The organism is Microbacterium sp. KNMS, from assembly GCF_053851835.1.
In genome coordinates, this window is sequence record NZ_JBSQBP010000028.1 from 1 (window position 1) to 43456 (window position 43456).

At 70.6% G+C, this 43456-nt stretch carries 45 protein-coding genes, 1 tRNA gene, 1 rRNA gene and 1 pseudogene; 16 read left to right on the plus strand and 32 right to left on the minus strand.

Annotated features, from left to right (window positions below; translation table 11 throughout):
- Nucleotides 1-76 precede the first annotated feature (76 nt).
- Nucleotides 77-1294 (plus strand): annotated as a pseudogene (locus ACWXWW_RS15295) (SCO6880 family protein); the annotation flags it as partial.
- On the opposite strand, the gene ACWXWW_RS15300 reads toward ACWXWW_RS15295, so the two are convergent.
- Entirely contained in the window at nt 1295-2173 is an 879-nt protein-coding gene (locus ACWXWW_RS15300) for a hypothetical protein (RefSeq protein ID WP_455970719.1), read from the minus strand.
- 83 nt (nt 2174-2256) lie between these two features.
- On the opposite strand from ACWXWW_RS15300, the gene ACWXWW_RS15305 reads away from it, so the two are divergent.
- The 5 genes from ACWXWW_RS15305 to ACWXWW_RS15325 all read left to right on the plus strand — a co-directional run bounded on the left by ACWXWW_RS15305 (nt 2257) and on the right by ACWXWW_RS15325 (nt 7096).
- The gene (locus tag ACWXWW_RS15305) at nt 2257-3735 is read left to right on the plus strand and encodes an ATP-binding protein (protein ID WP_455970721.1); all 1479 of its coding nucleotides are present in this window, start codon (nt 2257-2259) and stop codon (nt 3733-3735) included.
- Nucleotides 3736-3970: 235 nt separating this feature from the next.
- Entirely contained in the window at nt 3971-4330 is a 360-nt protein-coding gene (gene cmtR / locus ACWXWW_RS15310) for a Cd(II)/Pb(II)-sensing metalloregulatory transcriptional regulator CmtR (protein ID WP_017883886.1), read from the plus strand.
- Nucleotides 4327-6240: a heavy metal translocating P-type ATPase gene (locus ACWXWW_RS15315; RefSeq protein WP_230767177.1), complete on the plus strand. Its 1914-nt coding sequence runs from the start codon at nt 4327-4329 to the stop codon at nt 6238-6240. The genes cmtR and ACWXWW_RS15315 overlap by 4 nt, the downstream gene beginning before the upstream one ends.
- A complete protein-coding gene (gene lspA, locus ACWXWW_RS15320) occupies nt 6237-6791 on the plus strand; it encodes a signal peptidase II (protein WP_024356154.1) in 555 nt (184 codons plus the stop codon). The genes ACWXWW_RS15315 and lspA overlap by 4 nt, the downstream gene beginning before the upstream one ends.
- On the plus strand, nt 6788-7096 hold the full coding sequence (locus ACWXWW_RS15325) for a hypothetical protein (RefSeq protein ID WP_200116587.1): 309 nt from the start codon (nt 6788-6790) through the stop codon (nt 7094-7096). Before lspA ends, ACWXWW_RS15325 begins: the two co-directional genes overlap by 4 nt.
- A 146-nt stretch (nt 7097-7242) precedes the next feature.
- On the opposite strand, the gene ACWXWW_RS15330 is transcribed toward ACWXWW_RS15325, so the two are convergent.
- The 8 genes from ACWXWW_RS15330 to ACWXWW_RS15365 all read right to left on the minus strand — a co-directional run bounded on the left by ACWXWW_RS15330 (nt 7243) and on the right by ACWXWW_RS15365 (nt 13109).
- Nucleotides 7243-7647, minus strand: coding sequence for an arsenate reductase ArsC (locus tag ACWXWW_RS15330; RefSeq protein ID WP_200116588.1), 405 nt, complete (start codon nt 7645-7647; stop codon nt 7243-7245).
- A gap of 15 nt (nt 7648-7662) precedes the next feature.
- Nucleotides 7663-8664 (minus strand): metalloregulator ArsR/SmtB family transcription factor, encoded by a 1002-nt coding sequence (locus ACWXWW_RS15335; RefSeq protein WP_054683714.1) that lies wholly within the window; start codon nt 8662-8664, stop codon nt 7663-7665.
- The gene (gene arsB, locus ACWXWW_RS15340; protein WP_054683717.1) at nt 8661-9761 is read right to left on the minus strand and encodes an ACR3 family arsenite efflux transporter; all 1101 of its coding nucleotides are present in this window, start codon (nt 9759-9761) and stop codon (nt 8661-8663) included. The genes ACWXWW_RS15335 and arsB overlap by 4 nt, the downstream gene beginning before the upstream one ends.
- A complete protein-coding gene (gene trxA, locus ACWXWW_RS15345; protein ID WP_054683720.1) occupies nt 9758-10084 on the minus strand; it encodes a thioredoxin in 327 nt (108 codons plus the stop codon). Before trxA ends, arsB begins: the two co-directional genes overlap by 4 nt.
- On the minus strand, nt 10081-11055 hold the full coding sequence (gene trxB / locus ACWXWW_RS15350; RefSeq protein ID WP_200113641.1) for a thioredoxin-disulfide reductase: 975 nt from the start codon (nt 11053-11055) through the stop codon (nt 10081-10083). Before trxB ends, trxA begins: the two co-directional genes overlap by 4 nt.
- 87 nt (nt 11056-11142) lie before the next feature.
- Nucleotides 11143-11484: a hypothetical protein gene (locus ACWXWW_RS15355; RefSeq protein ID WP_200113639.1), complete on the minus strand. Its 342-nt coding sequence runs from the start codon at nt 11482-11484 to the stop codon at nt 11143-11145.
- Nucleotides 11485-12834, minus strand: a complete 1350-nt coding sequence (locus tag ACWXWW_RS15360; RefSeq protein ID WP_200113638.1) for a hypothetical protein — start codon at nt 12832-12834, stop codon at nt 11485-11487. It lies immediately after the preceding gene.
- Nucleotides 12835-12893: 59 nt separating this feature from the next.
- On the minus strand, nt 12894-13109 hold the full coding sequence (locus ACWXWW_RS15365) for a helix-turn-helix domain-containing protein (RefSeq protein WP_082406262.1): 216 nt from the start codon (nt 13107-13109) through the stop codon (nt 12894-12896).
- 184 nt (nt 13110-13293) lie between these two features.
- On the opposite strand from ACWXWW_RS15365, the gene ACWXWW_RS15370 reads away from it, so the two are divergent.
- The 7 genes from ACWXWW_RS15370 to ACWXWW_RS15400 all read left to right on the plus strand — a co-directional run bounded on the left by ACWXWW_RS15370 (nt 13294) and on the right by ACWXWW_RS15400 (nt 18937).
- On the plus strand, nt 13294-13722 hold the full coding sequence (locus ACWXWW_RS15370) for a hypothetical protein (protein ID WP_230767182.1): 429 nt from the start codon (nt 13294-13296) through the stop codon (nt 13720-13722).
- The gene (locus ACWXWW_RS15375; RefSeq protein WP_156366505.1) at nt 13719-14258 is read left to right on the plus strand and encodes a hypothetical protein; all 540 of its coding nucleotides are present in this window, start codon (nt 13719-13721) and stop codon (nt 14256-14258) included. The genes ACWXWW_RS15370 and ACWXWW_RS15375 overlap by 4 nt, the downstream gene beginning before the upstream one ends.
- Nucleotides 14259-14357: 99 nt before the next feature.
- Nucleotides 14358-16169 carry a TraM recognition domain-containing protein gene (locus ACWXWW_RS15380; RefSeq protein ID WP_082406263.1) on the plus strand — a complete coding sequence of 604 codons (1812 nt, stop codon included), beginning with the start codon at nt 14358-14360 and terminating at the stop codon, nt 16167-16169.
- 74 nt (nt 16170-16243) lie between these two features.
- On the plus strand, nt 16244-16762 hold the full coding sequence (locus tag ACWXWW_RS15385; RefSeq protein ID WP_082406264.1) for a single-stranded DNA-binding protein: 519 nt from the start codon (nt 16244-16246) through the stop codon (nt 16760-16762).
- A gap of 108 nt (nt 16763-16870) precedes the next feature.
- Nucleotides 16871-17536: a hypothetical protein gene (locus tag ACWXWW_RS15390; RefSeq protein WP_082406265.1), complete on the plus strand. Its 666-nt coding sequence runs from the start codon at nt 16871-16873 to the stop codon at nt 17534-17536.
- On the plus strand, nt 17533-17733 hold the full coding sequence (locus ACWXWW_RS15395; RefSeq protein ID WP_054683737.1) for a helix-turn-helix transcriptional regulator: 201 nt from the start codon (nt 17533-17535) through the stop codon (nt 17731-17733). The genes ACWXWW_RS15390 and ACWXWW_RS15395 overlap by 4 nt, the downstream gene beginning before the upstream one ends.
- Complete coding sequence (locus ACWXWW_RS15400) at nt 17720-18937, plus strand: tyrosine-type recombinase/integrase (protein WP_200113635.1); 1218 nt, start codon at nt 17720-17722, stop codon at nt 18935-18937. Before ACWXWW_RS15395 ends, ACWXWW_RS15400 begins: the two co-directional genes overlap by 14 nt.
- Before the next feature lie 173 nt (nt 18938-19110).
- Here the strand turns inward: ACWXWW_RS15400 and ACWXWW_RS15405 are convergent.
- Nucleotides 19111-19184, minus strand: a tRNA-Pro gene (locus tag ACWXWW_RS15405).
- Nucleotides 19185-19371: 187 nt separating this feature from the next.
- Between ACWXWW_RS15405 and ACWXWW_RS15410 the strand changes: the two genes are divergently transcribed.
- Complete coding sequence (locus ACWXWW_RS15410; RefSeq protein WP_455970727.1) at nt 19372-19953, plus strand: GNAT family N-acetyltransferase; 582 nt, start codon at nt 19372-19374, stop codon at nt 19951-19953.
- 37 nt (nt 19954-19990) lie between these two features.
- The gene (locus ACWXWW_RS15415) at nt 19991-20359 is read left to right on the plus strand and encodes an RNA-binding S4 domain-containing protein (RefSeq protein WP_271173372.1); all 369 of its coding nucleotides are present in this window, start codon (nt 19991-19993) and stop codon (nt 20357-20359) included.
- A 9-nt stretch (nt 20360-20368) separates the two neighbouring features.
- Here ACWXWW_RS15415 and ACWXWW_RS15420 read toward each other — a convergent pair whose 3' ends face one another.
- The 21 genes from ACWXWW_RS15420 to ACWXWW_RS15520 form a co-directional block, all read right to left on the minus strand.
- Complete coding sequence (locus tag ACWXWW_RS15420; RefSeq protein ID WP_455970729.1) at nt 20369-21268, minus strand: NUDIX domain-containing protein; 900 nt, start codon at nt 21266-21268, stop codon at nt 20369-20371.
- 445 nt (nt 21269-21713) lie between these two features.
- On the minus strand, nt 21714-23240 hold the full coding sequence (gene der, locus ACWXWW_RS15425) for a ribosome biogenesis GTPase Der (RefSeq protein ID WP_282979224.1): 1527 nt from the start codon (nt 23238-23240) through the stop codon (nt 21714-21716).
- Nucleotides 23230-23913, minus strand: coding sequence for a (d)CMP kinase (cmk, locus tag ACWXWW_RS15430; protein WP_271173375.1), 684 nt, complete (start codon nt 23911-23913; stop codon nt 23230-23232). The genes der and cmk overlap by 11 nt, the downstream gene beginning before the upstream one ends.
- Entirely contained in the window at nt 23906-25042 is a 1137-nt protein-coding gene (locus ACWXWW_RS15435; RefSeq protein WP_455970746.1) for a prephenate dehydrogenase, read from the minus strand. Before ACWXWW_RS15435 ends, cmk begins: the two co-directional genes overlap by 8 nt.
- Nucleotides 25043-25053: 11 nt before the next feature.
- A complete protein-coding gene (locus ACWXWW_RS15440) occupies nt 25054-25851 on the minus strand; it encodes a pseudouridine synthase (RefSeq protein ID WP_282979225.1) in 798 nt (265 codons plus the stop codon).
- A gap of 204 nt (nt 25852-26055) precedes the next feature.
- On the minus strand, nt 26056-26658 hold the full coding sequence (gene scpB, locus ACWXWW_RS15445) for an SMC-Scp complex subunit ScpB (RefSeq protein ID WP_455970731.1): 603 nt from the start codon (nt 26656-26658) through the stop codon (nt 26056-26058).
- A 45-nt stretch (nt 26659-26703) separates the two neighbouring features.
- Nucleotides 26704-27579 (minus strand): segregation and condensation protein A, encoded by an 876-nt coding sequence (locus tag ACWXWW_RS15450; RefSeq protein WP_455970733.1) that lies wholly within the window; start codon nt 27577-27579, stop codon nt 26704-26706.
- Complete coding sequence (locus tag ACWXWW_RS15455) at nt 27563-28429, minus strand: ParA family protein (protein WP_271173379.1); 867 nt, start codon at nt 28427-28429, stop codon at nt 27563-27565. The genes ACWXWW_RS15450 and ACWXWW_RS15455 overlap by 17 nt, the downstream gene beginning before the upstream one ends.
- Before the next feature lie 134 nt (nt 28430-28563).
- Nucleotides 28564-29919 (minus strand): ABC transporter permease, encoded by a 1356-nt coding sequence (locus ACWXWW_RS15460; protein ID WP_421075236.1) that lies wholly within the window; start codon nt 29917-29919, stop codon nt 28564-28566.
- Nucleotides 29916-30593 carry an ABC transporter ATP-binding protein gene (locus tag ACWXWW_RS15465; RefSeq protein ID WP_271173381.1) on the minus strand — a complete coding sequence of 226 codons (678 nt, stop codon included), beginning with the start codon at nt 30591-30593 and terminating at the stop codon, nt 29916-29918. The genes ACWXWW_RS15460 and ACWXWW_RS15465 overlap by 4 nt, the downstream gene beginning before the upstream one ends.
- Nucleotides 30590-32218 carry a hypothetical protein gene (locus tag ACWXWW_RS15470; protein ID WP_455970736.1) on the minus strand — a complete coding sequence of 543 codons (1629 nt, stop codon included), beginning with the start codon at nt 32216-32218 and terminating at the stop codon, nt 30590-30592. The genes ACWXWW_RS15465 and ACWXWW_RS15470 overlap by 4 nt, the downstream gene beginning before the upstream one ends.
- Before the next feature lie 24 nt (nt 32219-32242).
- A complete protein-coding gene (locus ACWXWW_RS15475) occupies nt 32243-33304 on the minus strand; it encodes a hypothetical protein (RefSeq protein WP_455970738.1) in 1062 nt (353 codons plus the stop codon).
- Between the two features lie 181 nt (nt 33305-33485).
- Nucleotides 33486-34388: a site-specific tyrosine recombinase XerD gene (gene xerD / locus ACWXWW_RS15480; protein WP_282979230.1), complete on the minus strand. Its 903-nt coding sequence runs from the start codon at nt 34386-34388 to the stop codon at nt 33486-33488.
- An 8-nt stretch (nt 34389-34396) separates the two neighbouring features.
- Entirely contained in the window at nt 34397-34966 is a 570-nt protein-coding gene (locus ACWXWW_RS15485) for an NUDIX domain-containing protein (protein ID WP_271173385.1), read from the minus strand.
- Nucleotides 34966-36654: a CTP synthase gene (locus ACWXWW_RS15490; protein WP_271173386.1), complete on the minus strand. Its 1689-nt coding sequence runs from the start codon at nt 36652-36654 to the stop codon at nt 34966-34968. The genes ACWXWW_RS15485 and ACWXWW_RS15490 overlap by 1 nt, the downstream gene beginning before the upstream one ends.
- Nucleotides 36655-36822: 168 nt before the next feature.
- Nucleotides 36823-38514 carry a DNA repair protein RecN gene (recN, locus tag ACWXWW_RS15495; protein ID WP_455970740.1) on the minus strand — a complete coding sequence of 564 codons (1692 nt, stop codon included), beginning with the start codon at nt 38512-38514 and terminating at the stop codon, nt 36823-36825.
- Nucleotides 38511-39467 carry an NAD kinase gene (locus tag ACWXWW_RS15500; RefSeq protein WP_271173388.1) on the minus strand — a complete coding sequence of 319 codons (957 nt, stop codon included), beginning with the start codon at nt 39465-39467 and terminating at the stop codon, nt 38511-38513. Before ACWXWW_RS15500 ends, recN begins: the two co-directional genes overlap by 4 nt.
- Entirely contained in the window at nt 39464-40264 is an 801-nt protein-coding gene (locus ACWXWW_RS15505; protein WP_421075233.1) for a TlyA family RNA methyltransferase, read from the minus strand. Before ACWXWW_RS15505 ends, ACWXWW_RS15500 begins: the two co-directional genes overlap by 4 nt.
- Nucleotides 40261-40416, minus strand: coding sequence for a hypothetical protein (locus ACWXWW_RS15510; RefSeq protein WP_271173390.1), 156 nt, complete (start codon nt 40414-40416; stop codon nt 40261-40263). The genes ACWXWW_RS15505 and ACWXWW_RS15510 overlap by 4 nt, the downstream gene beginning before the upstream one ends.
- A gap of 9 nt (nt 40417-40425) precedes the next feature.
- Entirely contained in the window at nt 40426-41466 is a 1041-nt protein-coding gene (locus tag ACWXWW_RS15515) for an HAD-IIA family hydrolase (protein WP_282979244.1), read from the minus strand.
- Nucleotides 41450-42565 carry a hypothetical protein gene (locus ACWXWW_RS15520; protein ID WP_455970742.1) on the minus strand — a complete coding sequence of 372 codons (1116 nt, stop codon included), beginning with the start codon at nt 42563-42565 and terminating at the stop codon, nt 41450-41452. Before ACWXWW_RS15520 ends, ACWXWW_RS15515 begins: the two co-directional genes overlap by 17 nt.
- Before the next feature lie 39 nt (nt 42566-42604).
- On the opposite strand from ACWXWW_RS15520, the gene ACWXWW_RS15525 reads away from it, so the two are divergent.
- Nucleotides 42605-43198: a hypothetical protein gene (locus ACWXWW_RS15525; protein ID WP_455970744.1), complete on the plus strand. Its 594-nt coding sequence runs from the start codon at nt 42605-42607 to the stop codon at nt 43196-43198.
- 183 nt (nt 43199-43381) lie between these two features.
- On the opposite strand, the gene rrf is transcribed toward ACWXWW_RS15525, so the two are convergent.
- A 5S ribosomal RNA gene (gene rrf, locus ACWXWW_RS15530) occupies nt 43382-43456 on the minus strand; the annotation flags it as partial.

Sequence of the window (43456 nt, forward strand, 5' to 3'; positions counted from 1 at the left end):
ACCTTGTCGATCGCCAAGTGCGTGCTTCCTTTCGTAAGGAGAACCAGCACCCCTTACACACACCATTTGACACGCTCTGCCGATCACCCTGCACTGGCTGCTGCGACAGGTGCTCGGGCAGACCCGGTACCGCAAGCGCATCGTGAAGCCGCGCCCCGCGGGGACGCTCGCGCTCCCCGGCGACGCCGCCGCGCTACGCCAATACGAGGATCCGGAAACAAACGCGGTGATGGTGCACGACCCGCACGGGCAGACCCTCACCGTGCTGCTGGAGGTGACGCATCCCTCGTTCGTGCTGCTCGACCCGGGCGAGCAGGAACGCCGCGTCCACGCCTGGGGGCGCGTGCTCTCCACCGCGTCCCGATCGACGCGGATCGCCCGCCTGCAGGTGCTCGAGCGCACCGTCCCCGATTCCGGCACCGGGCTCGCCCAGTGGTGGGCGGAGCAGGGCCACGACGACGACTCCTGGGTGGCCCGCACCTACCGGGAGCTCATCGACCGGGCAGGCCCGGCCGGGGAACGCCACATCTCCACCATCTCCCTCGCCCTCGACATGCGCGCTGCCGCCCGCCCGATCCGCACCGCGGGCGGCGGCCTCCGAGGTGCCGCCGCCGTGCTGCGGCAGGAGATGGCCACCCTCACCACCGCGCTGCGCACCGCCGACCTCCACCCCTCCGACTGGTACACCACCGGCCAGCTCGCCATCATGCTCCGCAGCGCTTACGATCCCGCGATCGCCGCGACCCTGGAACGGGCAGGCGATATCGGGCAGGAACTCGCCGCCGCCGGCCCGGTCGCGGTCGAGGAGACCTGGGATCGGCTCCGCTCCGACAGCGCCCACCACGTGGTGTTGTGGATCAGCGAGTGGCCGCGCTCCCTCGTCTACCCGGGATTCCTCGCCCCGGTGCTGCTGTCCAGCGGGATCCGGCGCGCGTTCACGCTGCTGTGCGACCCGGTGCGCTCCGACCAGGCCGCCCGCGACATCCGGAAGAAGAAGACCGAGTACATCAGCGACGCCGCCCAACGGCAGAAAGTCGGGCAGATCGAAGACGCCCAACAGACCGCCGAATACCAGGACGTGCTCCAGCAGGAATCCGACCTCACCAGCGGGCACGGCGTACTCAGATACACCGGCCTCATCGCCGTGTCCGCGACCACCGCCGACGAGCTCGAAGCCGCCGTCTCCGCGATCGAGCAAGCCGCAATCCAAGCCTCCTGCGAAACCCGCCGCCTCGTCGGCCAACAAGCCCAAGCGTTCGTTGCCGCCGCACTGCCGCTGTGCCGCGGGATCTGATCAGGCGAGGCGGCCGCTCTCACGGAGCAGCGTGATCATCAGGCCGCCCATGCGCGAGTACAGATAGTCGTAGGCCTCTGTCGGTACCTGATGCTTATCCGTCTCGTGATGGCGGAGGTTGAAGCCGTTGCCGATGTTAGTCAGGGCGCGCATTTCGGCTTCGAGGAGCTCGCGGAACGGCTCATCGTTGATGTGCGCCAGGAGCTGCTGGGCGCTGGCCTTCTTGTTACCGGGAAATTCGATCGTCTTGAGGCGCTCGAAAGCGTCCCAGAGCTTCTCAAGGCCGAGCTTGCGGTCGCCTTCCCGGTAGGACATGAACAGGGCACGCGAATCGACGATGAGCTTGTCGAGTGCCGCGTCGCGGGTATTCGGGTTCAGGTCGGCGAGCACTCCGCGCACCTCCGGGGTGCCAAAGCGCTGGATCTGCAGCGCGTCGTCCATCTCGAAGGTCGCTCGGCCGCGCGAGAGCATCTGGTTGACTTCCTCCCGGAAGCTGCGACGCCCTCTCTTCTGATCGAACTTCAGCTCGTAATGCCGATAGAACGAATGCCAACCGTCCTGCTCGGGAAGACTGAGCCGCTGAGCCGCATACTCAAGCAGATCGAAAATGGCCTCGTCCGCTGAGCCATTGCTGGTGAGCAACGGGTAGCCAAGCTCGGGGATCAGGGCCTGCAGATCGACCGTGAGCGCCTCGACGTTGGTGCCGCAGACACCGTTCCCGTCCAGACACGGCTCCGGGAAGCGCTGCGCGAACCAGTCCGCATCGATCTTGCTCTGTACGAGGTTGAGCAGCCCCCGCCGGGTCGCGTCGGGAAGCTCGTCCTGATCTCGCGGCGGAGCTGAACCGTTGCGATCGCTGTAGAAGTCGAGAGAAGCCACGACCCTATTCTCCCAGCGCGGTGGACGGCATCCCGGTGGTTCCGTACCTGTTCGTCGATGACCTTTGACGAAAGCAGGCGCTCATGACTCCGAAGCCTCCCGGTTCGAAGAAGCTGTACTCCACCGTGCTCGTCGAAGACGGTGCCGGGCGTAGACAGCGCAAGGCTCGTGAACGCGCGGCCCGGCAGGTCGTCGCCCGCGACCACGCCGAGCAGCGCCGGGCCGTGAAAGAGAAGCTCGCGGCGGAGCGGGCCGAGGCCCGCTCGACGAACTACCTCCCCAAGGGCGGTGAGGCGGGGGCTGCGGCGTTGCGGTCGTATCGCGGGTTCCGGGTGCCTGCGCATCAGGACACGTCAGCGGCGCTGCGGGGCGCGTACCCGTTTCTCGCGGAGGGCGGGCTCGGCTCGCGCGGCGTGTTCATCGGGCAGGACATGTACTCGGGCGGCTCGTTCGTGTACGACCCGTGGGTGCTCTACCAGCGGGGCATCATCACCGCCCCGAACCTAGTGCTGGCGGGAATCGTCGGCAGCGGCAAATCATCGCTCGCGAAATCGCTCTACACGAGGCCGATCCCGTTCGGGCGGCGCGTCTACGTCCCGGGTGATCCGAAAGGCGAACACACCGCGGTCGCCGAAGCCGTCGGTGGGAAAGCGATCGTCCTCGGTCACGGCCTCCGCAACCGGCTCAACCCCTTGGATGAGGGGTACCGGCCGGGCGGGGTGACCGATAGCGAGTGGGCGGCGATGGTCGCCTCCCGCAGGCGGGATCTGATCGGGGCGCTCGCCGAGACCGTGCTCGAACGGTCGCTGTCGCCGTTGGAGCACACGGTGATCGATATCGCGTTGCAGGCGGTCGTGTCTCACGCGTCGGTGCCGATCCTCCCGATGGTCGTCGACCACATCCTCACCCCTGACCCGGGAGGGGATGACCGGCTGGCGGAGGACGGGCGGATGGTCGGGCACGCACTCCGGCGCCTCGTCTCCGGGGATCTGGCCGGCCTGTTCGATGGGCCGTCGACGGTGACGTTCGATCCGACGCTGCCGATGATCACCCTGGATCTCTCGCGGGTGGTAGAGAACTCGACACTGATCTCGGTGCTGATGACCTGCTCCAGTGCGTGGATGGAATCCGCGCTGCTGGATCCGAACGGCGGGCAGCGGTGGACGGTGTATGACGAAGCGTGGCGGCTGATGTCGCACCCGGCGTTGCTGAAGCGGATGGATGCGCACTGGCGGCTCGCGAGGCACTACGGGATCGCGAACCTGCTGATCTTCCACAAGCTCACCGATCTCGACAATGTCGGCGATCAGGGGTCGGCGATGCGGTCGCTGGCGAACTCGCTGCTGGCGAATGCGGAGTCCAGGATCATCTACCGGCAGGAGTCCGACCAGATCGGGGTGACCGCGAAAACGCTGGGCCTCACCGGCACCGAGCAGAAGCTGCTCCCGTCGCTGGGCACCGGGCAGGGGCTGTGGCGGATCAAGGAATCCAGCTATGTAGTGCAACACCAGCTCCACCCCGACGAGCTGGCACTCTTCGACACCCGCGCCCGGATGCTCTAGAAAACCTAGATGTTCCGGTGAATATTGACGGTTTTGGCGGGAACTTCCGCCCGTGCCGTTGTATTGGTGTGGGTGCGGGTGGATGTTCGAGGAACTGCTTCCTCTGCGACTGTACCGCGCCCGCCGGTGCGGGTGTCGTGAGGGCTCCGCGGGGGCGGGAGTGCCGCTGCTGGGTCGCGGGTGCATGGTTCGCCATCATCGACAATAGTTCAGTGCTTGCTGTATAGTTCAGTGCATGCTGACTATTGCTTCGCGTCTCGACGTCATGAACCGGCTGGGCCGGGCCATGGCGGACCCGACGCGCTCCCGGATCCTGATGACCCTGCTGGACGGCCCGAGCTACCCGGCCGTGCTCTCGCGCGAGTTGGAGCTGACGCGCTCCAACGTGTCGAACCATCTGACCTGTCTTCGCGACTGCGGGATCGTAGTCGCCGAGCCCGAGGGTCGGCAGACGCGCTACGAGATCGCCGACCCGCACCTCGCGGCGGCGCTCACGGCGCTGGTGGACGTGACGCTGGCCGTGGACGAGCACGCGCCGTGCATGGACGCCGAGTGCACGGTGCCGGGTTGCTGCGGGACGGGAGCGGGCGCGTGAGCGCGGCGTGCGGCTGCGACAAGCCGGAGACCCGGGTCGGCGAGGAGGCCGAGGAAGAGCGGGAGCGTCCGTGGTGGCGTGACCGCGGGATCATGGTCCCGGTGCTCTCCGGCGTCGCCTTCGGCACGGGCCTGGTCCTGGAATGGACGGGTGCGGAGATCCCGGCGCTGGTGGCGTTCTGGATCGGCCTGCTGCTGGGCGCGTCGACGTTCACGCCCGGCGCGATCCGCAAGCTGTTCAAGGGCAAGCTCGGCATCGGGCTGCTGATGACGATCAGCGCAGTGGGCGCGGTCATCCTCGGCTACGTCGAGGAGGCCGCGGCGCTGGCGTTCTTGTACTCGATCGCCGAAGCGCTGGAGGACAAGGCCATGGACCGCGCCCGCGGCGGGCTGCGGGCGCTGCTCAAGCTGGTCCCGGAGACCGCGACCATCCGGCGGGATGGCGCGTCCGTGGAGGTCGCCGCGAAGGATCTGGCCGTTGGTCAGCTGATGCTCGTGCGTCCCGGTGAGCGGATCGCGACCGACGGGATCGTCCGCACGGGCCGGTCGAGCCTGGACACCTCGGCGATCACCGGGGAGTCGATCCCGGTGGAGGTCGAGCCCGGCGACGCGGTGTCGGCCGGGGCGATCAACACCGCCGGTGCCCTGGAGGTCGAGACGACCGCGGCGGGCACCGACAACTCGCTGACCACGATCGTGGAGCTGGTCGAGCAGGCGCAGGCTGAGAAGGGGGACCGTGCCCGCCTGGCCGACCGCATCGCCCGGCCGCTCGTGCCCGGCGTGCTGATCCTCGCCGCTCTCGTCGCGATCATCGGCTCGCTGCTGGGCGACCCGGAGCTGTGGATCACCCGCGCCCTCGTGGTGCTCGTCGCCGCGTCGCCGTGCGCGCTGGCGATCTCCGTCCCGCTGACCGTCGTCGCCGCGATCGGCTCGGCGAGCAAGTTCGGCGTGATCATCAAATCCGGTGCCGTGTTCGAACGGTTCGGCGTGATCCGCCACGTCGCCGTCGACAAGACCGGCACCCTCACCCGCAACGAGCCCGCCGTCACCGCCGTCCTCACCACGGACAGCGTGACCGAGGCGCAAGCCCTGGCCTGGGCGGCATCCCTGGAGCAGCACAGCACCCACCCGCTGGCCGCCGCGATCACCGCCGCCTCGCCCGGAGCCCCCGCCGCCCTGGACGTGACCGAGCAGGCCGGGCACGGCATCGAGGGCACCCTCGACGGGGCCCGGGTCACCGTCGGCAGCCCCCGATGGCTGGACGCCGGGACGCTCAAGGACCAGGTCGCGGGCCTGGAGGAGCAGGGCATGACCGTCGTGATCGTGCACCGCGACGACGTCCCGGTCGCGGCGATCGGCGTCCGCGACGAGCTGCGACCCGAGGTCCCCGAGGTGGTCCGCACCCTCGCCGCCCAGGGCGTCGGGATGACCATGCTCACCGGCGACAACGCCCGCACCGCCCGGGCTCTGGCAATGCAGGCCGGGATCGAGGACGTCCGCGCCGAGCTGCGTCCCGAGGACAAGGCCTCAGCGATCGCCAAGCTCGGCGAGAAGCAGGGGTCGGTCGCGATGATCGGCGACGGCATCAACGACGCCCCCGCCCTCGCCGCGGCGGACATCGGCATCGCGATGGGCGCGACCGGCTCCGACGCCGCGATCGAGTCCGCCGACGTCGCCTTCACCGGCCACGACCTGCGCCTGCTCCCGCGCGCGTTCGACCACGCCCGCCGGGGACGGCACATCATCAACCAGAACATCATTCTGTCGCTGCTGATCATCACCGTCCTGCTGCCGCTGGCCCTGTTCGGCGTCCTAGGCCTCGCGGCCGTGGTGCTCGTGCACGAGATCGCCGAGGTGATCGTGATCCTCAACGGGCTGCGCGCCGCGCGCACCAGGAAGTCGATCGCGTGACCGCGCAGGGCACCGTCGTCGCCGAGGGGACGAGTCCGCCCTCCCCGAAAGGTCGGAGGGCACTCGGCGTCGCCCTCGCGGTCGCCGTGCTCGCCGTGGCCCTCGATCAGGGGTCGAAGGCCCTCGCTGTGGCGCAGTTGACTTCTGGCGAGCGGGTTCCGCTGGTCGGCGACCTGTTCGGCCTGTCCCTGGTCTACAACCCCGGAGCCGCGTTCTCGCTCGGCTCCGGGTCCACCTGGATCTTCACCCTCGTCGGCCTCCTCGCCGCCATCGCGGTAGTTGTGTTCGCTGTGCGGCTGCGTGGCGCGCGGTGGGGTGCCGCGTTGGGCCTGGTCCTCGGCGGCGCGGTCGGCAACCTCGTCGACCGGCTCCTGAACCCGCCCTCCTTCGGACAGGGGCAGGTCACGGACTTCCTCGCCTACGGCGACCTGTTCGTCGGGAACGTCGCCGATGTCTTCGTCGTCGCCGGTGTCGGCCTGGTCTGCCTGAACCTTCTCCCGCCAGGCCCGGACCGGGCGTCGAACGACGCGCGATTCGAGGATGCCGCATGAAGGTCGAGCTGCTGCACATTGTCGGTTGCCCGAACACGGACGTGGCCGAAGCCAACGCGCGCGCAGCACTGGACGCTCTTGGATTCAGGGCCGTGCCTGTCGAGCTGGTCACGATCCGGACCGAGGCCGAGGCGGTAAGCACCCGGTTCGGAGGCTCGCCCACGATCCTCGTCGACGGCGTCGACCTGTTCCCGACAGCACCGGTCCGCTCGCTCGCGTGCCGCGTCTACTCGACGGAAAGCGGATTCGCCGGAGCGCCTACGCAGGAGCAGATCGAAGCAGCGCTGCGAGGCGCGTCCCGGTAGAGCAAGAACGGGCTGTAGCGCGATCGATGGCGCACGCCTCACGGCACATCGGTGTTCGCCGCAGGGACCAGGAAACCCGGAAACACAGCGGAGAGGCAGGGCCATTGGCCGCTGCCCCTCCCGTGCTCGCAGTCCCTCGCAGTCCCTCAGACGAGCAGTTCCGCCAGCAGCGTTTCGACGCGACCTTTGATCTCGTCGCGGATCGGGCGCACCGCCTCGATGCCCTGTCCGGCGGGGTCGTCGAGCTTCCAGTCCTCGTACCGCTTGCCCGGGAAGAACGGGCAGGCGTCGCCGCAGCCCATCGTGATCACCACGTCGGAGGCCTGCACCGCCTCGGTGGTGAGCACCTTCGGCTGCTCGGCGGTGATGTCAATCCCTTCCTCGCGCATGGCTTCGACGGCCACGGGGTTGATCTGCTCGGCGGGCATGGACCCGGCCGAGCGGACCTCGATGCGGCCTGCGGCGAGGTGGCGGAGATAGCCGGCGGCCATCTGGGAGCGGCCGGCGTTGTGGACGCAGACGAACAGGACAGAGGGCTGCTGAACGGTCATGAACTTTGGCTTCTTTCAGTCGGTGAGGGTCGCGAGGAGGGCGCGGACGCGGGACTCGATGTCGTGTCGGATCGCGTCGACCCCTTGCGGGGAGGCGAGGGCGGGGTCGCCGACGGCCCAATCCTCGTAGCGGACACCCGGGATGATCGGGCACACGTCGCCGCAGCCCATCGTCACCACAACGTCCGCGGCGCGGACGGCGTCGTCGGTCAGCGGCTTCGGGAACGCATCCCGAGCCTCCTGCTCGCCTTCGATCTCGACGAGCAGGGAGCGCACGTGCGGGTGCAGGTCCGACGCCGGGGTCGAGCCTGCGGAACGGGCGATCACTCGGCCGTCGGCGAGCTGGTTGACGATGGCGGCGGCGAGCTGGGAACGGCCCGCGTTCTGCACGCACACGAACAGCACCTGCGGCACCCCCGAAGACCGATCCCGGGTGAGGTCGGCGAGGCGCTGGCGGGCGAAGCGCTCGGTCAGCGGGATCATGTGCTGCGTCAGCTTCGCCGACCGCACCAGGCCCGCGTAGGACTCGCGCACGATCGCGATCACGACATCACGATGCAGCCCGGTCAGCTCGTCGGCCAGTTCCTCGGCGAGCCGGGTCACGCGGGCGTCCATCTGCCGCAACGCTTCAACTCGCGCCTGAGCGTCCTCCGGCTCGTCGGCGACTGCCGCTGGTGCGAACGCGTCGAGGAGGGCCGCGACGGCGCGCTGCTTGCCCGGCGCGATCCGGTACCAGACCCACGTACTGCGCCGCTCGGACCGCAGCATCCCGGTCTCCTTCAACACCTTCAGATGGTGGGAGACGGTCGGCTGGGACACGTCGGCGAGCTCCGCGAGATCGCACACGCAGGACTCGCCGCGCGGGTCGGTCGCGATCGCGGACAGCATCCGCAGCCGCAGCGGATCCGCCAGCGCCTTGAGCGCCCCGGCCACAGTCGCAGCTGCGTCGGCGCCGATCGCGTGCATCGCGGAGGGCGCGCACGCCTCGGCGTCGGGAAGGACAGCAGCGTCGGTCATGACGTCCTCGATTCGATCATGGATTCGGTGGTGTAGGGGTCGGTGCGGAACCAGGCTTTCGCCGCCCAGAGCGAGACGTAGACCAGCCCCACCAACACGGGCACCTCGATGAGCGGGCCGACGACCCCCGCCAAGGCCTGCCCGGAGGCCGCGCCGAAGGTGCCGATGGCGACCGCGATGGCCAGTTCGAAGTTGTTCCCGGCCGCGGTGAACGCGAGCGTCGTCGATCGCGCGTAGCTCAGGCCGATCCTCTTGCCGAGCAGCAGCCCCGCGAACCACATCAGCCCGAAGTACACCAGCAAGGGAAGTGCGATCCGGGCGACGTCCATCGGCCGGGAGGTGACCTGTTCGCCCTGGAGGGCGAACAGCAGCACGATCGTGAACAGCAGCCCGTACAGCGCCCACGGCCCGACCCTCGGAAGGAACGTCTCCTCGTACCAGTCGCGCCCCTTCCGCTTCTCGCCGATCCACCGCGACGCGAACCCCGCGGCGAGGGGGACGCCGAGGAAGACGATCACATTCAGCGCGATCTGCCAGACCGAGATCTCCAGCCCTTGCGTGTCCAACCCCAGCCAGCCCGGCAGGACGGTGAGATAGAACCAGCCCAGCAGGGAGAACGCGACGACCTGGAACACCGAGTTGATCGCCACCAGCACCGCGGTCGCTTCCCGGTCACCGCAGGCCAGATCGTTCCAGATCACGACCATCGCGATGCAGCGGGCGAGCCCGACGATGATCAGCCCGGTGCGGTACTCGGGCAGATCCGGCAGGAAGATCCAGGCCAGGGCGAACATCACCGCCGGCCCCACGAGCCAGTTCATCACGAGCGAAGAGACCAGGAGCTTCTTGTCGCCGGTGACGGCGGCGACCTTGTCGTAGCGGACCTTCGCGAGCACCGGATACATCATCACCAGCAGGCCCAGCCCGATCGGGACCGAGATCCCACCGACCTCCATCGCGGACAGCACGTCGGAGAGCACAGGCACGAACCGGCCGAGGAGGAGACCGGCGACCATGGCGAGGCCGATCCACAGCGGCAGCCACTTGTCGAGGGTGGAGAGCCGTTTCGGTGCGGTGCGGGTCACGGTGTCGGTCATGCGAGCAGCTCCTCGATCTTCGTCGCGTAGACGGGCTTCGGCTGCGCGCCGATCAACACGTCCGCCCGTTCCCCGTTCCGGTAGAACCCGAGGGTCGGGATCGAGGTCACGCCGGCCGCGGTCACGGTCTCGGGGTTCTGATCGGCATCGACCTTCACGATCTTCACCCGGCCCGCGTACTCACCGGCGAGCTGGTCCAGGATCGGGGCGACCGCCTTACACGGCCCGCACCAGGCCGCCCAGATGTCGACCACGACGGGCAGCTCGGACTCGAGCACTTCAGCCCGGAACGTGGCGTCGGTGACGGGGGTGACGGTGCTCATGCGGAAACCTCCAGAACAGGTGCGGAAACGGTGGCGGGAGCAAGGTTCGACAGGTAGTGCTGGGCGTCCTGCGCGGCCGCGCAGCCGGTGCCCGCGGCGGTGATCGCCTGCCGGTACGTGTGATCGACGAGATCCCCGGCCGCGAACACCCCGGCCAGGTTCGTCCGCGTCGACGGGTGCGCGACCCGCACGTACCCGTCCGCGTCGGTGTCGACCTGGCCGGTCACGAGCTCGGAGCGCGGGTCGTGCCCGACCGCGACGAACACCCCCGTCGCGTCGAGTCTCCGCTCGGCCCCGGTGACGGTATCGCGCAGCGTGAGCCGGGTGACCTGCTCGTCGCCGAGGATCGCGGCGACCTCGCTGTTCCAGGCGACCTCGATCTTCGGGTCGTCCAGCACGCGCCGTGCCATGATCTTCGACGCCCGGAACTCGTCCCGGCGGTGCACGACGGTCACTTTCGACGCGAACCGGGTGAGAAACAGCGCCTCCTCCATCGCGGAATCCCCGCCACCGATCACGGCGATCTCCTTGTCGCGGAAGAAGAACCCGTCGCACGTCGCGCACCAGGACACTCCGTGCCCCGACAGGCGCTCTTCCTCGGGGAGGCCGAGCTTGCGGTACGCGGAACCCATCGCCAGGACCACCGCCCGCGCCCGATACGTCATCCCGGCACCCGTCTCGATGATCTTCACGTCGCCCTCGAGGTCGAGGCGAATCGCGTCGTCGTAGACGATCCGAGCGCCGAACCGCTCAGCCTGCGCCCGCATCGACTCCATCAACTCCGGACCCTGCACACCATCGACGAAGCCGGGGAAGTTCTCCACCTCGGTCGTCGTCATCAACGCCCCGCCCGCGGTCACCGAGCCGGCGATCACGACCGGGGCAAGCCCCGCACGAGCGGCGTAGACCGCTGCGGTGTACCCGGCGGGACCGGACCCGACGATGACCAACTCGACCTCTTGATTCGACATACATCTATATTGACTGATATCGAAGCAGGCGGCAAGTCGGCGAGACGCATCTCGGCGGGTGTTTGCCGAAGGTTCATCTTCTGGGGGTCACGCACTGTCGGCCGTGGTGTCAGGCGGGTCTGTGACGGTGCGGGCGTAGTGGAGGGCGGCCTCGATGCCGATGCCGAAGAGGTCGCAGATGCGCCTGACGTCTCCGCCGGTCTGCTCGACTTCGTAGAGAATCCGGTCGGTGCGCAGGGCCTGGGCTGTCACTCCGGCCTTCTTCCAGGGGAAGTTCCGGCCGGGCGGTGAGAGACGGGGCGCGGTCTGGACGGTGTCGAGCAGGTAGGGGTTCTTCGTTTCCGGCCAGCGCTGGGCACGGTGGTCGAGCCACGCGCTCAGGCGGACGCGGACAGGTTTCGCGAGCGGGATGAAGCGGCCGTCGGGCATTCACAGACGTCCGTCGATGATGTCGGTGAGTTGGATGTGCTGGACCTGCTGCGTGGTCAGGGCGTGGAAGGCGACGAGCGAGACGGCCAACGCGATCGCGGGGTCGGGATTGGTGAGCGCGTCGCGGATCGCGGTGGGTTCCATCGGCAGCGGGAGGTTGCGTCTGGGGCCGCGCAGCGGGATCGCATTTGTCGGGTCGATGAAGACCTGCTTGCGGCCGCGCAGGATCGTGAACAGGCTGCGGAAGCCGAGCATCATGGTGTGACGGCGCGAGGGGTCGTCAGGGAGGGCGGCGACGATGTCTTCGGTGCTGATCCCTGCGAGGCTGGTGCGCTCGTCTTCGACCCAGCGAGTGATCGCGGGAAGAATGCCATACATCTGGCCTTTGACGGTCATCGTGTCGCGGGGCTGACGGCGCGGCGGGGTCTTGGAACCGTCGACCATGATGTCGCGCCAGAGCTCGAGCTGGGATCGCATCGGCTCAGGAAGGGCGTGAGTCTTGCGTTCGAAGAGCGTGGTGAACGAGGGCCCCCGATCGTCGATGAGCAGCCCCGCGTCTTCGAGGACTTCGATGGTGGAGCGCATGTTGCTTCCGCCGTCGTAGCTGCGCATCGCGAGGATGTCAGAGGCGCGAAAGCGCAGATTCGCGCCGGGGAACACCAACTGCAGGACCTTCAGGGTGCGCCTGACCTGGTTGGTCTGTCGCTTGCTCCATGCGTACTCGCGGGCGCGGGCGTAGAGGAAGTGGTCGGTGCGGCTGGTGATGTCGCGCAGCCTGATCTCATTGGAGCGCTGACGGAGGCGTTCGGGGTCGGGGTCGATAGGAAACAGCACCGGCTGGTAGCTGGCGGGAACCGGCGGCGGCGTGTTGATGACTTTGAGCGCTTCGCGGATGCTCATCGCCATCGGCAGGCGGAGTTCTGCGGGCCGGCGGGAGTCGTTCATCGAGGCGAGGAAGAGCTGCTGGCCGTACTTGCGGGCCGCGTCGAGGTCGAGCGGTTCGCCGGGCGTCTGGTGGTAGCGGGCGGTTTCCAGGCAGAGGCGGCAGTAGCCCTGCTCACCGATGGTGACCTCGCGGTGGCAGGAGACACACTCGCCCTGCGGGTAGTGCGTGAACCACCAGCGGCACTTCCAGCACCGCCAGTTGCGTTGCCGGTAGACGCCCCAGGCGAGGCAGTCGCGGCAGGAGCCGATGAAGCCGGGGCTGCCGGGGTGACAGTGGGCGCAGAGCCCTTGGCTGTAATACTCGGCCGATCCGCACTTGCTGCACGCCGGCGGTGTGAACGGGCCGCCGGGGATGCAGTCGTAGCAGAAGTCGATTCGGGGCGTGAGCCACGCGGCCGGCTTCACCCCGCACGCAGTCCAGGGCAGCGGCGGACTCAAGGGTCCGTTCGGGCCGCGTGCCGGACTCATAGCGGTGGCGCCGGCCGATCGTTCTTCGGGCCGAACCGGGGCGCGACCATATTCGTGCTCCCACTCGCTTCTACCCGCCGACGGGCGCCGGGCTTGCGGGCTCGGACCTTCTCGGGCTCGGGCACGAGAAGATCAGTCGGCTCGCAACCGAGGACATGGCAGATGACGTCGAGATCGTCCAGCCGGATCGTGGTCGGGGTGCCCGTCCACAGCCCGTCAGGATTCTCGACAAGCGGTAAGTCCGTTACAGCGGGCGGGCGGAGCGCACCTGAGAGACATGAACCTCGGTCAAGAAGATGCGGCTATAGAGACAGCCAAAGATCCGCGGAAACACGCCAATCCCAGCGAGGCGGGAGGGGCGTCATGAGTCTCTCTCGGGAGGAGCTGGTGCGGAACATGATGGCTCTCGATGACGGGCTGCGGGAGATTGGCCGCAGGTTCGGGAAGCACGTGTTCTTGGCGGATGCGGATCCGGTCACGTTCGGGGCCGGGCACTACGTGTTCACCCCGATGGCCGGCTCCTCGCCCCGGCTGGCGATCACCGAGCAGTACACCGGCACCGACTGGTCTGATGATGAGCGCGTCCCCACCTCCTGGACGTGGGAGTCCGAAGCCTGCCTTGCCGAGCCTCGCGGCCGGTATCCGTGGGTGACGTTCGCCGAGGGCGAGATCGCGTCGGCCGGCTACGAGCGCCTGATCGTGATCGCGGAAGGCTGGGCCGGCGCGATCTCCGAGCTCGCCGAACGCGAAGCGACCCTCATCGTCGAAGTGACCGAGCGGCCAGAGCCGGGACGGCCGGGCGCGGGTCGCACCTTCATGGCATGAGCCTTCCACGTCGCCGCCGTACGCAGCCCCAGCCGACCACCCCAGCCGACACGCCACGGACAGTGGTGGTGCCTGCGGTGTTGCCGCAGATTCTGCTCGAGGCGGTGAGCGCGGACACGCTGATCGTGACGGTCAACGGCGACAAGCTCGCCGCGACCCCGATCCGCCGGGACGCGATCGCGCAGACCGTCACCGAGCTCGTCGCCAGGCTCGCGTCCCCGACGCGGGTGGAGGTGCGAGAGCTCGATGGCAGCATCCAGGCCGATGTCCTCACCCCGCCCGCACCGCCTTCCCCGTTCGCCCCACCCGAGAGTCCGTCGCAGGGGATGCCACTGTCGAGCTTGGTGGAGTTCACTGCGGACGGGTTCATCGCCGGGGAGGATGTCGCGGTCGCGGTGATCCTGCGGCACGCCTCCGCCGACCACACCGGAGGTGTGCGGGCGCTCCTGGATCGGGGCGAGGCGCCGAAGCCTGCCGGGGAGGTGCTGCTGTTCGGCCGGATCTCCGGCACCGCCTCCGTGCAACGCATCGACTAACCCAGCAACCCGCTTCGACCAGACCCCGCTGTCTGCCGCCGCACCTGCCTCCTGACCCCACCCACCGTTCAACCCCTGGGGTCGGGAGGCAGGTGCCGTATGTCTGGGCCGGTGCAGGCGAGGCCTGCCAACGACGTCTTCATCAATCTCGCACTCGGCGCCCTCGTCGCTGCCGCCGCGTTCACCGGGCTGCTCCGCCTCGCAGGCACCGTGGCCGCGTTCCTCACCGGCCTCCCCGAGCCGTCGGGCGGGTTCACCTCCGGACTCGGCGTGCTCGCCACCCCGCTCGACCCGGGTGCGGCGCTCGGCGCGGACGGGCTGAACCCGATCCTGTACTGGGCGGTCGTCGCCGCCTTCCTCCTCACCCTGGCCGGGGCGATCCTGCTCGTGGTGCGGGCGATCCTCCGCGCAAGGTCGACGGTAGATCCGCACCGGCTCGCGGGAACGGCGACCGCGGCCGAGGTCGTGAAGGTCGCCTCCCGGAAAGCGCTGCTGCGGAAGGCGTCGACGCTGCGCCCGTCACTGAACGGGACGGTGACGCCGGAGCAGGTCGGGTATTTCCTCGGGCACGGCAAGGGCGGGCAGGTGTGGGCGACCGTGGAGGACTCGATCCTCCTCATCGGGCCGCCGCGTGCGGGTAAAGGGTTCTTCGTTGCCGTGAACGCGATCCTCGACGCCCCGGGCGCGGTGATCACGACGTCGACGCGGCCGGACAATCTCACCGCGACGATGCAGGCCCGTGCCCGGAAAGGGAAGGTCGCGGTGTTCGATCCGCAACAGCTCGCGCCGGGGCTTCCGGCGGGGATGCGGTGGTCGCCGGTGCGCGGCTGTCAGGATCCGCTCACGGCGATGATCCGCGCGAAAGGCCTCGCCACAGCGACCGGGTTCGGCGGCGTGCAGGACGCGGGCTTCTGGGAAGGGAAAACGACCGCCGCGATCCAGTGCCTCCTCCACGCCGCCGCCCTCGACGGCCGGGACGCGCGCACCCTGTACCAGTGGGCGCTGAACCCCACGCTCGCCGCCGACGCGGTCAGGATCCTCTCCTCCCACCCCGCAGCGGCCGACGGGTGGGCCGACTCGCTGGACGCGATGGTGCAAGCCGACCCCCGCACCCGCGACTCGATTTGGCAGGGCGTGTCCCTCGCGTTCGCCGCGCTCGCCGACCCGCGCGTACTGGACGCGGTCACCCCGGCGGGTGGGGAGGAGTTCGACCCCGAAGAGTTCCTCACCGGCAACGGCACCCTCTACTTGCTTGCGACCGGGGCGGGGGCGGGGGCGTCGGCGGCGCTCGTGGCCGCGTTCATCGAAGACCTCGTCGAGACTGCGAGGAAGATCGCGGCCCGCTCACCCGGGGCGCGCCTCGACCCGCCCCTGCTGCTCATGCTGGACGAGATCGGAAACTTGAGCCCCTTGCCGTCGCTGCCGACGCTGATGGCCGAAGGCGGGGGTACCGGGATCACTCCGGTGCCGGTGCTGCAGTCGCTCGCGCAGGCGCGGGAGAAGTGGGGTGAGAACCAGGCGTCGGCGATCTGGGATGCGGCGATCGTGAAGATCATCCTCGGCGGCGCCTCCAACTCCCGCGACCTGCAAGACCTCTCCACGTTGATCGGGGAACGGGACGAGACCACCGACGCGATCACGACCGACGCCTACGGCGCGCACTCCAACCAGCGATCCATCCGCAGGGTGCCGATCCTCCCGCCCGACATCCTGCGAACCCTGCCGTTCGGCACCGGGGTCGTGATGCTCCGCACCGCACGCCCGATCATCACCCGGCTGCGCCCCTGGACGGCCCGCCCCGGTGCGAAACAGCTCCGCACCGACCGCGCCGAGATCGAGCAGACCCTCCAGCACGGTTCCACCCCCAGCCCGGAGGCCACGGATGGTGCTGACGGTGACGAGGAGGCGTAAGTCTCTGGTGGGGGTCGTACCTGCCTGGTGACCCCGCACCACGGCTGCGGGGCGCGAGGCAAGGAGTGAAGCTGATGGCCGACGAACCGCAGGATCAAGCCGAGGAGCAGCAGCGGCAGAAGAAGCCGCTGTGGGGGTTCATCGCTTCCGACCCGGAGCTGACGTTCACGAGCAAAGGCGATGCGCGGTTCTATGCCCGGATCGGTGAGCCGCAGTCCCGACGCGAGGAGGACGGCTCGTTCACCGAGCTCGAGCCCGACTTCGGTGATCTGGTGATGTACCGCAAGTCCGCCGAACGCGCGTACGAGAAGTTCCGCAAGGGCGACAACTTCATCGCCGTGGCCGAGAAGCGCGAGTACACCAACAGTGAGGGCCAGGAGCGCGAGCAGTACGTCGCGTCCCGGATCGGGCACGACAACAACACCACGAACTACACCGTCGATCGTCGCCGCCCCGACCGCGACAGCCCGCAGCACGACACCCCCGCCCGGGAGATGCAGCAGGCGCTCGCCGAACGCGAAGCGCAGCTCGACCCCGACACGCCCCAGGCCGCCACGACCCCGGCCGTGCAGCGGGAAGCGGTCGCCCGCTGACCCGGGTGCGGCAGCCCGCCCCGCGACTCGGCCGGCTGCCGCACCCGCCCCTCATTGCAGCGCCACGCGCTGCCCTTCTTTCTCGTTCACGCGTTTGGAGTACCTCTGATGAATACCGACCCCACCCCGCCTGCCGGGGGCGACGCCCCGCCTGCTGGGGGCGACGCCCCGGCTGATGGTGCCGACGAGGGGCTGCCGCCGGATGTCGCGGCGACAGCCCGAGAGGTCGCGAGGCAGGCGTACGCGAACGACATCGCGAAGACTCTCGGCGCTGTCCCCAGGCCGATCAACTGGCGCACGCTGCCGCCCGGCGATGTCGAGCATGAGCTCCTCGAGCTGAACGCCTGGGTCGACTGGCTCCGCCACACCTACGGGCTGCCCGCCCAGGTCGTGCCGCCGATGTGGCACCGGCACCCCGAACTCCTGTGGGAGCTGTCGGCGCTCAGGCAGCACTGGCTGTTCTGCTTCGACCCGCAGGCCAAAGGCAACCAGGCCCTCGCCTGGCACCACGACTTCGCGATCGCGCGCGAGCGCCTCCGCGACTGGGTCACGATCTCCGGCACCCGCCTCGACCGCGACCGCGCCACCCGCATCACCGAGTGGCCCGGCGGTGAAGCCGAAGACTGGGAGGCTCCCGACACGACCGAGCGCACGGTCACGAACCGCACCGAGGACTTCCTCGCGTTCGTGGAAGAGCAAGTACTTGCACGTCGGGCGGAGCAGAACGCCACGATCCGAGAGATCACGAACCTCGAGTGGCGGGAGCAGCCATGAGCGACGAGCCAGCCCTGACCTCGCCGCTCCTCGATAGTCACGAGGTGGCCGTGCTCCTCAAGGTATCGGAGTCAACGCTGTCGCGGTGGCGGGCAGATGAGAAGGGGCCGCCGTTCCTCAAGTTGGGAGGCATCACCCGGTATCGGCTCGACGCAGTCGAAGCCTGGTTGGAGTCGCTGAGCCATGAGCGGCCCTGATAACGGCCTGCCGCCCATTCCACCGATCGGGGTGAAGGTCGCCACCGACCTGGAGTACCGACGATCAGGCATCCGCGCTCGGGCGAGATGGACAGACCCCGAGACGAAGAAGCGGATGGTTCGTGCACTCGTCGTTCCGGACGAAGAAGCGGCCGAGGAGTTCTTCCGAGGCTTGCAGGCCTCGGCAGAGACCGGAATCGACCGGCGTATCTCGCTGTCGGAGTACGTCACCTTTATCGGCGACCGTTGGATGCGGGGCTTGGATCCCACCTCCACCGTGGACGGATACAAAGTCGGCCTTCGCTTGCGCGTCCTGCCGTCCCTGGGCCATCTCCCGATCTCGCAGATTACGGCAGGCATGATCGATCGCACGATCGATGACTGGGAAACGCGCTGCTCCGCGTCGACGATCAAGAACACAATCGCACCGCTCGTGCGCGTGCTCGATGAAGCAGTCCGCGACGATGTCATCCAGAGCAACCCCGCCCGCCAGCGTTCGCGTCGCAGCCTAGGCAAGACCGCCCTCACCGTCGTCGAGAACGACACGTCACCGCGAGTACATGCCCTCAAAGATCTTGCGACGCTCACTACCTTGGCGAATGCCTGCGGCAAGGTTCACCAAAGCTACTCAGACTTCGTCATGCTCTGCGCTCTCCTTGCTTCCCGAGGATCCGAAGTTGCAGGGCTACAGGTCGGCGACGTGGACTGGGATCAGCGGATCGTGACGATCCGGCGCCAGACTTTCCCCGGCTCCGGTGGGCTGGTCACGAAGCAGACCAAAGGGCGCGAGATTCGACACGTCCCGATCCTGCAGCCCCTCGAGCCTGTCCTCCGACGTCTTACCGCTGGTCGCGCGCCGGATGAGCGACTCCTCACCGGGCCGCGCGGAGGCGTCCTCACGACCGCTACCGTTCGCGACGCCACGAAGTGGGATGCGGTGGTCACGGAACTCGGTTTGCCGAACCTCACTCGGCACGGCCTGCGGCACACCGGAGCAACCTGGCTCGCCGATGCGGGCATCCCTCTGCATGTGCTGCAGGGGATCCTCGGGCACAAGTCTTTGGAAACCACGCGAGGGTATCTGCACCCCGACACCCGGCACCTGGCGGACGCCGCCGCACAGGCCAACGCCTTCCTCAGCAGCCAAGGTTCCACGGGTGTTCAACATCCGGTGCGGGACTCCCGTGCGCCCTCGATCAGCTGAAGAAGGGGACGGGATCATGCCCTCTGGTCCCGGTTTGGTCCCGGCTCGTCGTAGACGGCGTTCTCGGGCCGGCCGCTGGACGACCGTCACGGAGCGAGCAGAGGTCTACATAAACCCCTCCAGCGAGACGACGAAGCCCTGGTGAGATTTACCATCTCACCAGGGCTTTTCTGTCGGGATGACAGGATTTGAACCTGCGACCCCCTGACCCCCAGTCAGGTGCGCTACCAAGCTGCGCCACATCCCGTTGTTCACTTTTCAGACCGAAACAGCCCACTAACCCACTTGACCCCCAGTCAGGTGCGCTACCAAGCTGCGCCACATCCCGTAGCCCGCGCGGACGCGGACAACTCGAACAGTCTACCGGGTCGAACGAGGTGCCGCGAACCCACACGACCGCCGCGTGTGTCGGCGGTCGGGGGTAGCGTCGGGGCATGGCTGAGATCACGACGGCGCCGGCCACCACAGCGCAGTGGCACGACGTGCAGAGCGCCCTCACGGGCGGCGGCGACGGCCGCAGCTGCCAGTGCATGTGGCCCGTGCTTCCGAACAAGGAGTGGCAGACCACGTCCGTTGACGAGCGCGAGCGCATGCTGCGCGACGAGATCGACGCCGGTCCACCCCCGGGCCTCGTCGCCTACGCAGATGGCCGGGCCGCCGGCTGGGTGCGCGTGGGCCCGCGACCGGCGCAGCGGCGCGTTCTGCGGTCGCGCATCGTGAAGTCGGGAACACAGGAGCCTCTGGAGGACGACGGCGTCTGGGCCATCACGTGCTTCTCCATCCGCCGCGAGCACCGCGGCCAGGGCATCACGCGCGCGCTGCTCGACGCGGCCGTCGACTATGCACGGCGGAACGGGGCGCGCGTGCTCGAGGCGTACCCCATCGACACGGACTCCGGGCGCGAGACGCGGTCCAACGACCTCTACGTCGGGGCCCTCTCGACGTTCGCGAATGCGGGGTTCAAGGTCATCGCGCACCCGACCCCGTCGCGAGCCGTGGTCGCTCTGCGCCTCTGACCGCCCTGCGGCGAGCGCGCCGTACGATGGACGGATCATGAGCGAGTCCGTTCGAATCGACGTCTGGCTGTGGGCGGTGCGCGTCTACAAGACCCGGTCCGCGGCGACCACGGCGATCCGCGGTGGACACGTGCGCGTCAACGGCGACCACGTCAAGGCGGCCTACGCCGTGAAGGTCGGCGACGAGGTGCGCGTGCGCATCAACGGCTTCGATCGGATTCTCGGGGTCCGCGGGATGCTCCAGAAGCGCGTGTCGGCGCCACTCGCAGCAGAGGCGTATGAGGACCGCACTCCCCCGCCACCGCCTCGTGAGTTCGTCGCGCCGATCGTCACACGTGACCGTGGCGCAGGCCGCCCGACGAAGCGCGAGCGACGAGAGATCGACAAGCTGCTCGGGCGCGGCTGAGCACCGAGATCAGTCCAGCTGCTCGAGGAGCCAGCGCGTCCCCTCGACCGCCGCGCCGACCTCGTCCAGCCGCCGACGCAGCTCCCGATCGCTCGTGACGACAGTGAGCCGCAGCCCCGACGCCACCATCGCCTGGGCACGACGGACGATCTCGTCATCGCCCGAGCCATCCGCGGAGAACACGCGCACACCATCCGCATCCTCGACGCCGCGCGCAGCGCCTTCGACCACCATCGCGAACAGCGGAAACCACCGCATGCCCTCGAGCCCCAGCGTCGGTGCCTCGAGACCGCGCTCGGCCAGGCGGGCGATGCGGTCGCGCAGGCGGGCGGCGGCGCCCTGGCGGTCGCGCCACCATCCGTCGGGCACCGCGCCGACGACGTTCGCCGCGTCGACGAGCACAGCCGGACGGATGTCCAGACGAGCACGCAGATCGGGCCACGCGGCAGCGAACCCCGGATGAAGCGGCAGCGCGTCGACGATCGCGGGCGGCACCCACGCGAGCTCGAGGCTCTCAGGGTCGCTGATCACGGGTTCGAACGGATCGGCGACATCGGCGACGACGGTCGTGTACCGCCAGATGCGGGCATCGAACACGTGCGTGAAGCGCGGGACGATCGCACCGTCCGGCACACCCGCCTCCTCCTGAGCCTCGCGGACCGCGCCTCGCAGCGGGCTCTCGCCCTGGTGCAGCGCGCCGCCCGGCAGGGCCCAGGTTCCGCCGAAGTGGCTCCACCCGACGCGGTGCTGCAGGAGAACACCGCGCGCGGGATCGACGGCGAGGAGCCCGGCAGCGCCGAAGCGGCCCCAGTAGCGCGTGCCGTCCTCTGCGACCACCCACGCGTCACCCGGGTCGCGCGGGCCGTCAGGCCGTCGCGGCTCACCGGGCGCGGGAGGTTCGATCGTCACCCTTCCAGCCTCGCATATGCCCGCGCGAGCCGGATCACGCGCAGGCGCCGCCATCCGCCGTTGACATCCGGCGTCTCGGTCAGCCGTGCCTGGAATCGGACCGCCGGTGCGCAAGTCGCCCCCTGAGCACGACACGCGCACACCAGCCCCACCGATCCGAATCCGGGCACGCGCACTGCCGGCGCCGCGGCCATCCGCCGTTCCTGAAATCGGACCGGCGGTGCACATGCCGCCCCCTGAGCACGACACGCACACACCAGCCCCACCGATCCGAATCCACACACGCACGCTGCCAGCGCCGCGGCCATCCGGCGCCCCGCCCCGCCCGGCCACCCCGCCCTGGCCGGCCACCCCGCCCCCGCGACCCACCCCGCCCCGGCGGGCCACCCCGCAGACGCACAAAGGGCGCCCCTCCGAAGAGGGGCGCCCTTGCGGCGGTCGCGGCCTATCGGCGCTGGCGCTTCTCGCGCACGCGCATGTTGATGACGATCGGCGTGCCCTCGAAGCCGTACAGCTCGCGCAGGCGTCGCTGCACGAAGCGGCGGTAGCCCGGGTCGAGGAAGCCGGTCGTGAAGAGCACGAAGGTCGGCGGACGCGTGCCCGCCTGCGTGCCGAACAGGATGCGCGGCTGCTTGCCGCCTCGGAGCGGGTGCGGGTGCTCCGCGACGAGCTCCGTGATGAACGCGTTGAACTTGCCGGTCGGGATGCGCTGGTCCCACGACTCGAGCGCCTGCTCGAGGGCGGGCACGAGCTTGTCCAAACGACGGCCGGTCTTCGCAGAGATGTTCACGCGCGGCGCCCACGCGACGTGCGCGAGATCCTGCTCGATCTCGCGCTCGAGGTAGCGGCGGCGATCCTGGTTGATCATCTCGGGGCTGTCGAGCATGTCCCACTTGTTGAACGCGAGCACGAGCGCGCGCCCCGACTCGAGCACGAGGTCGATGATGCGCACGTCCTGCTCGCTGATCGGCTGGGTCACGTCGAGCACGACGACCGCGACCTCCGCCTTCTCGAGCGCGGCCGAGGTGCGCAGCGAGGCGTAGAAGTCCGCGCCCTGCTGCATGTGCACCCGGCGGCGGATGCCCGCGGTGTCGACGAGACGCCACAGCTTGCCGCCGAGCTCCACGACCTCGTCCACGGGGTCGCGCGTCGTGCCTGCCAGGTCGTTGACGACCACGCGCTCCTCGCCGGCCGCCTTGTTGAGCAGGGACGACTTGCCGACGTTGGGGCGACCGAGGATGGCCACACGACGCGGCCCGCCGATTTCGTGCTTGGCGACGGCCGACACATCGGGCGTCTTCGCGAGCACGGCGTCGAGCAGGTCCGCGACGCCGCGGCCGTGGATGGCCGAGACCGGGTGCGGCTCGCCGAGGCCCAGGTTCCACAGGGCGGCGGCCTCGGGCTCGTGGCGCGCGTCGTCGACCTTGTTCGCGACGAGGAAGACGGGCTTCGACGTCTTGCGCAGCAGGCGGACGACGTGCTCGTCGGTCGAGGTCGCGCCCACCGTCGCGTCCACGACGAAGAGGATGACGTCGGCCAGCTCGATCGCGACCTCCGACTGCAGGGCGACCGACCGGTCGATGCCCTTCGCGTCGGGCTCCCATCCGCCCGTGTCGACGAGCGAGAACCGACGGCCGAGCCATTCGGCCTTGTAGGTCACGCGGTCGCGCGTGACGCCCGGCGTGTCCTCGACGACGGCCTCGCGGCGGCCGAGGATCCGGTTGACGAGCGCCGACTTGCCGACGTTCGGGCGGCCGACGATCGCGATGACCGGCAGCGCCGGAAGGTACTCGATCCCGTCGCCCTCGTCGTGCAGGCCGGCGAGCAGCGCCGCGTCCTCGTCGTCGAGCTCGTAGTCCTCGAGGCTCGCGCGCAGGGTCTCCGCGCGGCGCTCGACGAGCTCCTCGTCGAGCTCCGCGAGCTTCTCGGCGAGCCGGTCCGGCTCGCCCTCGTACTCGTTCTCAGCGGCCATCCCGGCCTCCCGTCTTCTCGTCGATCACCGCGAGCACGGCGGCGACGCTCTGGTCGAAATCCAAGTCGGTCGTGTCGACGACGTCCACCCCGGGCGCGGCGTGGAGGAAGTCGACGACCTTGCTGTCTGACGCGTCGCGCTTGCGCATCGCCTCCGCCACGGCAGCCGTGTCGGGGTCGCCGAGCTCGGCCGACCTCCGTGCCGCGCGCACGTCGGGGTGGGCCGTGAGCAGGATGCGCACGGGCGCGTCAGGCGCGACGACGGTCGTGATGTCGCGCCCCTCGACGACGACACCCGGGAGCCCCGACTCCGCCACGAGCGCGCGGAAGAGCGCGTTGACCTTCTCCCGCACCGGCAGCACGCGCGCGACGCCGCTCACGGCGGCCGAGGTCTCGGGCGTGCGGATGGCCTGGGTCACGTCGGTCTCGCCCACGCGGATGGTCCGCACATCGGGATCGAGGGAGACCACGGGCTCGAAGGTCTCGAACGCCGCGAGGACCGCGTCGGCGTCGTCGGTCGAGGCGCCGGCGGCGAGCACGTGCCATGCGAGGGCGCGGTACACCGACCCGGTGTCGAGGTAGCCGTAGCCGAGACGCCGGGCGCTCTCCTTGGAGACGCTCGACTTGCCCGCGCCCGCGGGGCCGTCGATGCCGATGAAGAAGGGTTCAGTCACTGGTGCTCGCAATCCGCCAGCCGCGGGACTCGAGGCCCTCCACGGCGGCGCTCAGGATGGCCGGGTCGACCGCGATCTCCGCGAGGCCGAGCTGGGCCCCCGGGGAGTGCTCGAGTCGGAAGTCCTCGACGTTCACGCCGAGTTCGCCGAGGTCGCCGAACAGCCGGCCGAGCTGGCCCGCCACGTCGTCGACCATGACGACGAGCGACTCGAAGCGTCGGCGCTGGCCGTGCTTGCCCGGCAGGCGCTCCACGCCGACATTTCCGCGGCGGATGGTCTCGGCGATCGCACGACGGGCGCCCGGGGCGTCAGGGGCGCGAAGGGCCTCCACGGCCGCCGCGAGATCCGCGGCGAGCGCGTCGAGCGCCTCGACGACGGGCTCGGCGTTCGCGCTGAGGATCTGCACCCACAGCTCGGGCGCCGAGTGCGCGATGCGCGTGGTGTCGCGCACGCCCTGCCCGGCGAGGCTCAGCGAGAGGTCGGGGGCGTCCGCGAAGCGCGCCGCGAGCAGGGACGCGACGACCTGGGGCACGTGCGACACGAGCGCCACCGAGCGGTCGTGCTCCTCGGGCGTCATCTCGACCGGCACGGCGCCGAGGTCGAGCGCGAGGGCCTCGATGCGCGCGAGGTCGGCCGCGGGCGTCTCGCCGTCGCGGCAGATCACCCACGGGCGCCCGGTGAAGATGTCGGCGCGCGCGGAGATCGCCCCGCCGCGCTCGCGACCGGCCATGGGATGCGAGCCGATGTAGTGCGTGAGGTCGACGCCGCGGGCGCGCAGGGACCGCAGCGGCTCGAGCTTGACCGATGCGACATCCGTGACGACCGCGCGCGGGAAGCGCGCGAGCTCCGACGCGACGACGTCGGCGACGACGTCCGGCGGAACGCACACGACGACGATCGCGGGGTCGTCGTCATCCGCAGCGGGGCGACCCGCCCCGTAGTCCACCGCGAGCCGCAGCTGCGACGGCGAGGTGTCGGCGAGCGCGACGTCGACGCCGTGCTGCGTGAGCGCGTGCCCGATGCTCGCGCCGAGGAGGCCGGATCCGACGACGCGGACGGTGCCCGTGACGCGCGCGGCCCGGCCGCTCACGGTCGTCGGAGCGGCGTCGGACACGACGCCGCTCGGCATGCCGCTCTCGCTCACGAGGTCTCCTGCTCCTCCGATGCCGGAGTCTCGACGCCATCGGCGGGCGGAGCATCCGTCTCACGGCGCGACAGGGTCAGCAGCGCGCCACGCTCCACTTTAGTCAGCTCGCGGGTCTGGCCCACTGGGAGGGTTCCCAGGTGCAGGGGCCCGAACTGGCGGCGCACGAGCTCGAGAACCGGATGGCCGACCGCCGCCATCATGCGGCGCACGATCCGGTTGCGCCCCGAGTGCAGGGTGAGCTCGACGAGGCTCGAGTCGCCCGAGGTGTCGAGCAGGCGGGCCTTGTCGGCGGCGATCGGGCCATCCTCGAGCTCGATGCCGCGCGTGAGCTTCGCGATCGTCTGCGGCGTCACCCGCCCCTCGACCTTCGCGATGTAGACCTTCGTGACGCCGAAGCTCGGGTGGGCGAGCACGTGGGCGAGCTCGCCGTCGTTGGTCAGGACGAGCAGGCCGCTCGTGTCGGCGTCGAGCCGGCCGACGTTGTAGAGGCGCTCCTCCCACTCGCGCGTGAAGCGGCGCAGGTCGGTGCGGCCGCGGTCGTCCTTCATGGTGCTCACGACGCCCGTGGGCTTGTTGAGCATGACGTACCGCTTCGTCGTGTCGAGCTGAACGGCCGTCCCGTCGACGTCGACGAGGTCCTTCTCGGGGTCGATGCGCGTGCCGAGCTCGGTGACGACGGTGCCGTTGACGCGCACGCGCCCTTCGACGATGAGCTGCTCCGAGACACGGCGGGATGCCACACCGGCGTTCGCGAGCACCTTCTGCAGGCGGATGCCCTCTGCCTCTGTCATGCGCTGTTCCTCTTCTTCCTCTTCGCATGTCTCACGCGCGGCGGAAATACCCCGGCCTTTCCCGCGACGCGTGAGACATCAGTGCGTCGTGCGCCGCCCCCTGTCTCGCTTCCCGCTGGAATCATGCCGCGTTTCCGGCGGGAAGTGAGACATGTGTCGTCTCCGGCCGGAGAAGAGACAGGCGACGGGGCGGGCCGTTCGTCCTCATGCGTTGAGCTCGTCGAACCCATCGGCGCCGTCATCGAGCAGCGGCGAGATCGGCGGGAGCTCGTCGAGCGAGTTGATCCCGAGCTGCTGCAGCAGCAGGTCGGTCGTGCCGTAGTTGACCGCGCCCGTCTCCGGGTCGGCATAGAGCTCGGTGATGAGCCCGCGCGCGAGCAGCGTCCGCACGACGGAGTCGACGTTCACCGCACGGATGGACGCCACCTGCGAGCGCGTCACGGGCTGCTTGTAGGCGATCACCGCGAGCGTCTCGAGCGCGGCCTGGGAGAGTCGCGCCGGCGCCTGGCCTCCGACGAAGTCCGCGACGAGGTCGTCGAACTGCTCGCGCACGTAGAACCGCCATCCGCCGCCGACCTCGCGCAGCTCGAATCCGCGCACAGGGCCGCCCGCTGCGCCGTCGTAGTCCGCGACGAGCGTCTCGATCGCCTGGCGCACGGCGGGCACAGGCGCCCCCACGGCCGTCGCGAGGCTCACGACGCTGAGCGGCTCGTCGGCGATCATGAGCACGGCCTCGAGACGCTGCGTCACGGTGCCGCCCGCCGGCGCGTCGACGCGCTCCGCCGTCTCCGTCTGCTCGTCGCTCATCCTCGCCCTCCTGCCTCGGCCATCCGCTTCCGTCCTGCTCCGCGCTCAGCGGTCATAGTCGGCCCCCAGACTCGCCAGCATCTCATCCGACCACTGCTCGGATGTCCAGGTGAGGGTGAGCTCGCCGAGCGGCTCGAGCTGCTCGAAGCTGATGGCCGCATGCCGGTAGAGCTCGAGGACCGCGAGGAACCGCGCCACGACGACGCCGATCTGATCGACCCCCGCGACGAGCTCCCGGAAGCTCATCTTCTCGCGGGAGCGCAGCTGCGTGACGACGATCGCGGCCTGCTCGCGGATGGACACGAGCGGCGCGTGCAGGTGGTCCAGCCCGACATGGGGAAGGGCCTTCGGGGCGAACGCGAGCATCGCGAGCGCCGCGAACTCCTCCTTCGTGAGCGTCCAGATGAGCTCCGGGGTCTTCGCGCGATGCTTCTCCTCGAGCGGCACGGCGCGTGCGTGGCGCCCGTCCTCGGCCTGCAGACGCGCCCGGAACCATCCGGACGCCTCCTTGAACGCGCGGTACTGCAGCAGACGGGCGAAGAGCAGATCGCGCGCCTCGAGCAGCGCGACCGACTCGGCGTCGACGAGCTCGCCCTGCGGAAGGAGCCCCGCGACCTTCATGTCGAGCAGCGTCGCGGCGACGACGAGGAACTCGCTGGCCTGGTCGAGGTCCTCCTCGGGCCCGAGATCGCGCAGATACGCGATGAACTCGTCGGTGACCCTGCTCAGCGCGATCTCGGTGATGTCGAGCTCGTGCTTCGAGATGAGGGTCAGCAGGAGGTCGAACGGCCCGTCGAAGTTCCCGAGCGAGACGCGGAAGCCGCCGCCTCCGTCCTGCTCCGCGGCCCCGGCCGGGTCTGCCTCCTCCGCGCGCAGGGCGAGCGGAGTCTCGTCGTGCGCCGCGTCAGGCGACGGCGCCACGGGCCACCAGCTCCCGCGCCAGCCGGAGGTAGGCCTGAGCCGCCGGGTGCTCGGGTGCGAACTCCGTGATGGGCACGCCCGACACCGACGCGTCGGGGAACTTCACGGTGCGGCCGATGACCGTCTCGAGCACCTTGTCGCCGAACGCCTCGACGATGCGGTCGAGCACCTCGCGCGAGTGCAGCGTGCGGGAGTCGTACATGGTCGCGAGAAGCCCGTCGAGCTCGATCGCCGGGTTCAGGCGGTCGCGCACCTTGTCGATCGTCTCGATGAGGAGCGCGACGCCGCGCAGGGCGAAGAACTCGCACTCGAGCGGGATGAGCACACCGTGCGCCGCCGTGAGCGCGTTCACGGTGAGGATGCCGAGCGAGGGCTGGCAGTCGACGAGGATGACGTCGTACTCGTTCGCGATGCCGCGGAGCACGCGCGCGAGGATCATCTCGCGGGCGACCTCGTTCACGAGGTGCACCTCGGCCGCGGACAGGTCGATGTTCGCGGGGATGATGTCGAGCCCCTCGACCGCGGTGTGGACGATCGCCTCGTGCGCGTCGCGCTTGGGCTCGAGAAGCAGGTCGTAGATGGTCGTCACGTCGTGCGTCTGCACGCCGAGGCCCGCCGACAGGGCGCCCTGCGGATCGAAGTCCACGGCGAGCACCTTGCGCCCGTACTCTGCGAGCGAGGCCGCGAGGTTGATCGTCGTGGTCGTCTTGCCGACGCCGCCCTTCTGGTTGCAGAGCGCGATGATCCGGGCAGGGCCGTGGCTGTCGAGCTTCGGCGGCGTCGGGAACCCCTGGTACGGACGACCGGTCGGGCCGATCGGTCTCTCGTCCTGCTGGGCCTTGCGCGCCACCGAATCCCCTGCTCTCACTGTCCTGGTTGGTCTCGATACGACCCGTCCGAGTCTAATCGCCCTCTCTCCCGACCCGGTGAGCCGACGCCGCGGGTCGGGGTCGCCGGTGCCCGGGCCCCTTCCCGCGGCGCGTGTCAGGCGCCGCGGAGCGCGTTGACCGGCTCGACCCGCGCGGCACGACGCGCCGGGTACCAGCCCGAGAGCCATCCGACGACCGCGCCGAGCACGACGCCGGCGCAGGCGACGAGCGGGTCGACCACAGCCGTCCACTGCTGTGTCGCGGCCACGACGACGACGGACAGGACCCCGAGCGCGGCCCCGATGAGCCCGCCGAGCAGGCCGATGACGATGGACTCGACCGTGAACTGCGCGGCGATCTGCCGGCGGGTGGCGCCGAGCGCGCGCCGCAGGCCGATCTCGCCGACCCGCTCCATGACCGACAGGAGCGTGACGTTCGCGATCCCGAGTCCGCCGGCGAGCAGCGACACCGCGCCGACGATCACGAACACGATGTTGACGTCGGACTGCACCGCATCGCCCAGATCCGATCCGGCGGATGGCGCGCGCACGTCGAGCGTGTCGGGAGCGTCGGGCGCGAGCGCGAGCGGCGCCTGATCGGCGATCTGGGGCCCCGCACCCACGGCGATCCGGACGACGGCCTCGGCGGGCGCGGGCAGCGAGAAGTCGGCGCGCGCGGCGCCGTCGGGGATGATCACGGCGTCTCGGAGCTCGCCGCGCGTCTGCGTCTCGCCCACGATGCCGATCACGGCGTACGCCAGGCCGTCGATGAAGATCGAGGGCTGTCGGTCGACGCGCGCGATGCTGAGACGCTCGGCGGCACGCGCGCCGAGCACGGCCACGCGGTCGCCGCGGACGTCATGCCCCTCGTCGAACATGCGCCCCGTGAGCATCTCGCCGCGGACGACGTCGAGCAGCCCGGCGGACGTCGCCATGAGCGGCGGCGGCGCGGTCGCCGGCGCCGACGGGTCGTTGAGCGGCACGGCCGTGATGGCGGCCTCCTCGAGCGGCACCTCCGAGATGAGAGCCGCCGCCTCGGCACCGGCGAGCAACTCGAGCCGATCGGGGGCATCCCACGGGATCGTGCCGAGCGCCCCCGTCCGGCCGTCGGGCCCGCTCGACGCCTCGGCAGGAGCGATGGAGACCTGCGTCGCGGCGACCGCGTCGAACTGGCTCGCGATCTGCGCGGCCGCCGTCTGCGCGAACCCCCAGGTGGCGACGAGGGACCCGATCCCGAGCACGGTGCCGAGGATGGTCATGATGAGTCGACCGGGGCGCGACCCGATGTCCGTGGTCGCCTCGAGGAACAGATCGCTCGCCGTGAACCGGTCGGCGCGCGCGACGGGGCGCACGAGGTCGACCGCGCGCGAGGGTGCGGGGCCGTCGGCAGAGGGCCGCCGCCGGCGCCAGGTCAGCCGACGGCGGCGGGACGGCGACTCCTCGGCCGGCGTCTCGGTCTCGACGGCGGTCATGCGACCTCGCTCAGCCGGCCGTCGGAGATCCGGATGCTCCGGCGCGCGCGCTCGGCCACGCCCTGGTCATGCGTGATCACGACGAGCGTGAGACCGTCGGCGTTGAGCTCCTCGAACAGCTCCATGACCTCGCGCGAGGTCTTCTGGTCGAGGCTGCCGGTCGGCTCGTCCGCGAGGAGCAGCCGGGGCCCGCTCACGACCGCGCGCGCGACGGCGACGCGCTGCCGCTCGCCGCCCGACAGCGTGCCGGGGAAGAACGACTTGCGGTGCCCCAGCCCGACGCGGTCGAGGGCCGCCTCTGCGCGCGCCTCGCGCTCGGCGCGCGGCACGCCGCTGTAGAGCATGGGCATGAGCACGTTGTCGAGCACGGTGCGGCGCGGCATGAGGTGGAACGCCTGGAAGACGAAGCCGATGAACTGCGCGCGCACGGCGGCGCGCTCGTCCTCGGTCAGATCGCCGGTGAGGGCGCCCGCGAGCCGGTACTCCCCCACGGTCGGACGATCGAGGAGACCGAGGATGTTCAGCATGGTCGACTTGCCCGAGCCGCTCGGCCCGACGATCGATGCGTACTCGCCCTGCTCGAGCCGGAGCGATGCGGCCTTGAGCGCCTGCACCTCCGGCGGCCCGGGGAACGAGCGGGTCACGTCGCGCAGCTCGACGATGGGGTCGGTCACGAGCCGACCACCACGAGGTCGCCCTCCTCGAGCTCGCCCTCGACCGGGGTCACCTCGACGTAGCCACCCGCGGCGAGGCCGGTCTCAACCGTCACGAGACGCGTCTCGGCGCTCTCGCCGTCACGCGGGTCGCCCGTGACGACCTCGACGCGCGAGTCGCCGCCGGGGCCCGCCGTGAGGGCCGCGTACGGCACCGAGAGCACCTCGCCCTCGGTCGCGCCGACCGGCACGTTGATGCGGACGTTCGTGCCCTGCACCTGCTCCATCTGCTCGGGAGTGAGCGGGTCGGGCTCGAAGGAGATCTTCGTCCGCCCGCCGTCCTCCGCGGGCTCGATCGCGGCGATGACCGCGCGGTGCTCGGCCCCGTCCGGCAGCTCGAAGGTCGCCTCGGCGCCGACCTCGAGCAGCTCGACGTCGGCGGCAGCGGCGGTGCCCGTGAGCTCGACCGACGCGCCGGACACCGTCATGGCGGCACCCTCGAGCGCGGCGCCGCGCTCGACGTTCACGGCGTCGACGCGGCGCGGCAGCTCCTGCAGGTAGAGCACCTCGCTCGCCGGGAGGAACGGCAGCGCCGACTCGCGCGCCTCGGCGAGCGAGGCGTTCGCCGTCTCGACACCGGCGATCGCGCTGTCGACCATCGCCTGCTCGGCGCTCGTGTCGCGGGGAGCGTCGAGGGCCTGTCGCTGCAGCTCCGCGACCGCGAGCTGATCGCGCAGGTCGCTCGCATCCTCACCCGCCCCCTCGGCCGCGGCGATCTGGCGGTGCAGGCTCGCGATCTGGTTGTCCGCCTCGCGGATCTCGATGTCCGACGGGCCCTGGCCCGCCGTCGCGAGGGCCTTGCGCGCGTCCGCGAGCGACTGCTCGGCCATCCGCACGCCCTCCTCTGCCGCGATCACCGCCTCCGCGACGCCCTCCTCGGGCTCGGGAGCCGGGTACCCGGCCTGGTTGTAGAGCTCGCCCACCGCGAGCGCCGTCGCCTCGTCGAAGACATCGGACGCGACGTCGCCGACACCGATCCCGACGGCCGTGAGGGCTTCCTTGAGCTGGATGACGTCGGGGCCGGAGACCCCCACGCGCAGCGTGCGGTAGGCCGGCAGCTCCCCCGGCAGCACGATGACCGGCCGCCCGGTCACCTCGAGCGCGATCGAGAGGCTGTCGAGTTCCGCGCCCGCCTCGGGCACCTGCCCGGTCACGATGGCGGCCCCCGTGAACGACGACGTGTCGATCTTGAGCTCGACGGCGTCGGTGTAGCCGACGTCGCCGCGCAGCGTGACGTCGTTGCTCAGCGCGCCGAACTCGACGGGCACCGTGACGAGGCCCGGCTCCGGCGCCCCCGCCCCTGCCGCCGCGTCGAGCGGCGAGATCACGAAGCGCCCGAGCGCGAGGCCCCCGGCGAGCGCGACGACTGCGACCGCCGCGGTGATCCACAGCCCCTTGTTGCCGCGGATGACGCGCCCCCACCCGGCGGCGCGTCCCTGCGTGCTCTCGGCCGGCGCCTCCTCGACGGCCGCCTGCTCGACGACCTCGTCGAACGTCGCGTCCGTCGAGGCGGCGTCGGATGTTGCGGGGACGAGCTCTGTCTCTCGGTTCTGCTCGTCCCCGCCGCCCTTCTCGCGCCCCTCCATGCGAAGATCCCGTGCGCGCACCGCTCAGCTCGCCTGCTCGGCAGCGGCCTTGTACGCCTCGAGCTCGGCCTTGTTGTCGGCGATGAACTGCTCCTCGAGCTCGAACTGGATGCGCAGGCTCGCGTCGCGGTAGTCGGTCTTCTCGCGGCAGTCGAGGTCGACGAGCGCGATCTCGATCTCCTTCTCGGCGAGCTCCTTCCACTCGGGCGTCTGCGTGGGGTCGCTCTGCTCCTCGAGAGCCGCGAGCTCCTCCTCGCTCGCGTTCTCGAAGTCGAAGTCCTCGTACGCGGCGTTCTGCTCCTCGTAGAAGGCGTTCTGCTTCTCCGAGAGCTCGTTCATCGGGTCCGCCTGCTTCGAGTAGCCCGCGTGGCCCGCGTCGGCCATGCACGACGCCCACTCCGCGTCGAGCTCGACCATCTCGGGCGACTCCTGGACGGTCGTGTAGAGCTCGTCCATCTTCGTCATGAGCGGCTCGAACTCCTCGTACAGCTTGTCCCAGAGGTTCGAGCCATACACCTCGTCCGACGCCTCCCCGTTGCAGCCGCGGTCGGCGGTCTCGTAGAACGCGTCCCAGTCGAACTCGGGGTCGCTCATCTCCTCCTCAGACGGCTGCTCGCCCCAGAGCGTCTCGTTGTAGGCCAGCTGCTCCGACTCCGACAGCGACTCGATGTACTCCTGGTTCGGGTCGACGTACTCCTCCGGCTCGGGCTGCGGCTGGTCCTGCCACGGGTCGTTGAACATGCCGTACCCGTACTGCGCGACCCACTCGCGCGACTCGGGGTCCCAGACCCCGTCGTCCTCGAAGACCACGCCGCCGTTCTGCAAGTTGGGCACGTACTCGAAGCCCTCGGCCTGCATGCACTCCGCGGTGCGCTCCTCGATCTCGCGCGTCTGCTCGTCCATCTGCTTCTGCTGCTCCTCGGGCGAGAGGTCGCTGCCGTACACGGCCGCCGTGTACTCGTTGAGGGGCGAGTCCTCCCACGAGAGCTCCGGCTCACCGCCGCCCTGCTGCGAGCATCCCGCGAGGGTTGCGGTGAGGATGGCCGCCGAGGCGACGAGCGTGAGAGGGCGTGTGGTTCGCATCATGGTCCCTGCGTCGAGGCGCGGCGAGCGCGCGGTGCTGTGTCCTGCCATCGTTCCAAGCGCGCGACCCGCGGGGCATCCGTCTGGAGGATGATCTGCGGAGGCGCTCTCACTGAGGATGTGTCGCCGCGGCGCCGATTCCTCCCATCGCGGAGGACTTCGTTACCGACCCGTGATATTCCGGTCAGAGCGCTCGCGGATGGCTCGTCGCGTACACATCGCGGAGCGTGTCGACCGTGACGTGGGTGTAGATCTGCGTGGTCGCGACCGACGAGTGGCCGAGGAGCTCCTGCACGACGCGGACGTCGGCACCGCCCTGCAGGAGGTGCGTCGCGAACGAGTGGCGGAGGGTGTGCGGGGACACGTGCGCCTCGAGGTGCGCGCGCTCCGCGGCCGCCTGGATCACGAGCCACGCGCTCTGCCGCGAGAGCGGGGCGCCGCGGGCGCCGAGGAAGAGCTTCGCGGTGGCCCTCCCCTTCGCCGCGAGCTCGGGGCGCACGCGCGTGAGGTACGCATCCACTGCGGCGCGCGCGAACGACCCCACCGGCACGATGCGCTCCTTCGAGCCCTTGCCGCGCAGACGCAGCACGTCGCCGGACGCGAGGTCGTCGACATCGAGGGAGATCGCCTCCGACACGCGGGCGCCGGTCGCGTAGAGCAGCTCCAGCAGGGCGCGATCGCGGATGCCCAGGGGCTCGTCGGGCGAGGGCGCGGCGAGCAGGCGCTCGACCTGCTCGATCGTCAGGGCCTTCGGGAGCCGCTGCGGCTGCTTCGGAGGACGCAGCCGTTGGGCGGGATCGTCGGCCGCGAGGCCCTCGCGCACGAGGAAGCGGTGCAGACCGCGCACGGATGACTGGAGGCGAGCGAGTGAGGAGGCGGCCGGCGGCGGGTTCTCCCCGGCCCGCGCCGCCGCGAACTCCGCGGCGATCGCGGGGGTCACGGCGTCGGCATCGTCGACTCCGTTCGCGCGCAGCCACGCGGCATAGCCCTCCAGATCGCGGCGGTACGCCGCGATCGTGTGCTCCGACAGGCCGCGCTCGATCGTGAGGTGCCGCAGATACGCGTCGACGGCGCGCTCGAGACGCACGCCGCGTCCTAGGCGCCGCGCAGCCGCGCCGCGGTCAGCAGCAGTCCCATGCCCGTGGTCGCGTTCCGGAACCGCCCCTCGACGACCGCACGCACGGCCTCCTCGAGGGGGAGCCACTCCACGCGCATGTCGGCCTCCTCGCCCTCGCGCTCGAACGCGCCTTCCGTCGGAGTGAGGTCGCGTGCGAGGAACAGGTGGATGAGCTCCGACGTGCCGCCCGGCGACAGATGCACGGCGCTCAGCTCCTGCCAGTCCGCGGCCTCGAGGTCGGCCTCCTCGGCGAGCTCCCGCTGCGCGGCCTCGAGCGGGCTCTCGCCCGCGACGTCGAGGAGCCCGGCGGGGAGCTCCCAGTCGCGCTCGCCGATCGGATGGCGGTACTGCTGGATGAGCAGGACGCGCTCGTCCGCGTCGAGTGCGACGACCGCCGCCGCCCCGGGATGGGCGAGGTACTGGCGCGTCAGCTGGTCGTCGCCGTAGACGAAGCGCTCCGAGACGATGTCCCACACGATGCCGCGGAACGCGACCTCGCTCTCGACGATCTCGACCTCGTGGGCCTCGTCTCGGAGCTCCTCGGTCATCAGGCGTTCTCGACGTCGAACAGCTCGCTCGCCCGGCTGCGCTCGACGGCCGCGCCGACGAGCCCGCGGAACAGCGGGTGCGGGTCGGTCGGGCGCGAGCGGAGCTCGGGGTGCGCCTGGGTCGCGATGTAGTACGGGTGCACGTCGCGCGGCAGCTCGACGAACTCGACGAGGTCGAGGTCGGGGTTCAGGCCGGAGAACACGAGCCCCGCCTCGGCGAGCTGCGCCCGGTAGGCGTTGTTGACCTCGTAGCGGTGGCGGTGGCGCTCCTGGACCTCGGGGGCGCCGTAGAGGTCGGCGGCGAGCGAGCCGTCCGCGAGGCGCGCGGGGTACAGACCGAGGCGCATCGTGCCGCCGAGGTCGCCGCGGTCGAGGATGTCGACCTGCTCAGCCATCGTCGCGATGACGGGAGCGGTCGTCTCGGGGTCGAACTCGGTCGACGACGCGTCGGCGATGCCGGCCACGTCGCGGGCGTACTCGATCACCATGCACTGCAGGCCGAGGCACAGGCCGAGCGTCGGGATGCCCTGCTCGCGTGCGAAGCGGAGCGCTCCGAGCTTGCCCTCGATGCCGCGGATGCCGAATCCGCCGGGCACGCAGATGCCGTCGAGCGACGACAGCTGCTCCTTGGCGCCCTCGGGCGTCTCGCAGGTGTCCGACGGGATCCAGCGGATGTTGACCTTGGTCTCCTGCGCGAATCCGCCGGCCTTGAGCGCCTCGGTCACCGAGAGGTAGGCGTCGGGCAGGTCGATGTACTTGCCGACGAGGCCGATCGTCACCTCGTGCTTCGGATTGTGGACCGCGTGCAGGACGCGGCCCCAGCGCGTCCAGTCGACATCGCCGGCCTTCTCGGCGAGGCCGAGGCGGCGCGCGATGTAGGCGTCGAGGCCCTGCTCGTTGAGCGTCGAGGGGATGTCGTAGATGCTCGGGAGGTCGACCGTGTTCACGACGCCCTCGATGTCGACGTCGCACATGAGGGCGATCTTGTTGCGGTTGCTCTCGCTCACAGGGCGATCGCTGCGGAGCACGAGCGCGTCGGGCTGGATGCCGACCTGGCGCAGCGCGGCCACCGAGTGCTGCGTGGGCTTCGTCTTCTGCTCGCCGGATGCGCCCATGAACGGCACGAGCGACACGTGCACGAAGAACACGTTGTCGCGACCGAGCTCGTGGCGCAGCTGCCGGGCCGCCTCGAGGAACGGCTGCGACTCGATGTCGCCGACCGTGCCGCCGACCTCCGTGATGATGACGTCGGGACGCGGCTCGTCCTCGGCCTGCAGGCGCATGCGTCGCTTGATCTCGTCGGTGATGTGCGGGATGACCTGCACCGTGTCGCCCAGGTACTCGCCGCGGCGCTCGCGCGCGATGACCTGCGAGTAGATCTGGCCCGTCGTGACGTTCGCGGCCTGCGACAGGTTGATGTCGAGGAAGCGCTCGTAGTGCCCGATGTCGAGGTCGGTCTCGGCGCCGTCGTCCGTGACGAAGACCTCGCCGTGCTGGAACGGGTTCATCGTGCCGGGGTCGACGTTGAGGTACGGGTCGAGCTTCTGCATGACCACGTGCAGCCCGCGTGCGGTGAGGAGGTTCCCGAGACTCGCGGCCGTGAGCCCCTTGCCGAGCGAGGAGACGACACCGCCCGTCACGAAGATCTGCTTGGTGGTGTCGTCGCGCCGTGCCTCAGGAGTCTGCATCACGGGCTTCGATCCTAACAGTCCGGGGTGGGAGGAGGGCGTGCCGCTCGCAGTGTGCTCCCAGCGGCGGATGCTTGTCGCGGCCGACGGGAGGCGCCGCGCCCGGCATCCTTCGGGCTATCGTGCCACGTTCCCGACGCGCGGGCGAGAGCGACCTCGCGGGCGGTGTCAGACGGCGGTGTGGGCGAGCGCGAGAAGCTCGCGCGCGTGGGTCAGCGCAGCGTCCGAGTCGGCCAGTCCCGAGAGCAGCCGTGCCATCTCGGCCTCCCGCTCTGCGCCCTCCAGACGCTGCACGCTCGAGCGGGTGACCGACCCGTCGTTGGCCTTGACCACGCTCAGGTGGTTGCTCGCGAACGCCGCCACCTGCGCGAGATGGGTCACCGCGATCACCTGCGACGACTGCGCGAGGCGCGCGAGGCGCTTGCCGACCTCGATCGCCGCGGCGCCGCCGATGCCGGCGTCGACCTCGTCGAACACGAACGTCGGCACGGGGTCGGTCTCGGCGATCACGACCTCGATCGCGAGCATCACGCGGCTCAGCTCGCCGCCCGACGCGCCGCGCGCGACCGAGCGCGGCTCGGCCCCGGGGTGCGGGGCGAGCAGGAAGGCGACGTCGTCGCGCCCGGTCGCCGATTCCTGGCCCGGCGAGACCTCCACGACGAGGCGCGCGTCGGGCATCGCGAGGGCGTGCAGCTCCTCCGTGACAGCGTCGCCGAGGCGCGTCGCCGCTTCCCGGCGCGCGGCGGTGAGCGCCGCGGCCGCGTCGTCGAGCGCGGCACGCGACTCCTCGCGCTGGGCGGACAGCCGCTCGATCCGGTCTCCGTCGTCGTCGAGCTCGGCGAGCCGCGCGGAGCCGGTCTCGAGGAGGGCGATCGCGGCGTCGAGCGATCCGTGCGCACGGACGAGAGAGCCGACCGCGGCCCGGCGCTCCTCGACCGCCGCCAGCTCCTGCGGCCCGGTCTCGTCGAGATCGGCGAGGAAGCCCGAGAGCTCGACGGCGAGGTCCGCCGCCCGGTAACCGAGGTCGGCGACCTGCTCCGCCAGGGTCGTGAGCGCCGGGTCGCCCGCGCGCTCGAGCGCGCGACGCGCCTCGCTCACGAGCCCCGAGACATCCGGAGCTCCCTCCTCGCTCGAGAGGGCCTCGCGGGCGAGCGCCGCCGCAGACCGCAGCTCCTCGGCGTTCGCGAGCCGCTCGGCGCGCTCGGCGAGCTGCACGTCCTCGCCCTCGACAGGGGCGATCTGCTCGATCTCCGCGAGGGTCGCGCGCAGGGACTCCGCCTCGGCTTCGCGCGCGGTGCGCTCGGTCGTGAGGGTCTCCAGCTCGCGCTCGAGCTCGCGGTGCGCATGCCATGCGCCCCGGTAGGCCTCGAGGGCCTCGCGCACGGGCGCTCCCGCGAAGCGGTCGAGCGCGTCGCGCTGAGCGGCCGCCGAGCGGAGACGCAGCTGATCGGTCTGGCCGTGCACGACGACGAGCGCATCAGCGAGGTCGGCGAGCACCCCGGCCGGGGCGGCGCGGCCGCCCACGCTCGCACGACTGCGCCCCTCGGCGGCGAGCGTGCGCGAGAGATACAGCTCGGCGCTGCCGTCGCCGATCGGCTCCAGGTCGCCGCCGGCGTCGCGCACGCGCTCGGCGACGGCGCCGGTCTCCGGCACGATCCACACGCCCTCGACGACAGCCTGCGCCGCCCCCGCGCGCACGGCGCCCGAGTCGGCGCGCTGGCCGAGCAGCAGCCCGAGGCCGGTCACCACCATGGTCTTGCCCGCACCGGTCTCGCCCGTGATCGCCGTGAACCCGGCGCCCATGGGCAGGGTCGCCTCGGCGATCACGCCGAGGTCGCGCAGTCGCATCTCCTCGATCACTCGTGGGCCTCCAGGCTCGGCAGCGTGAGGGTCTCGGTGGGCGTGTGCTCGCTCGGGCCGCGCCATCCCTCGGTCGGCAGCTTGAACTTCCGGACGAGCCGGTCGGTGAACGCGGCGGGGTGCAGGCGGGCGAGCAGCACAGGCTTCGGCGAGCGCCGCACGACGACGCGCGCGCCGGGCGGGAGCGGGTGCGACCGGCGCCCGTCGCACCAGAGGACGCCGGTGCCCGCCGAGTCGTCCTTGAGCTCGACCGCGACGGCGTGGTCGGGCCCGACAACGAGGGGCTTCGAGAACAGCGTGTGCGCCGAGAGCGGCACGACGGCGATCGCCTGCACGGTCGGCCAGATGACGGGCCCGCCCGCGGAGAAGTTGTACGCCGTGGATCCCGTCGGAGTCGCGACGACGACGCCGTCCGCACCGTACGCCGTGAGCGGCCGACGGTCGACCTCGATGATGACCTCGATCATCCGCTCGCGCTGGTCCTTCTCGATCGCTGCCTCGTTCAGGGCCCACGTCTCGTAGACCACGCGGTCGTCGTCGTCCTTCACGATGACGGCGAGGGCCAGGCGCTCCTCGACCGCGTAGTCGCCGATGATCGCGCGGTGGACGGCCTCGTCCATGTCGTCGCGCTCGATCTCGGCGAGGAAGCCGACGTGCCCCATGTTGACGCCGAGGACAGGCGCCGTGCCACCGCGCACCAGCTCGGCCGCGCGCAGGATGGTGCCGTCTCCGCCGAGCACGATCGCGATGTCGATCTCGGTCAGGGCCACGTCGATGCCGAGAGCGGGGACGTCGGCGAGCTCGGCGACGATCGCGGACAGCTCGGCACGGTCGTCGGGGGCGAGCACCGGGACGGCGCCCTCGGCACGCACGGCGTTCACGACCCGCACCGCGGCGCGCACCGTGTCCTCGCGATACGCGTGGGCGACGATCAGGATCCTGCGCTGCGTCATCGTCCTCCCGCCTCCGTCACGATCGTGTCCTCCCATTCTGTCGGATCCGCTCCGCGGCCCGGCGAGATGTGCACAAGCACCTCGACATTGCCGTGCGCGCCCTCGATCGGCGAACGGCGCACCGCGCGGGTGCCGAGACCGAGACTCCACGCAGCACGCAGGACGCCGCGCACGGCGTCGATGCGGAGGGCGGGGTCGATCACGACACCGCCGCGGATGCCGGTGCGCCCCACCTCGAACTGCGGCTTGACGAGCAGGACGACGTCGGCGCCGTCTGCCGCCACCGACGCGACGGATGGCAGGACGAGCGTGAGCGAGATGAACGACAGGTCGCCCGTGACGACGGAGGGCGGTGCCGCGATGCCGCTGGCCTCCGCGAGCCGCTCCGGAGTCATGAACCGCACGTTGAAGCCCTCGACCGCCCGCACCTCGGGATCGCTCGCGACCGCTGGTGCAAGCTGTCCGTGGCCCACGTCGACGGCGATGACCGGCGACGCTCCGCGCGCGCGGAGCACCTGGGTGAAGCCGCCGGTCGACGCTCCCATGTCGAGCGCGGCCCGGCCTGCGACCTCGATCGAGAACGCGTCGAGCGCGTGAATGAGCTTGTGGGCGCCGCGGCTGACCCACTGATCGGCGGCGTCCACCTCGATGCGCGTCGTGTCGTCGACCCTCGCCGACGCCTTCGTGACGATCTCGCCCTCGACCCGCACCGCGCCATCCGCGATGAGACCCGCCGCGTGCGTGCGCGAGCGCGCGAGGCCGCGCTCGGCGAGCGCCGCGTCGAGTCGCTGCGTCATCGGGGCGCGGTGCCGTCGCGAGGAGCGGACTCGAGCCGCGCGGCCAGCTCGTCGTGCAGGGCCGCGTACGCGCTCGCCCGCTCGGCGAGAGGCTGATCCTCGATCACCCTGAGCCGGCTGACGAGCTCTGCGCCGTGGTCCTGATCCGTCACCCGTTCAGACTAGCCGCGGCGGAAGCGGTCCTCGTAGAGGCGCTCGGGCACGCGGAAGCCGAAGATCTGGCGGCCGGTGTCCCAGATCGCCTTCGACGCCGCACGCAGCAGGTCGATGTCGCGCGTTCCCTCGCTCACGATGTGCACGTCGGGTCCGTCGATGCGCACGGCGGCGTCGCGGACCCAGACCGTGTCGCCCTTCACGCGGGCGACGGGATACGGCTCGAAGAGCTCGCGCAGGTCGCTGAGGATGTAGGTCGGGCGCGAGTGAGACGGCGCGGCGAGGATGTGCTTGGGCCGGTCGATCCCCGTCAGCACGATCGCCGACGCCATCCCGGCAGCCTGCGCGCCCATGATGTCGGTGTCGAGCCGGTCGCCCAGGAACAGCGGGTTCTGCGCCGAGAATCGTGCGACGGCCGCGTGGAAGATCGGGGCCTCGGGCTTGCCGGCGACCGTCGCGAGACGCCCGACGGCCGTGTGCACGGCCGACACGAGCGTGCCGTTTCCCGGCGCGACGCCCCGCGCCTGCGGGATCGTCCAGTCGGTGTTCGTCGCGATCCAGGGGATGCCACCCTCCTCCTCCGGAAGAGCGAGGGCGAACGCGGCCTCCGCGAGCTGGGTCCAGCCCACCTCGGGTGCGAAGCCCTGGACCACGGCCGCCGGCGCGTCCTCGGCACTGCGGGTGACGACATAGCCGGCCTTCTCGGCCTCGACGACGAGGCCCTCCCCGCCCACGACGAGGATGGTCGAGCCTGCCGGCACGCGCTCCGCGAGCAGGCGCATGGCGGCCTGAGGGCTCGTCACGACGTCGTCGGGCGCGGTTGGGATGCCAAGCTCGCTCAGGTGAGCGGCGACGGACGCGTCCGTCCGCGAGGCGTTGTTCGTGATGAACCCGAGCCGGCGGCCCTCGCTCGTCGCACGGTTCAGGCTCTCGACCGCGTGCGGCAGCGGCCCGGGGCCGGCGTAGACGACGCCGTCGAGGTCGGCGAGGAGGACGTCGACCCCCTCGATGGGTGCGGGGCCATCCGTCCGCTTAGAAAAGAGCGCCATCGGGGCGGTCATCCTCCGTCGTCGATTCCTCAGGTGCAGGCTGCTGCTCTCCGCGCGCCTCGGACTCGGCGTCCTCGGTGTCGACCGGTGTCGCGTCCGGCTCGGCGGCAGCGGCGTCGTCCGGCGTCGCGTCGGCGGCGCCCTCGATGTCGACCGGCGTCGCGTCGGCGGCGCCCTCGATGTCGACCGGCGTCGCGTCGGCGGCGCCCTCGATCCCGGCGGCGATCAGGATCTCGGACACCTCGTCCTCGATCGTGAAGTCCTGCTCGGGCTCGGGCTCGGGCTCGGGCTCGACTGCCGTCTCGCGCTCGGGCTCCTCTGCCGGCTCGGGAGCGGCGGCGGGCTCCTGCTCGCTTGCGGGCTCCTGCTCGGAGGCGACGTCGTCGGCCGCGTGCTCCTCCTCGGCCGGGAGCGCCTCGGTGTCGGTGTCGTCGACGAAGATGAAGTCGTCCTCGTCTGCGCCGCGGTGCGCGAGGAGCGCCTCCTCGGCGACCTCCGCCCGGCGGCGCCACGACGCCGCCTCATCGGTGCGGCCGAGGTCCTCAAGCACGTTCGCGCGCGCCGCGAAGAGACCCGGGCTCCACTCGAACGCCCGATCGGGATCGAGCTCCGGGATGTCGAGCTCGTGCAGGGCCAGCTCGGTCTGACCGAGATCCAGACGCGCACCCGACATCGCGATCGCGAGCTCGACGCGCGCCGCGACGTCAAGGGCCTCGCGGTCGGCGGCGCGGCCCTCCTCGAGCGCCTTCTCGGGGCGCCCGACGCCGCGTTCGCTGTCGACGATGAGCGCGACGTTGTCGTTGCGCCCCGTGATCCTCCGCTGCGTGCGCAGCTCGCGCAGGGCGAGCGCGAAGTCGCCGTTCGCGTACGCCGTGATCGCGAGCGTCTCCCGGGCGACGCCGATGCGGCCTGCGTGTCGCACCGCGGCGAGGGCGTGCTCGTGGGCGAGTTGCGGGTCCTCGTCGATCAGGCGCGACGCCATCGCGAGATGACGTGCGACGCGCTCCGCGTTCTCCTTGCTGAGGGTCTTCAGCTCGTTGCGGGCCGCCGGCGCGAGATCGCGCGCCGTGATGTCCTCGGGGAGGAACGGATCGGGCACGCGAGCGTGCTCGGGCGGACGCGACGCGCCGCCATCGTCGTGACGCGGACGCGCGGGTCGGCTGTCGCGGTCGTAGGGACGGCGCGGTCCGGCCTGACCGTCGCGGCTCTGCGGACGGCGCTGCGGGCGGTCGTCTCGCTGGTATGGGCGGCGGTCGCTGGAGCTGCGGTCGTCACGCTGGTACGGACGACGCTCCCCCGAGTTCCGGTCGTCCCGCTGGTAGGGACGACGCTCACCGGAGTTGCGGTCATCACGGGAGTACGGGCGACGCTCACCCGAGTTCCGGTCATCACGCTGGTACGGGCGACGCTCACCGGAGTTCCGGTCATCACGGGAGTACGGGCGACGCTCACCGGAGTTCCGGTCGTCCCGCTGGTACGGGCGACGGTCACCGGAGTTCCGGTCATCACGGGAGTACGGGCGGCGCTCCCCCGAGTTTCGGTCGTCCCGCTGGTACGGCCGACGCTCACCCGCGTTCCGGTCATCCCGCTGGTACGGACGACGGTCACCCGAGTTCCGGTCATCACGGGAGTACGGACGACGGTCACCCGAGTTCCGGTCATCACGCTGATACGGACGACGGTCACCGTTTCGCTGCGGGCGCCCATCACGGGGACGCCGGTCGCGGGATGAGCTGTCTGAGTATCGGGGACGCGCCCCGTCACGCCCACGAGCCCTGTCGTCGCCGCCGCGCGGTCGTGACCCGCCCTCGGGGCGGTCGTTGTCTCCGTCGTTCGGCATGTCTACTCCTCGGTGATGCCCGTGTAACGCACGAAAGGGTCATCCGTCGTCGGATGACCCTTTCGTCTACGTGAAGTCCGGCGGTGTCCTACTCTCCCACAAGGTCCCCCTTGCAGTACCATCGGCGCTGAGAGGCTTAGCTTCCGGGTT

What these genes read in the sequence shown, in the direction of transcription:
- ACWXWW_RS15305 (WP_455970721.1), top strand. Translation starts at nt 2,257, where the DNA reads ATGACTCCGAAGCCTCCCGGTTCGAAGAAGCTGTACTCCACCGTGCTC.
- cmtR (WP_017883886.1), top strand. Translation starts at nt 3,971, where the DNA reads ATGCTGACTATTGCTTCGCGTCTCGACGTCATGAACCGGCTGGGCCGG.
- ACWXWW_RS15325 (WP_200116587.1), top strand. Translation starts at nt 6,788, where the DNA reads ATGAAGGTCGAGCTGCTGCACATTGTCGGTTGCCCGAACACGGACGTG.
- ACWXWW_RS15330 (WP_200116588.1), bottom strand. Translation starts at nt 7,647, where the DNA reads ATGACCGTTCAGCAGCCCTCTGTCCTGTTCGTCTGCGTCCACAACGCC.
- ACWXWW_RS15335 (WP_054683714.1), bottom strand. Translation starts at nt 8,664, where the DNA reads ATGACCGACGCTGCTGTCCTTCCCGACGCCGAGGCGTGCGCGCCCTCC.
- arsB (WP_054683717.1), bottom strand. Translation starts at nt 9,761, where the DNA reads ATGACCGACACCGTGACCCGCACCGCACCGAAACGGCTCTCCACCCTC.
- trxA (WP_054683720.1), bottom strand. Translation starts at nt 10,084, where the DNA reads ATGAGCACCGTCACCCCCGTCACCGACGCCACGTTCCGGGCTGAAGTG.
- trxB (WP_200113641.1), bottom strand. Translation starts at nt 11,055, where the DNA reads ATGTCGAATCAAGAGGTCGAGTTGGTCATCGTCGGGTCCGGTCCCGCC.
- ACWXWW_RS15355 (WP_200113639.1), bottom strand. Translation starts at nt 11,484, where the DNA reads ATGCCCGACGGCCGCTTCATCCCGCTCGCGAAACCTGTCCGCGTCCGC.
- ACWXWW_RS15370 (WP_230767182.1), top strand. Translation starts at nt 13,294, where the DNA reads ATGATGGCTCTCGATGACGGGCTGCGGGAGATTGGCCGCAGGTTCGGG.
- ACWXWW_RS15375 (WP_156366505.1), top strand. Translation starts at nt 13,719, where the DNA reads ATGAGCCTTCCACGTCGCCGCCGTACGCAGCCCCAGCCGACCACCCCA.
- ACWXWW_RS15380 (WP_082406263.1), top strand. Translation starts at nt 14,358, where the DNA reads ATGTCTGGGCCGGTGCAGGCGAGGCCTGCCAACGACGTCTTCATCAAT.
- ACWXWW_RS15385 (WP_082406264.1), top strand. Translation starts at nt 16,244, where the DNA reads ATGGCCGACGAACCGCAGGATCAAGCCGAGGAGCAGCAGCGGCAGAAG.
- ACWXWW_RS15390 (WP_082406265.1), top strand. Translation starts at nt 16,871, where the DNA reads ATGAATACCGACCCCACCCCGCCTGCCGGGGGCGACGCCCCGCCTGCT.
- ACWXWW_RS15395 (WP_054683737.1), top strand. Translation starts at nt 17,533, where the DNA reads ATGAGCGACGAGCCAGCCCTGACCTCGCCGCTCCTCGATAGTCACGAG.
- ACWXWW_RS15400 (WP_200113635.1), top strand. Translation starts at nt 17,720, where the DNA reads ATGAGCGGCCCTGATAACGGCCTGCCGCCCATTCCACCGATCGGGGTG.
- ACWXWW_RS15410 (WP_455970727.1), top strand. Translation starts at nt 19,372, where the DNA reads ATGGCTGAGATCACGACGGCGCCGGCCACCACAGCGCAGTGGCACGAC.
- ACWXWW_RS15415 (WP_271173372.1), top strand. Translation starts at nt 19,991, where the DNA reads ATGAGCGAGTCCGTTCGAATCGACGTCTGGCTGTGGGCGGTGCGCGTC.
- der (WP_282979224.1), bottom strand. Translation starts at nt 23,240, where the DNA reads ATGGCCGCTGAGAACGAGTACGAGGGCGAGCCGGACCGGCTCGCCGAG.
- ACWXWW_RS15435 (WP_455970746.1), bottom strand. Translation starts at nt 25,042, where the DNA reads ATGCCGAGCGGCGTCGTGTCCGACGCCGCTCCGACGACCGTGAGCGGC.
- ACWXWW_RS15440 (WP_282979225.1), bottom strand. Translation starts at nt 25,851, where the DNA reads ATGACAGAGGCAGAGGGCATCCGCCTGCAGAAGGTGCTCGCGAACGCC.
- scpB (WP_455970731.1), bottom strand. Translation starts at nt 26,658, where the DNA reads ATGAGCGACGAGCAGACGGAGACGGCGGAGCGCGTCGACGCGCCGGCG.
- ACWXWW_RS15460 (WP_421075236.1), bottom strand. Translation starts at nt 29,919, where the DNA reads ATGACCGCCGTCGAGACCGAGACGCCGGCCGAGGAGTCGCCGTCCCGC.
- ACWXWW_RS15470 (WP_455970736.1), bottom strand. Translation starts at nt 32,218, where the DNA reads ATGGAGGGGCGCGAGAAGGGCGGCGGGGACGAGCAGAACCGAGAGACA.
- ACWXWW_RS15475 (WP_455970738.1), bottom strand. Translation starts at nt 33,304, where the DNA reads ATGATGCGAACCACACGCCCTCTCACGCTCGTCGCCTCGGCGGCCATC.
- ACWXWW_RS15485 (WP_271173385.1), bottom strand. Translation starts at nt 34,966, where the DNA reads ATGACCGAGGAGCTCCGAGACGAGGCCCACGAGGTCGAGATCGTCGAG.
- ACWXWW_RS15490 (WP_271173386.1), bottom strand. Translation starts at nt 36,654, where the DNA reads ATGCAGACTCCTGAGGCACGGCGCGACGACACCACCAAGCAGATCTTC.
- ACWXWW_RS15500 (WP_271173388.1), bottom strand. Translation starts at nt 39,467, where the DNA reads ATGACGCAGCGCAGGATCCTGATCGTCGCCCACGCGTATCGCGAGGAC.
- ACWXWW_RS15505 (WP_421075233.1), bottom strand. Translation starts at nt 40,264, where the DNA reads ATGACGCAGCGACTCGACGCGGCGCTCGCCGAGCGCGGCCTCGCGCGC.
- ACWXWW_RS15515 (WP_282979244.1), bottom strand. Translation starts at nt 41,466, where the DNA reads ATGGCGCTCTTTTCTAAGCGGACGGATGGCCCCGCACCCATCGAGGGG.